Consider the following 55674-nt stretch of genomic DNA (forward strand, 5'->3'; position numbering starts at 1 on the left):
GTGACCGCCCCGCGACCCACGCTGACTCGACGGCACGCCCTAGGCGAGACGAGCGCCCGTTCTCTGTTGCTGACCCTACTGGGTGAGTTCGTCCTCCGGAATCAAGAGCCGGTATGGACCGCGACTCTCGTAGAGGTGCTCGACGAACTCGGCGTCGAGGAGAAGTCCGCGCGGCAGGCCTTGGCCCGTACGGCGGCCGACGGATGGCTCACCTCCGAGCGGGTCGGCCGGACCGTCCGATGGTCGCTCACCCCACCCGGGCGGCAGCTCCTGACCGAGGGCGCGGAGCGGATCTACACATTCGGCACCACGACCGCGCCCTGGGACGGGGTGTGGCTCATCGTCTACGTCTCCGTTCCCGAGTCCAAGCGCCGGCTCCGGCACAAGCTCCGCACGAAGCTGAGCTGGGCCGGCTTCGGCTCGCCCGGCCCAGGGATGTGGATCGCGCCGTCGTCGGCGCGCGAGGCGGAGGCGCGCTCGGTCATCGAGGGACTGGGCCTGGAGTCCGGCGCCCTGTCGTTCACCGCGCGGTTCGCCGGGGTCGGCAGCGAGCGGGCGATGGTCGAGCGGGCGTGGGACCTGGAGGGCGTGGCCGCCCAGTACGAGGCGTTCATCGAGGCGTTCAGCGCCCCGCGCCCCGCCTCCCCGGAGTCGATCATGCTGGCGCAGACGCGGCTCGTCCACGAGTGGCGGCGGTTCCCGTTCCTGGACCCCCGCCTGCCGTCGGCGCTGCTTCCCTCGGGCTGGATCGGCGACCGGGCCCGCGATCTGTTCGACGCCCGGCACGGCGAATGGGACGCGATCGCCCAGCAGCGCTGGCGCGCACTCGCCGCGGGCTGAACCAGCCTAGGAGGCCAACTGGTCCAGAAATGCCCGGACGGCGGGGGAGCAGTCGGCGGCGGAGGGGACGGCCAGGGCCAGGGACCGGGTGGTCGGCGGTTCCAGCGGCCGGGTGATGACCGCGCCGAGGTCGGCGGGCAGGCCCAGCGCCGGGATGATGCTGACCCCCAGCCCGGCCGCCACCATTTCCAGGATCGCGGCGGGTCCGCTCGCCTCGAAGGCGATGTCGAGCTGCGTCTTCGACTTCCGTGCCGCCGCCATGATCAGCGGCCGGCAGCCGGCCGTGGTCAGGATGAACGGCCGCCCGGCCAGGTCGGCGACGTGGACGGTCTCCCGCTCTGTCAGGGGGTCGTCGGCGGGTAGCGCGGCCACCATGTCGTGGGTGCTGAGCGGCACGGTGTCGAAGCCGGGGGCGGGCAGGGTGACGACGCCGACCTCGGCGGCCCCGCGGCGCAGCCATTCGCGGATGTCGTCGTCGACGCCCTCGAACAGGCGCACGTGGACCTGCGGGTAGCGGTCGGTGAACGCGCGCAGTAGCCGCGCGATGAGCGTTCCGGTGGCACTGGGCAGGCTGGCCAGGCGCAGCTCGCCGGAGATCTCGCCGGTGGCGGCCGCCACGTCGGCGCGGATGAGGTCGAAGTGGCGCAGCGCCTCGCGTGCCCGGTCGACCGCGCGGCGCCCGGCCTCGGTGAGGGCGATGCCGTCGCGGTGACGTACGAACAGGTCCGCGCCGAGCTCGCGTTCCAACGCGGCGATCGCGCGGCTGACGGCGGGTTGCGACATGCCGGTGTGGTCGGCGGCGGTGGTGAAGCCGCCGTGCTCGGCGACCGCGATCAAGGCTCTCAGCTGCGCCAACGTCATGGCGGCATACCCTAATTGATATTTGACCGGGGGTACGTCAGAACCCGATGGTTATGGCATGTCCGAGCGAATGATGATCGAGATCGACGGGCTGCGAGCCAGTTGTCTGACGGCGGGCGAGCGCGGTCCGGTGGTGTTGCTGCTGCACGGTACGTACTGGAGCCGGGTCTGGCAGCCGGTGCTGGACGAGCTGGGGGCCGCGGGCCTGCGTCCCGTCGCGGTGGACCTGCCGGGGCTGGGGCGGTCCGAAGGGGAGTTGACGCCCGCGACGGCGGCGGTTCCCGCGCTGGCGGCGTGGGTGGCGCGGTTCGCCACGGCGGTGGGCGCGGACGAGCCGCTCAACGTGGTCGGGCACGACATCGGCGGCGCGGTGGCCCAGCACCTCCTGGCGGGCGGCGAGGCCAAGGTGCGGCGGCTGGCGCTGGTCAACTCGGTCACCTACGACTCGTGGCCGGTACCGGGCGTGGCCCGCTTCCGCGACCCCGCCGTCGTGGCCGCGGTGACGGCCGAGGAACTGCTGGCCGCCCGCCGCACGGCCATCACCACGGCGCTGGCGCGGCCCGCGTCGGAGGCCGAGCTGGCCGACTACCTGGATCCCTGGAACGACGCACGCGTGCGGCGGTCCTGGATGGCCCTGGCGGGCGCGGCCGACAGCCGCTACACGCTCGACCTGGTACCCGCGCTCAGAGCCGACCGGACGCCGAAGCTGCTGGTGTGGGGCGAGGACGACACGTTCCAGGAGGTCCGCTACGCCGAGCGCTTCGCCGCCGAGATCCCCAACACCGCCCTGGTCCGCGTCCCGGGGGCGGGGCACATCCCGATGGAGAACGACCCGGCCGCGGTCGTCCACGCCCTGGTCCGGTTCTTCCAGGCCTGATCAGCGGCGACGTCTCAAGAACGGGTCTCGTCGAGGAGGTCGCGTCCGGCGTCGGCCGGTGGGGGAGCCGGGGGCGTGCGGCCGTCGAGCCGCTCACGGACGAGGTAGCGCTGGATCTTGCCGGTCGCCGTCGTCGGCAGCGACTCGACGAAGTGCACCGCGCGCGGCCGTTTGAACGACGCGAGCCCGTCGCGGCAGAACGCGACGACCTCCTCGGCGGTGACGGCGGAGCCGGGCGCGCGGACGACGGCGGCGACGGGCTTGTCCAGTCCGTCGCCGTCCGGCAGCGCGACCACCGCCGCCTGGGCGACGCCGGGATGCTCCAGCAGCCGCGCCTCGACCTCGCTCGGGGACACCCAGATCCCCCCGGCCTTGATCATGTCGTTGGACCGGCCGAGGAACCGGTACGACCCGTCCTCTTCGCGGACGTAGGTGTCGCCGGTGCGCAGCCACTCGCCCTGGAACACCTGCCGGGTCACCGCCGTACGGCACCAGTAGCCGGTGGCGATCGAGTCGCCGCGTACGAGCAGGTGGCCGGGCGTTCCGGGCGGGACGTCGGCGCCCGCGTCGTCGACGACGCGCACGTCGTACCCGGGCACCGGCACGCCGCTGCTGCCCGGCCGCACCTGGCCCGCGCGGTTGGAGATGAAGATGTGCAGCGCCTCGGTCGCGCCGATGCCGTCCAGGATCTCCACGCCGAACCGCTCGGCGAACCTCCGCAGGATCGGCGCCGGCAGCGGCTCGCCCGCCGACACCGCCGCGCGGACCGGCGCGAACGTCTCGGCGGGCAGCCCGGCGGCCAGCAGCGCGGCGTAGAAGGTCGGCACGCCGAAGAACAGCGTCGGACGCTCCCGCTCGACCAGCTCGGCGATCAGCGCCGGGGTCGGGCGGCCCGGCTCCAGCACGGCGGACGCGCCGACGGCGAGGGGGAAGAAGCAGGCGTTGCCGATGCCGTACGCGAAGAAGAGCTTCGGCACCGACAGGCACCGGTCCTCCGGCCGGATCCCGAGGACCTGCGCGCCGTACGTCTCAACGACCGACCGGATCGAGGCGTGCCGGTGCACGGCGGCCTTCGGCAGGCCGGTCGTCCCGGAGGTGTAGAGCCACAGCGCGCTGGAGTCGGGGTGGGTGTCGTACGGGTCGCCGCCTCCCTCGTCACCGGCGATCTCGTCGAGCCGGTGGCCCGCCGCCCAGGCGGGCGGGCGCGGCGCGTCGGGGCCGCTGAGGAGGAACGCGGCGAGCTCCGGCGCGGACTGCGCGGCCTCCTCGGCGGGCGCGGCGAACTCCGGGCTCGCGGCGAGGACCCGCGCCCGCGCGTCGCGCAGCAGCTCGGCCAGGTCCTTGGCGGTCAGCATCGTGGAGACCGGAACGGGGACCGCGCCGACGCGCATCGTCGCGAGGATCAGCGTGAGCAGGTCCGGGCCGTCGGCCATCGACAGCATGACCCGCTCTTCGGGCCGTACGCCGAGTTCGCGCAGGCCGGAGGCCGTACGGCGGATCCGGCCGAGCAACTGCGCGTAGGTCAGCGTGCCGCCCGTCCCGGTGATCGCGATCCGGTCGCCGTTCCCGGCCTCGACGTGCCGGTCGACGAGATACGTGCTGGCGTTGAACACCGGACTCACGCCCTCGGTCAGAGGTGGACGTACTCGTAATCGAACGGCTTGCCGTTGATGCCGTTTCGCGGCGGCTCGAGCCAGCTGGCGATCTTACCGGGCTCGTACACGGGCCGCATGAGAGAAGCGACGAACGCCTTGTCCGTCTCGGTCGGGAGCCAGGCGCCCTTGCGCGCCTCCCACTCCGCGTCCGGCAGCGGCTCGCCGTCGGGTGAGACGTTGACCTTCGCGAACGCGCCGACATACCGGTTGAACCCGCGGTGCGGCAGGCGCAGCCGGTGGGGGAGGCCGGAATCGGCCAGGATGCGGTTCCAGCGCTTCACGCCGCTCTCGCAGTCGGCGATGTACTCGTCGCGCAGGTCGGTGTTGAGCGCGGTCAGCGCCTCCACCTCCACCGTGGACAGCTCGCCGTCCACGACGGCGTCGACGTGCGCGCCCCGGTCGGTGAGCCGATGGTCGTCCTTGCGCCGCTCCTCCTGCCAGCGGCCCTTGATCCCGGCGGAGAAGTAGTTGGCGACGTTCGTCGACGTCTCCCCGCCGAACAGGTCCAGCGACACCGAGTAGTGGAAGTTCAGGTACTTCTGGATGACGTTGAAGGGGATCGCGCCGTGCGGCCCGGCGTCGTCGGTGTCGTGCTCGACCATGAGCCGCGCGGTGCGGCCCACGACGCGGTCGATGCCGGTGGTGCCCACGAACATGTGGTGGGCCTCTTCCTTCAGCATGAACTCGCAGGTGCGCGACAGCGGGTCGAAGCCGCTCTCCTTCAGCGTGCCGAGCTGGTACTTGCCGTCCCGGTCCGTGAAGTAGGTGAACATGAAGAACGACAGCCAGTCCGGGGTCTCCTCGTTGAACGCGCCGAGGATGCGCGGGGAGTCCTCGCTGCCGGAGTTGCGGCGCAGCAGCTCCTCGGCCTCCGCCCGGCCCTCCCGGCCGAAGTGGGCGTGCAGGAGGTACACCATCGCCCACAGGTGGCGGCCCTCCTCCACGTTCACCTGGAATAGGTTGCGCAGGTCGTACAGGCTGGGCGCGGTGTAGCCGAGCCGCCGCTGCTGTTCGACGCTGGCCGGTTCGGTGTCGCCCTGGATGACGATGAGCCGCTGCAGCTCGGCGCGGTACTCCCCGGGGACCTTCTGCCAGGCCGGCTCGCCCTGGTGCTCGCCGAACGCGATGCGCCGGTCGGGGCGCGGCTCGGCGAGGAAGATGCCCCACCGGTAGTCGGCCACGGGCACGTGCCCGAAGTGCGCCCACCCCTCGCGGCCGACGTTCACGGCGGTGCGCAGGTAGACGTCCTCGGTGGGCAGCTCCGGGCCCATCTCGGCCCACCACTGCCGGAACCCCGGCTGCCACGACTCCAGCGCCCGCTGCAGCCGCCGGTCGTCGGCCAGCCCGACGTTGTTCGGGATCTTCTCCTGGTAGTCGGGATGCACGTTCAGACTCGCTTCCGGTCGAAGCTCGCTCGTTTACCGGTGCCGTATTTGCTGAGGGCACCGTCGGGCCCGGAGGCGCCCGGCCGATTGAAGATCCAATTCTGCCAGGCGGAGAGCCGTCCGAAGATCTTGGTCTCGAGGGTCTCCGGCCCGCCGAACCGGAGGTTGGCCTCCAGGCCGGTGAGCGCGTCGGGGCTGAGCGACGCCCGTTCCTCGACGGCGATGCGGACCTCGTCCTCCCAGTCGATGTCGTCCAGCGCGAGGGTGACCAGGCCGAGCTCCTCCGCCTCACCGGCCTCGACGGGCCGCCCGCGCGCGTCGCGGATCCGCTCCAGCGCGGCCTCGTCGCCGTGGAACCGTGCGGCGAGACGGCTCAGGCCGTTCGCCATGGGGTAGGCGCCGAGGTTCGCGTCGGTCACCACGATCTCCGCCGGTTCGAGGAGGTACTGCCGGTCGCAGGCGAGGGCCAGTTCGAGCAGGGGACCGGCGAAGCAGCTGCCCGGCTCGATGAGCGCGACGAGGCTCCGGCTGGTGACGTCGAGCCGTTTCAGCGTCCGTTTGTAGTAGTGCCGGATCTCGTTGACCAGCCAGTCCTTGTCGCCGGTCATCGACTCCTCATACGCGAGGACCGCGTCGGCGTCGCCGACGGTCCGGATCGCCCAGGTGCCGCGCTCGGGCTCGTTGACGCGCAGCCACAGGATGAGGTCGTCGAGCTCGCGGGTCATGGCGAGGGGCCAGAAGTCCGCGTCGACGACCGGCGGGACGTCGCCCTCCGGGCCGCGCACCGTGATGGTGACCAGGTCGTCCGCGAACTCGGCCGTGACGTGCCGGTACGCCACGCGGTCGGCGGTGATCTCCGGTTCGAGCATGGGCAGGGAGACGCCGCGCTCGCCGGTGCGCGAGGACAGCGCCGCCGCCTCCCGCGCGCGCTCGCGGACGGTCTCCTCGAACCTGCTGCGCGGGATCGCCTCGTCGACCAGGTTCCACTCGACGGCGGTCCGGCCCTTGAGCCCCTCCGCCTTCGTGGCGAACACGTCGGCCCGGTCGCGGCGCACCTTCCGCTTGTCCGTGACCCGGGTCAGCCCGCCCGTGCCCGGCAGCACCCCGAGCAGCGGCACCTCGGGCAGGGACACGGCGGCGGACCGGTCGTCGACCAGGAGGATGCGGTCGCACGCGAGCGCGATCTCGTACCCTCCGCCGGACGCGGTGCCGTTCACGGCCGCGAGGTAGGTCTGCCCGGAGTTCTCGGTGGCGTCCTCGATCCCGCAGCGCGTCTCGTTGGTGAACTTGCAGAAGTTCACCTTCCACGAGTGGTCGGACGCGGCCAGCATGCGGATGTTGGCGCCGGCGCAGAAGACCCGGTCGTCGGCGCTGGTGATCACCACCGCGCGCACCTCGGGGTGCTCGAACCGCAGCCGCTGGACGGCGTCGTACAGTTCGATGTCGACCCCGAGGTCGTACGAGTTCAGCTTGAGGTCGTAGCCGGGGCGCAGCCCGCCACGCTCGTCGACCCGCATGACCAGCCGGGCGACCTCGCCGTCGAACTCGACGCGCCAGTGCCGGTACAGGTCGGGCCGGGTCTGGAACGAGACCCGCGGCTCGGAGTCGGACATCTTCGGCCTCCCTCCCGAGGCCATCATTCTAAGTTTTTCTGACGCCGCGTCTAGGTTTTGTAGAAAAACAGGCCGCCGTGGGCCCCGGGTTGGGCCTCCAAAATGTCAGTGTTCGAACGTATGATCGAACCATGGCCGAGAACGCGACGCTCGCAAGCCGTACCCGTCCCCACCTTCCCGCCCCCGAGGTGGCGGCCCTCGCCCTCTCGCTCGCTCACCTGGGCGCCGGTCCGCAGTCCGCCACGGCACGCCGGGCCCTGCGCCGTCTCTTCGACGACCTCGACCCGGCCGAGGTCGTCGGCACCACCCTCGAAACCCTGGCCCGCCCGCTCGACCCCGCGACGGCGCACCGCGCCCGGACCGCGGCGAGCGCGATCACCGCGCGGCTCGTCGTCCGCCTGCACTACGTCGACGCCAAGGGCAACGTCACGGTCCGCGAGGTCGAGCCGGTCACCTGCCTCGTGCACCGTGACCACTGGTACCTCGTCGGCTGGTGCCGGTTGCGCCGCCACATCCGCGCGTTCCGCTTCGACCGGATGCTGGCGGTCGAGAGCACCGACATCCCGGCGCGCCCGCACCGCGCGGACCGCTTCCTGCCCTTCCAGCCGCGCTCGTCCCGGACCCGGCCGGGCGCAGGGCCGGAGGGCACCGGCCCGGCCCGGAGCCGGGTCGTCCCGCTCCGGGCGCGCTGACAGCGCTCCGCCGCGGCGCTATTCCTGCGCCGCGGCGGCGTGGCCATCGTGCGTCGGACGCCGTACGGCCGCGCGGCAGGCGCAGGGCCTGCACGACGCGGTCGGTGATGGTGCGTCCCGCCGGGCGTCAGGCGTGGAGGCGGCGGGTGAGCTTCTTGCCGTCCGTGGCGGCGACGCCGACGCAGGTGACCGAGTGATCGCCCGCTCTCCACGACTCCGGCGAGGGGTAGTAGTACGACATCGCGAGCTTGTCGGCCGCCGGATCCCGCTCGAGCCGGGGGCGGGCGAACTTCCGGCAGCCGAGCTTCGCCTGGTTCTGCAGCTCGGAGTCACCCGGCAGGATCAGCCCCTTCAACCTGAAGACGGCCAGCACCTCGCCGTCGTGAGGCTTGTTGCACGGCACGACCTGAACGCTCTCCACGCTGTCCGCGGAGGAGTTGTCGTTGATGCACTCGCCGACGCGCATCTTCTTGACCTTCACGTCGTGCGTCTTGGTCACGGTCGGTGTGGGCTTCGCGCCCAGACCCGTGTTCGTGTTCGCCTTGCCGGAGCCCTTGCTGAGCGCGAGGCCGATCACCGAGAGCACTACCCAGAAGCAGAACAGCGCGATGCCGGCGATCGCCAGACCGCGACCGCGCTCGCCGCGCTCCTTGATCTGGCGAAGCGCGATCACGCCGAGGATCGCCCCTACGAGGGAGATGCACCCGATGAGGCCGGTGATGAGGCTGGCGATGGCCAGACCGTTGGTCTTGTTGCTCGCCGGCGGCTCGTAGGGCGACTGGTAGGCCGGCGGGCCGGGCGCGGGTCCGGGACCCTGCGCACCGTACGGGGGATACTGCGGTCCTCCAAACGCGGAATCAGGCGCGGAACCGGAGTTGGGTGGATAGGACATGGGGCGAGAGCTTTCCAGATCTTTACTCTCTTGGTGATTCTTTTTCCATACGGAACCGTATATTTTTTCAACTTCACTCGAGAACACCGGCGGCGCGCAGCGTGGCCTGCGCGGTCTCGTCCAGGCCGAGCAGGCCGGCGTACCGGGTGGTCACGCGGGAGCCGGGGCGAAGGCCTTCAGGAAGGTGTCGACGGCGGCGCGTGCCACCTCGCGCAACTCGGTGTCGGGGACCGGCCGGGTCCCGAGGCGGGAGCGCTTGTCCGCCGGGCCGCCGAGCAGGGCGGAGAACTGCTCCGCGGCCACGAGGGGATCCGTGAGGCTCAGCCGGCCGGCCAGCGCGAGACGCGCCAGCCGGTCGGCCAGGGACTCGGTGACCCGGTCCGACACCCCCTGGACGGTGTCGAGCAGGTCCGGGAACCGGGTCATCTCCGCGGACAAGAGCCGCCGTAGCGCCCGGGAGCGGTCGTCGCAGTGGCACTGAAGCAGGCGAAAGGCGACATCCTCCAGCAACGTCCGCAGGTCTCCGCCCTGGTCGGCGAGCCGCTCGACCACCGCGAGGTTCTGCTCCAGGGCGCTGTCGGCGAGGGCGGCGAACGTCTCGCGGAGCAGCGTCTCCTTGTCGCCGAAGTGGTTGTACACGGTGGCCTTGGCGACGCCCGCCTCGGCGGCGATCGCATCCACGCCGGCCTGGGCGTAACCCTCACGGGAGAAGACGCCGAACGCCGCGTCCAGGATCGCTCGCCGCTTGTCGATGCGCCCTCGCCCACGCGAGAGGCCCTTCCCTGCCAAGGTCACCGCTTCCGCCATGCGGACCATCCTACCGATCCGTCGGCTGAACCAGACTCGCGAGTCTGGTTTTTGATACTGTCCGGGGCGAGACGAATGAGTCCTTTAAGCTGGACTCATCGGTCTAGTTAGGGGCGACTTATGACGGAAATGCCAGGTCATCGCCTGGATTCAGGGCTGCGACGGCTGATCGTGGTGATCCTTCTAGGCGGGATGATGGGCATCCTGGACGGCACGATGGTCGCCGTCGGCATCGACACCCTCACCGTGGCGTTCGACGCCTCGCTGAGCGCGATCGGGTGGGTCTCCACCGGATATCTGCTCGCCCTGACCCTCACCATTCCCGTCACCACCTGGGCCGTCGATCGGTTCGGCGGACGGCGGCTGTGGCTGGCCGGCCTCTTGGTCTTCCTGGGCGGATCGCTGGCATCCGGGCTGGCCTGGAACATCGGCAGCCTGATCGTCTTCCGCGTCGTCCAGGGCGTCGGGGCGGGCGTCGTCGATCCGCTCGTCCTGACGCTGCTCGCCCGCGCGGCCGGGCCGCGCAGGGCGGCACGGGTGATGGCGCTGATGGCCGGAGTCCTGTCACTCGGCCCTGTACTCGGCCCGGTCGTGGGCGGGATCGTGCTGGAGGGACTGGGCTGGCGGTGGATGTTCCTCATCAACCTGCCGATCGGACTCGTCGCGTTCCTCGGCGCCCTCCGCCTGGCACCCCGTGACCCGGCGCCGGAGCCGACGGCATCCCGGCTCGACGTCATCGGGGTGGCACTGATCGCTCCCGGGTTCACGAGCCTGATGCTCGCCCTGTCACAGGCGGGCGAGCGGGCGGCGTTCACGGTCTGGCAGGTGCTCGCGCCGCTGACGGTCGGCGCCGTCCTCCTGATCGGCTACGCGGTGCACGCGCTGCCCACCCGGCGCACACCTCTCCTGATCGACCTGAGGCTGTTCACCCGCGGTGGCTTCGCGGCGAGCGTGACCGTCATGGGGCTCACCGGCCTCACGATGTTCTCCGCCCTGTTCGCGCTGCCGTTGTACTACCAGCAGGCGCACGGCCACGGCACGCTGACGGCCGGACTGCTGGTCGCGCCACTCGGGGTGAGCGCCGCGGTCGCCGCGCCACTGGCGGGCCGGCTCGCCGACCGGTTCGGCGCGCGCGAGATCGTACGGGCGGGCGCGGTCGTGGCCGTGATCGGCGCGCTCGCCTTCGCCGGGATCGGGGCACGCACGCAGGAGCTGTGGCCGACGCTCGCAGCCCTCGCGGTCGGCGCCGGACTCGGTCTGGTCGGGGCCGCCACGATGGGCTCGCTGTACCGCACCCTGCCCCCGCCGCTGATCCCCCAGGGCAGCTCCGTGCTCTACATGCTGAACCAGTTCGGCGCCTCGGTCGGTGTCGCGGTCGTCGCGCTCATCGTCCAGACGGCAGGGAAGGCCGACGTGATCCGCGGTCTCCACGGCGTGTACTGGTTCATGACCGCCGCGATCCTGATCATCCTCGCGGGCACCGTCCTGCTTCCCGGACGACCCGGAGCACGGCCCACCGCCCCCGCGTCCGGCCACGAGACGCAGACGGCCGACCTCACGCTCCCGGGCGCCTGATTCCCGACCATCCCCGGGATCGCGACGACGTCGAACCCGGACCCACTCCCAAGGAGACTCATCGTGCGGACCATCGTCATCTCGGGCGGCACGGACGGCATGGGCAATGCGCTCGCCCGCACGTACCTGAGCCGCGGAGACACCGTCGTCGTCCTCGGACGTGACGCGGGGAAGGGAAAGGACTTCCGGGCGGCCGCGGCGGAGGGCGGCGCCGGAGAACGGGCCGTCTTCCTCCAGGCCGATCTGAGCCTGGTCGCGGAGAACAGGAGGGTCATCGAGACGCTCACCGCCAGGTTTCCCGTCGTCGACGTGCTCGTACTCTGCGCCCGGCACTTCCGTTCCACACGGCGGATGACGGCGGAGGGCTTCGAGGGGACGTTCGCGCTGGAGTACCTGAGCCGGTACCTGCTCAGCCACGGTCTGGTCGCGTCGCTCGAGCGCGCCGACCGCCCCGTCATCGTCAACGTGTCCGGCCCCGCCGACGTCCCGGTCGGCGAGATCCGCTGGGACGACCTCGGGCTCGACCGGCGATACGCGGGGGTCGCCGCGCAACTGCAGGCCGGGCGTGCGAACGACCTGCTCGGCATCGCCTTCGCCGCCGCCCACACCGCCGGGCGGACCAGGTATGTGCTGGTCAACCCGGGCATGGTGGCGACGAGCTTCTCCGGCGAGTACGACCCGGCGACGGCGGCTCACGTCGCCATGATGAAGAGAATGGGAAAGCCGGTGGAACGGGGCATCGCCCCCATCGTCCTGGCCATCGACGATCCCCCCGCCGAACCGCTGAGCGCATTCGCCGAGGACCGGCGGATCCGTCTTCGGCCCCCGTTCTTCGACGAAGGCGCGGCGAGGCGGCTCCACGACCTCACACGCGGACTGCTGCCCGGCGGACCCGACACATCCGCGCGTCGCGCCGGGGCCGCCGGCGGAGAGGATCGATGACGGCGACGTCACCCCGGGACGCCGCCGTGCGGCGAGGATCGGCCGCTCCAGGACGCCGCTGTGCGGGGACGATCGATGACGGCGACGGTCACTCCAGGACGCCGGCCGCGCGGAGCGCCTCCTGCTCGGTCTCGTCCAGGCCGAGCAGGTCGGTGAGCAGGTCGGCGGTGTGCTCGCCGAGGCGCGGTGCCGGCGTGTGCACGCTGCCCGGTGTGCGGGTGAGCCGCGCGGGCAGTCCCTCGTGCAGGAAGGTGCCGGCCGCCGGGTGGGTGAGCGGTACGTAGAAGTCCCACGCGCGCAACGCCGCGTCGTGCTCGACGAGCGTACGGCCGTCGCGCACCGGGTAGGCGGGGACGCCGTTGCCCTGCAGGATCTCCGCGACGGCCTCGGCGGGCCGGGACCGCGTCCAGGCGGCGACGTGCTCCTCCAGCGCGGACTCGTCCGCCTTGCGCCCGGCCACGGTCGCCCAAGCCGGGTCGTCGGGCAGGCCGGCGACGGCCGCCAGGCGGGCGAACTCCTCGTCGGTCCGGACGGTGACGGCCACCCAGGTGCCGTCGCCGAGGCAGGGGAACACCCCGTGCGGGGCCATCCGCGGATGCCGGTTACCGAGCGGCTCCACGGTCTCGCCGTGGTCCGCGCGCAGGATCGCGTCGCCCAGGTGCGCGGCGGCGGTCTCCAGCTGGGCCATGTCGACGTGCTGCCCGGTGCCGGTGCGGTCGCGTACGGCCAGGGCTGCCAGCGCGGCCAGCGCGGCGTGGTGCCCGGCGATGATGTCGGCCAGGCCGTACACGACGCCGACCGGCCTCTCGCCCGGCTCTCCGGTGAGCGCCGTCCAGCCCGACAGCGCCGAGACCGCGTCGGCGTAGGACACGTAGTCGCGCCACGGGCCGGTGTGCCCCATGCCCGACATGCTCACGACGATGATGTCCTCGCGGACCTGGCGCAGCCGGTCGTAGCCGAGCCCGAGCCGGTCGAGCACGCCCGCCGCGAAGTTCTCCACCACGATGTCGCAGTGCGCGGCGAGCCGGAGCGCGAGGTCGCGGCCCTCCTGCGTGCGCAGGTTGACGGTGACGCTCTTCTTGTTCCGGTTGACGTTGTTGAAGTAGCCGCTCGTGTCGGGGTCGGTCTCGTCGGACCGGGACAGGTGGAACCCGGGGGAGAAGCGGGTCGGGTCCGGGCGGTGCCGGGATTCGATCTTGATGACCTCCGCGCCGTGGTCGGCGAGGGTCTTGGTGGCGTACGGCCCGGCGAGCACCCAGGTGAGGTCGAGGACCCGGATCCCCTCCAGGGCTCCCCGCCGCGGTTCGACCGGCGCGGCGTCCCGTGCCCGCCGTTCGGCTGCCGCGGTGACGGTGCCCGCCCGCCGTTCGGCGGCCACCGAGGCGGCGGGTCGGGTCGGCACGGCGGTCCGCTCGGCGGTCGCCGAGGTGCCGGGTTGGGCCGACAAGGCGGTCCGCGCCCGGGGTTCGGCGGTCGCCGGGGCGGCGGGTTCGGACGGCGCGATGTCCCCCACCCGTTCCGCGGCCACCGAGGCGGTGGGTTCGGTCGGCAAGGCGGTCCGCGTCCGCGGATCGGCGGTCGCCGGGGCGGCGGCTTCGAGCGGCGCGATGTCCCGCGCCCGGTCGGTGTCCGCGGAGGCGGCGTGCTCGCCGGGTTCGGGGACGCGCAGCCGGGCCGGCGGGGCCGCTCCGCGGACGCGGGCCGCGAAGCCCGCGTCGCGCGCCGGGCCCCAGGGGGTCGTGACGTCGACGAAGAAGCCGCGCTCGACCAGCTGGGCGTTGGCCGTCAGCTCCTCCGGGCGCAGCACCGCCGCCCAGGGGAGCCGCCGAGCCTGACCCTCGTGGAAGAGCTGGTCGCGCTTCATCTCGCCGACGATGGCCGCGAGCCGGTCGAAGATCTCCTCGCGGTGCCGGACCCGGTACACCGGGTCCTGCCACCGCTCGTCGGCCAGGTCGCCCGCCGTGCCGTTCTCGGTGAGCCAGGCGAGCGTGGCGTCCCACATTCGCGGGCTGCCGCCCAGGCCGCCGGCGATGAGGCCGTCCGCCGTGGCGAACAGCGTGTGCGGGGCCATCGGGTGCGTGCTGCCCGTCCGCTCCGGAACCCGGCCGGTGTGGATGTAGGTGATCGCGCCGAACTCCAGGCTCGCGGCGACCGAGGCCTGACCGGAGACGATCACGCGCTGCCCGCCGCCGGTGCGCGTGGCGATCAGGGTCGCGATCGCGGCGTTCAGCCCCGCGAGCTGGTTCGCCTGATCGCCGTACGGGCGCAGCGGCGGGCGGTCCGGCCGGCCGATCAGTGCGAGCATGCCGCCCGCGGCGGCGACGGTGAGGTCGGTCGCCGCCCATTCGGCGGCCGGGCCGTCGTCCCCGTACGGCGTCAGCACGACGTGGACGACTCCGCGTCCGGCGGCCGCCACCAGGTCGGCCGCGACCTGCGTGAGAGGACCGCCCCACGTGCCGTCCAGGATCACGTCGCACTGCGGCGCGAGCGCGAGGGCGTCCTCCGGCCGTACGGAGGACTTCCCGGCCGCCCGGTGCGCGAAGCCGACGGGGTCCGTACGGCGGGCCGCGACGCCATCGGACGGCTCGACGATCGTGACGTCCGCGCCGAGGCCGACGAGCATGCGCCCGGCGTCCGGCGCGGCGTAGTCGCCAATCTCCAGGACACGGATCACGCGAGCACCTTTCCGAGCGATTCCATCAGCTCATGGGGGAGGGTGTAGGAGCCGACGTGCTGGAGCAGGACGCCGGTGACCCCGAGCCGTTCCAGGCCGGCCATCCGGTCGGCGATCTGTTCCACCGTGCCGTACAGGCAGAACTCGTCCGCGAACCGTACGGCGTCGGCGTCGCTCACCCACGCGGAGCACACCTCGACGGCGTGCTCCCAGTCTTCCGCGTGCAGCAGGTCGGGACGGACACCGGGTACCTGGCTCGGGACCCGCACCTCGATGCCGGCCGCGGCGAGGGCGGGGCCGCCGCCCTTCTGCGCCATCGCGGCGCACACCGGCTTCAGCGCGGGCGCGTCCCGTTCGAGGTCGTCGGTGACCTGGCAGAAGGCGGAGACCGTCACCTCCGGCGGCGCGCCGTGCCCGCCGACGATGTCCAGGGCGTCCTGGACGCGCGCCGTCGAGGCCCCGGCGAGCAGGATCACGCCGTCGCCCAGCTCACCGCCGAGCGCGAGGTTACGCGGACCGCTGGCCGCGACGTGGATGGGGATCCCCGGCATCGTGTCGCGGAGCCCGGTCACGCCCGCGCGCAGCTCAGCGGTGGTGGACGACCGGAGGCCGACGGGCCCGACGGAGCTGTTGCCGACGCCGATCCCCAGCACGAAGCGGCCCGGCGCGAGTTCGGCGACGGTCCGCGCGGCGGCGGCGACGACGCTCGGATGGCGGGTCACCAGGTTGGTGACCGCGGTCCCGAGGCGGACCCGCTCGGTGCGCAGCGCCGCGCAGGCGAGCGCGGTGAAGGCGTCGCGCCACAGCGTCTGGGAGTCGGGCATCCAGACGTCGTCGAAGCCGAGCTCCTCGGCCCGCCGTGCGGCCTCGGCCACTTCGTCCACGGGGCGGCAGGGAGGCAGGCGGATTCCGACGCGCATGTCAGCCCGCCTCGACCATCGCGGTGTCCAGCCCGACCGGGCCGATCTTCGCCGAGCCGCCCGGCGAGCCGACGGGCTCCTCCCGCCCCGGCAGCGGCTCCTCGAAGAACCGCCGGTTGTCCAGCCGGTGGTCCGGGTCGGCGGCCCGGTCGGCGGAGATCGCCTCTTCCGGGCAGACCTCCGCGCAGGCGCCGCAGTCGATGCACTCGACGGGGTGGATGTAGAGCTTGCGCGCTCCCTCGTAGATGCAGTCGACCGGGCATTCCTCCATGCACGACCGGTCCATGACGTCGACGCATGCCGCGCCGATGACGTAGGCCATCTCACTTCCTCTCTGCGGGGCCGTCCGTGGAGTGCCCGGGGAACAGCTCGGCCTCCGGGTCGATGACGGTGGCGGCGTTGTTGACCGCCGTGGCGACCTCGCCGAAGCCCACCGCGATCAGCCGGACCTTGCCGGGGTAGTCGGTGATGTCGCCCGCGGCGTACACGCGGGGCAGGTTCGTGGCCATGTCGGTGCCGACCGCGATCCGCCGCGACCGGAGTTCGAGGCCCCAGTCGAGCAGCGGCCCGAGATCGGCGGTGAAGCCCAGCGCGGCGATGAGGGTCTGCGCCTTCAGCTCCCGCGTCGTCCCGTCGGGCAGGTGGGTGACCTGCACGGTCTCCAGGCCGTCCGGGCCCGCAGCGGCCGTCACCGCGCTGTTGACGAGGATCTCGACGCCCGCCTCACGGACGCGTCCGACGGTCGCGGCGTGCGCCCGGAACCGGTCGCGGCGGTGGACCAGCGTGACCGAGCGGGCCAGAGGCGCCAGGCTGTCGGCCCAGTCGAAGGCGCTGTCCCCGCCGCCGACGATCACGACGTCCTGGTCGGTGTGCTCGGCGAGCCGCCGCACGAAGTAGACGAGCCCCCGCCCGTCGAACGCGCTCGCGGCGGGCAGCGGCCGCGGGGTGAACGTCCCGATCCCGCCGGTGACGACGACCGCCCCGGCCCGTACGGTCGCGCCCTGGGCGCTGCGGACGACGGGCAGTCCGTCCTCGTAGGACAGGTCCACGGCCTGGTGACCGAGCAGGTACTCCGGCCCGTACGGCGCCGCCTGGGCCAGCAGGTTGTCGACCAGGTCCCGGCCGCGCACCGAGGGCAGGCCGGCGATGTCGAAGATGGGCTTCTCCGGGTACATGGCGGTGATCTGGCCGCCCGGCTGGGGAAGCACGTCCATGACCGCCACCCGCAGGCCGCGGAAACCCGCGTAGTACGCGCCGTACAGTCCGGCCGGGCCGGCGCCGACGATCAAGATGTCGACCTCGGTCGGCGGGCTCTCGTCCGTTGGCACCGAGATCTCGGCAAGCGTGCTCATGACAGGTGACGGTAAGCACGGCGGCGCGCCCCACCAACGGATCCGGTCCGGTGAGCAGGACGGCCCGCAGACCGGCGGCCCGGCGCGGCGAGGAACCGGCGGACCCGGTCCGGTGAGCGGAACGCCCGGTTCACCGGCGACGCCGCGCCGACGCCGCGCGACCCCAGGCGCGACCGTCGGCGGCCGTGGATCGGCCCAGTGGCCAGGGCCCAGTGGTCGGGGCGCGGTGGTCAAGGCGCGTTGGTCAGGGCGGCTCGCGCACACGGCGTCGACTCGGCAGAGACAGGGCGCGGTGGTCAACGCGACTCGGTCACGGCTGCTGCTCGGCCGGCCACAGGTCGATCGGCACCGTACGGACGCATCGGCCGTCGCGGCCCAGCAGCCGTCCCATGTGCTTGGACGTGCGCAGGACGACGCACCGGTCGTGGACGTCCAGCCGGGCGATCTTCCCGGACAGATGGGCCTCGAACGCGTACACGTCGGCGAGCCCGCGCAGCCACGCGTCGATGATCAGGTTGTGCGGCCCGGCGTAGATGCCGCAGGAGCGGACCTCCGGTATCCGGGCCAGCGCCTCGGTGGCCTCGCCGGCGCGCTCGGCCGGCACCGAGCCGAAGTAGACCGCCGAGACCGGCCATCCCGAGACCGGCCGCGACAGGTCGCAGCGCAGGTTGACGCGTGAGCCGATGAGGGCGTCCAGGCGCCGCCGTACGGTCGTCATGCTCGTGCCCGTGCGAGCCGCCAGGTCGCCGATCGGCATGCGGCCGTCGGTGCCGAGCAGGGACAGCAGCCGCGCGTCCACCTCCTGCCAGGGGCCGGCCGGCCGCCGCCGGGGGTCGGGCGCGGCCTGTTCCATCCGCGCGCGCTGGTCGCGGTCCAGGCTCCGGAGCCGCCAGCGGCTGCCCTCGGCGGGGACCAGCGTCGCCAGGTGCGTGCGGGTCGCCCGTACGCCGGGGACCGCCGAGACGTCGCGGGTGAGGTGACTCGCCAGTGAGTCGAGGTCCGTCGCCTGCACCGTCACGACGAGGTCGCGGGCGCCCGTGGTGTGCTTGATCGTGACCACCCGCGCGCCGGCCGCCAGTTCGGCCGCCACCCGGTCGGCCGCTCCCGCCTCGGTCTCGATCTCGACGACGGCGGTGACCGCGTGCTGGGCGTCCGTCAGCCGTGGGTAGGCGGTCACCCAGGCGAGCCCGCGCGACTCCAGCCGCCGCCACCGCCGGGAGACCGTCACCGGATCGACGCCGAGCACCTCGCCGACCAGCCGCCAGGGAGCACGCGGGTGAATTTGCAGTGCGTGCACCAGCTGACGATCGAGTTCGTCCAGCTCAGCGGCGGAATCCTGCGTCCTCATGGGTTGGCATGATGCTGCGTTTCCCACTCCGAAATCAACACAATCCTGCGTTGTCACCTCTCCGTCACCTGACGCGCCGGACAGTCGTGCGATCGGGACGGTCCCGGACGAACGATGCGGAAGGCGGCAACCCTGCACATGTTCCATTCCAGTACCAGTGGACTGCGCGTCGAGCGTGCCCGCCTCATCGACGGCACCGGCGCGGCGCCGGTCGACGACGCCGTCCTGTGCGTCGACGAGACCGGCGTCATCGCCTACGCGGGTCCCGCCGCCGGTGCTCCCGCCGCCGTACCCGGCGAGCGGGTGATCGACGCCGGCGGCCGTACGGTCCTCCCCGGATTCATCGACTGCCACGTGCACCTCGGCTTCGCGGCCGGGCGGCCGCCGGGAAAGCGGGGCGAGGAAGACCCGGTGCACCTGGTGTTCGACACGGCGGCGCGGCTGCGGATGACGCTGGACGCCGGCGTCACCACCGCCCGAGACCTCGCGGGCCTGCCCGCCGGGTACCGCACCGCGGTCGAGACCGGCCGCGTCGACGGGCCCCGGATCCACACCGCCGTCCGCGTCATCAGCCACACCGGCGGGCACGGCGACGTACGGCTGCCCGACGGCACCGACCTGAGCAGGGGCATGGCCGAGTTCGCCGACTCGGTGGACGAGGTACGGCTCGGCGTCCGCAGGGTGCTCCGGGAGGGCGCCGACCTGATCAAGGTCTGTGCGACCGGCGGCATGGGCAGCCCGTACGACCAGCCCGACGACGAGGAACTGCTGGAGGAGGAGATCCGCGCCGCCGTCGACGAGGCGCGCCGGCACGGCGGCAAGGCCGTCGCCGCGCACGCGCAGGGCACCGGGGGCATCCTCACCGCGCTGCGCGCGGGCGTCACCAGCATCGAGCACGGCTACGGCCTGGACGACCAGGCCTGCGACCTCGCGGGGGAGCAGGGCGTCTTCGTGGTCCCGACCCTGTCGACGGTGTACGCCGGCATCGACAAGGACGCGATGCCGGCCTACCACTACCAGAAGAAGGTCCGCTGGTCGGGCATCACCAAGACCAACATCGCCCGCGCCATCGAACGCGGCCTCCGGTTCGCGATGGGCACCGACGCCGCGGTCGGCCCGCATGGCCGTAACCTCATGGAGCTGAGCTACCTCGTCGACCTCGGCATGACGCCGATGGACGCGATCGTCGCCGGGACCCGCACCGCCGCGGAACTCCTCGGCGTCGGCGAGCGGCTGGGGACGCTCGCGCCGGGCAAGGTCGCCGACGTCGTGGTGTGCGCGGGGGATCCGCTCACCGACATCGGCGTGCTGGGGGAGCCCGCCAACATCCACTACGTGATCCAGCAGGGCGTCATCCGCAAGGCCCCGCCCGCCACCTCTTGACTACCCCTGGGGCGGCCGGGAGTCCGCCTGCCCACCGCACCACGCGAGGGAACCCATGACCCAGAACGTCGCCGCCGTCCCGAAGCGATCGGCCCTGCTCGACCGTGTGCTCGGCCGCATCGAGTGGGCCGGCAACAAGCTCCCCCACCCCGTCCTGCTGTTCGCCTTCCTCTTCGTGCTGGTCGCCGTTCTGTCCAGCGTTCTAGGCGGCCTGGGCACGACCGTCACGATCCCCGGTACCCACCAGACCAAGACCGTCCAAGGGCTGCTGACCGCCGACGGCGTCGTGTGGCTCCTGCAGAACCTGGTCCAGAACTTCGCCGGCTTCCCGCCGTTCGCGACCGTCATCATGCTGATCATGGCCGTGGGGCTGGCCGAGCGGAGCGGCCTCCTGGAGGTCGCGGTACGGGCCACGCTCGCGCGCGTCCCCCGGGCGGTCCTGCCGTACGCGCTGGCCATCGTGGCCTGCCAGGCGCACATGATGAGCGACGTCGCGAACATCGTCATCCCGCCGCTGGCCGCGATGGCGTTCAAGGCCGCGGGCCGGCACCCCGTCGCCGGGCTGCTCGGCGGCGTGGCCTGCGTCGGCGCCGGCTACTCGGCGGGCTTCACCGTCGGCTCCCTCGACGCCCTCCTCATCGGCATCACGCAGAAGTCGGTCGCGGTCCTGCCCGGCGCGTCCGGCGTCGAGGTGAACCTCCTCGTCAACTACTTCTTCACGGCCGTCAGCAGCATCATCCTCGGCCTGCTCGGCGGATTCCTGATCTCCCGGGTGCTCGAACCGCGCCTCGGCGCCTACGAGGAGCGGGACGAGCAGCCCGAGCAGGCCGACATCTCCTCCGAGCAGTGGCGGGGGCTGCGGGTCACCGGCGTCGTGCTGGCCGCCTACGTCGCGACCGTCCTGACCGCCTGGCTGTGGCCGGGCAGCCCGCTGCGCGGGCCGGGCGGCGCGCTGGTGCCGTCCCCGGTGCTGTCCGGGATCGTCACTCTGATCTTCCTCGCCTTCCTCATCGCGGGCCTGACCTACGGCATCGCGTCCGGGACCGTGCGCTCCGCCCAGGACGCCGTCACGATGTCCACCGAGGCCGTCAAGAGCATGGCGGGCTACGTCGTCCTCATCTTCGTCGCGGCCCAGGTCATCGCGCTGTTCAACTGGTCGAATCTCGGCCTCGTGCTGGCGGTGAAGGGCGCGGCGCTGCTGAAGTCGATCGGCCTCACCGGCCTCGGCGTCATCGTCCTGTTCGTCGCGCTGACCGCGCTGCTGAGCCTGTTCATCGTCTCCGGATCGGCGCTGTGGTCGCTGCTCGCCCCGGTGTTCGTCCCCGCGTTCATGCTGCTGGGGATGAGCCCCGCGCTCAGCCAGGCGGCCTTCCGTGTCGGCGACTCCGCCATGCACATCGTCACGCCCATGAATCCGTACCTGCTGCTGGCCCTGGCGATGCTGCGCGAGTACGAGCCCGAGGCGCGGTTCGGCACGATGATCTCCCGGCTGGCGATCTTCGCCCTGCCGTTCCTGGTGGTGTGGACCCTGCTGCTCGCCGTCTTCTATACGCTGGGCCTGCCTCTCGGTCCGGGCAGCGGCATCCACCTGCATTGACAGCAGCGGTCCGCTGAGCAGGACGATCGGCTGTCCAGGCCGAATGCCGGCTGGAATCGTCGCCGCGTGACAGGAGGGAAACGAACATGACCGTACCCGGTGAGGCGCTCGCCGAGGCGGCGCGGGCACTGGCCGCCGCCGAGCGCGACCGCGCGGCGATCCCGCCGCCGACCGAGACCTGGCCCGGCCTCGACACGGCCGACGCGTACGAGATCCAGCTGATCAACACGCGGCGGCGGATCGCCGCGGGGGAGACGGTGCGCGGCCACAAGGTCGGGCTGACCTCCGCCGCCATGCAGCGGATGCTCGGCGTCGACCAGCCGGACTACGGCGTGCTGTTCGCGTCGATGTTCACCGAGGACGGCGGCAAGGTGGCGGCGGCGGACCTCCTCGCCCCGAAGGCCGAGATCGAGATCGCGTTCGTCCTCCGGGACGAACTGCGCGGACCGGGCGTCACGGTCGACGACGTCCTCGCCGCCACCGACCACCTGCGCGCCGCGATCGAGATCGTCGACAGCCGGGTCGCCGACTGGCGGATCACGCTCGCCGACACCGTCGCCGACAACGCCAGCAGCGCCGGCGTCGTGATCTCCGAGCGCCGGGTGCCGGTCGGCGACGTGGACCTGGAGCGCGTCGAGGGGCGGCTGCTCAAGGGCGGCGAACTCGTCGAGCGCGGCCCGGGGTCGGCGGTGCTCGGCAACCCGGCCGCCGCGGTCGCCTGGCTCGCCAACACCCTCGGCGAGCGAGGCGTGTCCCTGGAGCCCGGCCACGTGGTACTCCCCGGTGCCTGCACGCGCGCGGTGGACGTGGTGGCGGGCGACGTCGTGACGGGCGACTTCGACGTGCTCGGCCCGGTCTCGGTGACGTTCGGCTGACCGTCCCGGGTCAGAGCTCGCCGGTGCATTTCTCGGTGTATCTCGGGTAGTCGGCCCACAGGCATATCCGCATGACGAGGTCGACACCGCCGACCACCTTCTTCACGGCCGGTGTCCGCACGTAGTCGCGGGTCGGGCTGTGGCCGGTGATGATCGCAGGGCACGAGTGCCACGGCCCGGTCCCGACCCGCCAGTCGAGCCGTACGCCACCGGTGCCGGCGTCCGAGCGGCCGCGTCCCCAGTAGTAGGTCGCGCCGTTGTGGTACGCGTACCAGGCCGAGCCGTGCAGGTAGGCGAAGTCGAGGGTCGGGTTCTCGCGCTTCGCGTCCCTTCCGCGCAGCTCGGACGCGTCGATCGTCGCGTCGGCGGCGGCATCCGCCGCACAGGTCGACCCGGCCGGCGCCGACGAAGGCGGTGGCCGCCGCTGCGACCGGCCCAGCGCGAACCAGACGACCCCCGCCGACACCGCACACGCGACCACGGCCCCGATGATCGGCAACAGGGGCCGGACCGCGGCCCCGGCACGCTCGACGTCGGTCGAGGTGTCGGCGCCCTTGTCGTCGGTCGAGGTGGCGACCGGCGACGTGGTCTCGTCGCTCCCGCCCGGTGCGTGCTTCTCCAGGACCAGGCGGTCGAGGGCGGCCAGCCAGGGGCCAGCCTCGGTGACGTCGCAGCAGCGCAGGATCGACGCGACGAACTCCCTCCGGTCGGTCATGGCGACGAGCCGGCCCGGGTTGCGGAAGACGTCGCTCACCGTGGAACTGGGCAGCCACCGGGGCAGTGCGAGGGCGCGTGCGCGGCGCTCCAGGCGCCGCAGGCTGAGCCCCGAATGACGGCAGAGGTCGCCCAGCAGACCGACGTATTGCTCGATCGTCTCGGCGGCGCCCGGATCGTCCGGCGTGAGCTCGGCCATCGTTGATCCCCCGTCGGATCGGTCCCCGAACCAGTCTTCACCAAGGCCCTGACCTGCGTCCGGGACATTCTCGGCCCGCTCCGGCCGACTCCGGACAGTGAATATCTTGTGACCCATCGGAGTCGTGCCCTCCAATCGGAACCGTGTTCAACCACCACCGGATCCGAAAGGAACACCCACGATGGGACGAGCTCACTCGCTCACGCTGAGCGCCGCGGCGGCCGTACCCGCCCTCGCCACGGCGTCGCTCGCCGCGATGCCGGGCCACACTGCGGTCCAGGCCCGCAACGTCGCGGCCGTGTCGTACGACACGGCCGTGCACACCGACGCCGCGACGACCATCACCCGCTCCCAGGTGCTCGGCCGGGCTGGCTGGTGGCTCAACAAGACGAACATCCCCTACTCCCAGAGCACGTGCTACACGCCCGCCGGGCAGCGGGCGTCCTGCCGGCCCGGCACGTTCCGGGCGGACTGCTCCGGGTACGTGTCCATGGCCTGGAATGTCGGCAACCTCACGGTCGGCAGCTCGAATCCGGCACTGACCCCCCTCGGCGGGCACGCCTCGAAGTCGCGCGAGATCTCCAAGTCCGCCCTGGCACCCGGCGACGCGTTCGCTTACTACAAGGGCCCGGGCGACGACGCGCACATCGCGCTGTTCGTCCGCTGGCAGGGCGGCGTCGGGGGCCCGGCCGTGGTCTACGAGCAGGCCGGCGGCCAGTCCGGCGCCCGCCAGCACGTCTGGTCGACGAACTACCAGCGCGGCTACCGCGCCTTCCGCTTCCTCGACATCCGTTAGGGGGTGTCCGGTGACCGGCGGGTCGATCCGCCGGTCACCGGCCGCCGGCGTACACCCACACGCCGAGGCGTTCGATCCCAGGTGACGCCGTCGTTCCGCTCAGCAGGACGATCGGCTTACTCCTGCGCGGACGCGGCTGGAATTCTCGCCCGATGACAGGAAGGAAGAAACCATGACCGTTCCTGGTGAGGTGCCGGCCGAGGCGGCGAGGACACCGGCCGCAGCTGGTCACGGTGACCTTCGGCTGACGGGGAGAGGCAGATGACGAAGATCTCGGCCGCGATCGTCGGGTCCGGCAACATCGGCACCGACCTGCTCTACAAGCTGCTCCGCTCGGACCTGGTCGAGCCGCGCTGGATGATCGGCGTGGACCCCGCCAGCGCGGGACTGGCGAGAGCCGCCAAGGAGGGCCTCACCACCTCCGCCGAAGGCGTCGACTGGCTGCTCGCACAGCCGGAGCTGCCCGGCCTCGTGTTCGAGGCGACCTCCGCGTACGTCCACGTCCGGAACGCGCCGAGGTACGCCGCCGCCGGCATCCGCGCGATCGACCTGACTCCGGCGGCGCGCGGCCCGTACGTCGTGCCGCCCGCCAACCTGCGCGAGCACCTGGACGCGCCCAACGTCAACATGGTCACCTGTGGCGGACAGGCCACGATCCCGATGGTGCACGCGGTGTCCCGGGTCACCGAGGTCGCGTACGCCGAGATCGTCGCGTCGATCGCCTCCCTGTCGGCCGGCCCGGGCACCCGGCAGAACATCGACGAGTTCACCCGCACCACGTCGCGGGCGATCGAGGTGCTCGGCGGCGCGAAGCGCGGCAAGGCGATCATCATCCTGAACCCGGCGGACCCGCCGGTGCTGATGCGCGACACGGTCTACTGCTCCATCCCCGACGACGCCGACGAGGCGGCGATCACGGCGTCGGTGAAGGAGGTCGCCGCCGAGGTGGCGGGCTACGTGCCCGGCTACCGGCTGCTGTCGGACCCGCAGTTCGACGCCGATGGCAACGGACGGCGTGTGGCGATCTTCCTGGAGGTGGAGGGCGCCGGCGACTTCCTGCCGCCGTACGCCGGAAACCTCGACATCATGACGGCCGCCGCCGCGCGCGTCGGCGACGTCCTCGCGGAGCAGCTGCTGACGAAAGGACGTGCCTGATGGCGTACGGCGACGGCCTCGACATCCGGGTCACCGACTCGACCCTGCGGGACGGCAGCCACGCCGTCCGGCACCAGTTCACCGAGGAACAGGTCCGCGGCGTCGTGCGCGAACTCGATGCGGCCGGCGTGCCGGTCATCGAGGTGACCCACGGCGACGGGCTCGGCGGCTCGTCGTACGTGTACGGCATGTCCGGCACCGACGAGCGGGTCCTCATCAAGGCGGCGGTCGCCGAGGCGCGGCAGGCGAAGATCGCCGCGCTGATGCTGCCCGGCGTCGGCACCAAGGACGACATCCGGGCCGCGCACGACCTGGGCGTCTCGGTGATCCGCGTCGCCACCCACTGCAGCGAGGCGGACATCTCCGAGCAGCACTTCGGGCTCGCCCGCGAGATGGGCCTGGAGACGGTCGGCTTCCTCATGCTCGCGCACCGCCTCAGCCCCGAGGACCTGGCCAAGCAGGCGCGCACCATGGTCGACGCCGGCTGCCAGTGCGTGTACGTCACCGACTCGGCGGGCGCGCTCGTCCTCGACGAGGTGACCGACCGGGTCGAGGCGATGCTCGCCGAGATCGGCGGCGAGGCGCAGATCGGCTTCCACGGCCACCAGAACCTCTCCCTGGCCGTCGCGAACACGATGTTCGCCTTCCGCGCCGGTGCCGTGCAGGTCGACGGCTGCACGCGCGGCCTCGGCGCCGGCGCCGGGAACACCCCCACCGAGGCGCTCGTCGCGGTCTGCGACCGGCTCGGCCTGCGCACCGGCATCGACACGTTCGGCATGATGCGGGTCGCGGAGGAGGTCGTCCGGCCCATCATGGAACGCGAGTGCGTGGTCGACCGCCTCTCCCTGGCGATGGGGTACGGCGGCGTCTACTCCTCCTTCATGGGCCACGCGGCCCGCGCCGCCGAACGGTACGGCGTGGACCCGGCCCAGATCCTGCTGCGCTGCGGCGAGCGCCGGCTGGTCGGCGGCCAGGAGGACCAGATCACCCAGATCGCCCTCGAACTCGCCGAGGAGAAGGCATGAAGCCCATGTTGCGGCGCGCCCGCACCGCCGTCATCGCCGGTGCGGCCCTGGCCCTGGCCACGTCGTGTACGTCCGGGTCGACGGACGCCGGAGCGGCGAACGCACAGGCCAAGGGCCCGGTCATCCGCGTCGCCGTCGGCGTCGACCCGTCGTACGCGCCGCTCTACCTGGCCGTGGAACGCGGCATGTTCGCCAAGGCCGGGGTGAACGTCCAGCTGATGCAGGTCGAGGGCGGACCGGCCGCCGCCGAGGCCGTGGTCGCCGGGACCGCGCAGATCTCCGCGAACGCCGACTCCACCGCGCTGTCGCTCGTGGCGAACAACGCGAACCTGCGCTCGATGGGCGTCTTCCAGTCCTCCGACCGCTACCTCAAGGTCGTGCTGCGCAAGGGAATCGACTCGCCGAAGCAGATCAAGACCATGGGCTCCATCCAAGGCCTCGGCCTGTACGCCACCCACGCGTACCTGAAGCACAATGGCATCGACCCCAACAGCATCAAGATCGTCAAGGGGTCTCCGCCGGACATGCCGGGCCTGCTCGGCCGCGGATCGATCGACGGCTACGTCCTGTTCGAGCCGTGGGCGGCCAACGGCGTCAAGGAGGGCGGCCACATCACCGCCCGGATCGGCGACTTCGGCGTCGGGTACGTACAGTGGCTCCTGGCCGACCAGAAGTGGCTGAGCGGCCATGGGGACACGGCAGGAAAGATCTTCAAGGTCGTAGCGGAGGCCGACCAGATCGTGACGAAGGACCCGAAGGCCGCGGCGGAGGCGACGCAGAAGCAGGTGAAGCTGCCCGCCGACACGACCGCCAAGGTCCTCCCCGAGATCAACTTCACGGCGCGCGGCTTCACGGACGCCGACTACACCTCCGCCGGCAAGGAGCTGGACTTCCTCCTCGGACAGAAGCTGATCAAGGCGCGGCCCGACCTCAAGACCGTGATGCTCCAGGGCTGGTACGAGAGGTACGCGAAGTGACCAGCGACCCCCTGGAGGAGGTCTGCGCCCGCGCGGCCCGGCTGCGCGGGCGGACCGAACGCGTCCGACTCGGCGAGATCACCGTCCGGGACCTGTGCCGGTACGCCATCGCGGTCGGCGACGACGATTACGCCGTCGCCGCCCGCGCGGCGGAGGCGGCGGGCCGTACGGTGGTCGCACCGCCCATGTTCCTGACCGGCATCCTGAGCTGGGAGGACGGCCCGCCCGAACACGAGCTGCGCCCGGACGGACTGGGTGCGCACGAGTCACCGTGCACCGAAGGCCTGCCGGTCCGGCAGGTCCACGGAGGCCAGGCCGTACGGCTGCTCGCCCCGGTGGAGGCCGGCATGACGATCCACGCCGAGCGCTCCCTGACCGGCGCGGACCGCAAACACGGCAAGGCCGGAGACTTCGTGGTCCTCGGGCTGCGCACCGAGTACTTCGATTCCTCCGGCACGCCGCTCGTGGTGTCGGAGGAATCGGTCATCGTGCTGGGAGACGCCGATGGAGCTTGAACCGGGCGCGGTGTGCCCGCCGCTGGAGTTCACGCCGACGCGCGTGGGACTGTTCCGCTTCAGCGCGGTGAGCTGGAACTCCCACCGGATCCACTACGACCAGGAACACGCCCGCGCCGAGGGCTTCCCCGACGTCGTGGTGCAGTCGACGCTGCACGGCGAGATGTTCGCCCGCACGGTGCTGCGCTGGGCCGGCCCCGGCGCGACGCTGCGCCGCGTCGAGTGGCGCAACCGCGCGACCGCGTACGCCGACGTGCCCCTGACCTGCTCGGCGACGGTGACCACGGTCCGGGAGACCGACGACGGCCGGCTCGTCGAACTGTCACTCACCGAGACCGCCGCGGACGGCACCGTCTGCGCCACCGGCACCGTCGAGGTGCACATCCCCTGATCGAGGACGGACCGCCGAATGCCAGACGTGTTCTCACTCGCCGGCCGGACCGCGCTGATCACCGGCGGCACCTCCGGCATCGGCCTCGCGGCCGCGCGCGCCATGGCGGCGGCCGGGGCACGTGTCGCGATCACCTCCCGTGATCCCCACCGGGCCGAGAAGACCGCCGAGCGGATCGGCCCGGAGGCCATCGGGCTGGGCTGTGACGTCTCCGACGAGGACCAGGTGCGCGCCACGGTGGCGCAGGTGGCCGAGCGTATCGGCGGCCCTGACATCGTGGTCACCAGCGCCGGAACCCTCGCCCGGGGCAGCGTCGCCGAGCTGGACACGGACACGCTGCACGCGTGCATGGCCACCAACTTCTACGGCACCTGGTACACCGTGCGGGAGGCGAGCCGGCGGATGACCGCCGCCGGTTACGGGCGGATCGTGACGATCGGCTCGGTCCTCGGTGTCGTCGGCGCCCCCGAACGCGCCGGGTACGCCGCGTCGAAGGGCGCGGTGGTCCAGCTGACCAAGTCCCTCGCGTTGGAGCTGGCCGGTACGGGCGTGACCGCCAACTGCCTGCTCCCCGGGCCGGTGCTGACGGAGATGAACGAGGCGTCTCGCGACGACCCGGTGGCGCTCGCCATGGTGCGCAAGGAGGTGCCGGTGGGCCGCTGGGGCGAGACCCACGAGCTCACCGCCGCGCTGCTGTTGCTCGCCGGCGAGCACGCCGGCTACCTGACGGGCGCCACGCTGCCGGTGGACGGCGGCTACCTCGCGCACTGACCGCGAAGCCACGCCTGTCACAGACTCGGAGGATGAAATGACCGAAGACAGAGCACCTCTGTCGCCGACCGTGTTCACCGGTGCCCGCCTGATCGACGGCACTGGCGCGGCACCGGTCGAATCGGTGGCGGTGGTGGTGGACGACGGCCGATTCACCTACGTCGGCCCGGAGGACTCGAGGCCGCAGATCGACGGCGCGACAGTCGTTGACCTCGGTGGACGCACGCTGCTGCCGGGATTCTTCGACTGCCACGTGCACTTCCTCATGAACAGCAACACCGACTTCACGGGCAGACTGCTGACCAACCGCCCGACCGTCACCGTCTTCGAGCGCGCAGAGCAGATGCGAACGACGTTGCATGGCGGCGTCACGACGGCGCGCGACCTCGGCGGCATCGACGCCGGCTACCGGGACGCCGTGGCCCTCGGCCTGATCGATGGACCCCGGCTCCACGTCGCCCTCCGGCTGATGAGCCACACCGGCGGGCACGCGGACTTCAGTCTGCCCACCGGCTTCGACCCGGGGCCACTCGTCGGCCCGGTCAGCGAGCTGGTCGACGATCCCGCGGAGGCCCGCCTGGCGACGCGGCGGCTGCTCCGCGACGGCGCCGACGTCATCAAGGTCTGCGCGACCGGCGGCGTGAACAGCCCGAGCGACCAGCCAGAGGACGAGGGCCTGAGCGTGGAGGAGATCAAGGCGGTCGTTGACGAGGTCCGCCGCCACCGCGGCCGGCCGGTCGCCGCACACGCGCAGGGTTCCCAGGGCATCAAGAACGCCTTGCGGGGCGGCGTGTCCAGCATCGAACACGGCTATCTCATCGACGACGAGGGCATCGACCTCATGCTGGAGAAGGGCGCGTTCCTGGTCCCGACCCTGTCGACGTTCCACGTCGCGCGTGAACACTTCACGCCCGCGGCGTACGAGAAGAAGATGCGCATGGCCGAGGCCGCGACGGAACGACTGAGCGAGGCGGTCCGGCGCGGCGTGCAGGTCGCACTGGGTACGGACTCGGGCGTTCTCGCGCACGGCCAGAACCTCAAAGAACTCGGCTACATGACGAAGCTGGGCCTGTCACCGCTGGAGGCCATCCGCGCCGGCACGCTGAACGCCGCCCGGCTGCTGAGCCTGGACGAGACACTCGGCACCATCGAACCGGGCAAGACCGCCGACCTCGTGGTGTGCGACGGTGATCCGACCGCCGACATCGACATACTCGGCGACCCGGCGAACATTGTCCTGGTGATGCAGGAAGGCCGCCTGGTCAAACGAACGCAGGCCGAGGCCGTCCGGTAGCAAATGCCATGCCGCACCCGGCCGCTGTCGGCCGGGTGCGGAGGACGGCCTGTTCAGGCGGCAGGGGTTGGCTTGAGGTAGGTGACCTCGACGTTCAGGTAGGTCGCCAGGCCGTAGTCGTGGCCGCGGATGGCGAGCAGGTTGCAGCATTCCAGATAGTTCGCCGGGACGACGACGTTGATCGCGCCTCCGATGCAGTTGCCGCTCTTGGCGGTCTGCAGGAGGTGGCCGTTGAAGTAGACCTGCGCGTCGTTGTCTATCGTTCCTTGGATGCGGACCTGTTGTGCGTCACGCGGGATGTGGACCCAGTGGCGTACCAGGATGTCGGTGTTCACGGCCCAGGGGGTTTTGACGTGGGCGGGGTTGTTCCAGGAGCAGCCGGCGCCGACAGTGCCGAAGCCCTCCTGCCCGGTCCGCCAGCCGCTGTCGTCGAAGCTCCGTTCGTAGAACAGCGGCTCGTCGGCCGCGGGTGGTACCTGGATGTATCTCCAGTCGGTGCTGTTGTAGCCGAGTGCGGTGAGGGCGGTCTGACGCATTCTGGCCGATGATGTGGACGCGAGTGCCGGGACGGACAGGGCCATGGCGGCCAGCAGCGAGCCCGCCGCCAGGCCGGTGGGCAGGAAACGCAGGGGTCTTTTGAACATGGCGATCTTCCTTGTCGATTGTTCGAGATGTCGTGACCCTGTGGGCATTCAGAGCGGGTCATGGCCCTGCATATCGTGACGCTTTCGCTGCGCGCCCGCCGGAATGCAAGGAGAGCAAAGCATGTTCACGTCGTCGGTGAACAGATTTCCATGGCAAAGCTTAATGGATGCTTGCAGAGAGGCGGCCGCATGAGGCGGCATTGAATTATGTGCTTGATCTCCGGTTTCTGGGAAAGTGTCCATGAGACCTACTGTGGGACAAACTGTTAGATGCCTGGAATCTTTTATGATGGACTGGGCAGGCGGGGATGGTCGTCGGTAGGGTGTCCGCGTGCGCGTTTCCCAGTACGCCTACTTCGCCTTGTCTTCAACGCGGATGTCCGCAACCGAGATCACCGCTCGGCTGCGTGTCGAGCCCGACGAGGTGACGACGCGCGGTAGTCGTATTGTCGATCCGCCGCGGCCGGTTGCACACGCGTGGAGGGTGGTCTGCCGTACGGCCCACCTCACCGTGGACGAGCAGATAGCGCGGATCGTGGACAGGTTGTTCGAACATGCCGAACGCATCGGCGCCCTGGCCGCGGAGCTTGACCGGGTAGAAGGAGAATCAGGCGCCAGCAGGCTGCAAATTGTTCGGGTATATGAGCGTCCGGATGGCGAGGAAGAAGAGGACGTAAACCCGGTTGAGGGTCTCGAGAAGCTTGCAGGACAACATCAGCTGCTGGGCTGGCATCTTGACGCCAGGGCGCTGGAGTTCCTCCGTCTGACGCGAGCGGAACTGGATGTCGACGAGTACGCCTATGGATGACGTCGATCCCGGGGTCAACACTGGACGCATGAAGGTGACCGTGCGCCCGACGACGGCCCAGGACCCGGTGCTCGATGAGATCGGTGACCTGTTCAACGACTATCGGGCGCACTACGGTCACCCTGGTTTGAGCGAGATCACGCACCGTTGGCTGCGCGAGCAGCTCGCGGAGCGACGACTGCAGCTTGTCGTTGCCATGGTCGGCGACCGTGCAGGCGGGTTCATCACCACGACAGTGGTGCCGGCGTCCCTGACACTGCGTACCTTCTGGCTGATCCGAGACCTCTACGTCGCCCCGGAACACCGTCGAAACGGCGTGGCTCGCGCTCTACTCCAGCACGTCATCGAGGCCGCTCGTGCCAGCGGCGCACACCGTTTGTCGCTGCAAACTGAGACTGGGAATGCTGTGGCGCTCCAGTTGTACGCATCCGCTGGATTTCAACCCGTCGCCGGACTGCAGCTACTCAACCTCAAGCTCACTTAGGGCGATCAGCTATTTTGGCGGGTTTATAGGGGTGGGATGGGTGTAGGGAGAGTGCCGGCGCGGATGGCTGCGGCTTGGTCGGGAGCGAACGGTGATTGGAACAGGCTCTGGTTTTGTTGCCAGGAGCGGAAGAGGTCCGCTATGAAGTTCATCCGGTCGCCTAGTTCGGCCCAGTCGTCGGCGGCGCTGCCCAGCACGGTGTTGGGTGTGCGGTCGATGTCGTAGAGCAACGCCTTGAGCTCGATGTTGGAAAGGTGGGTCAGGTCGGGCGGGAAAGTCGCTGCGAGGACGGCCCGGCCGATGTCGGTGCCCAGGTTCTGAATGGTAAGGCGGCGGGTCTGCTGGAAGTCGGAGGCGGGCATCCGGACGTCCATCAGGTGGGCGGTGGCCATGGTCCGCCACAGCTGTGTCAGGCGCTTACGTAGCAGGGGTGAGGCAAGCGGGGAAACCTGCACTGGAAGCAGCGCTTCGGCGATGGTCTCTTGCAAGCGGATCTGCTCGTGCAGACCGATTCGCAGATTGGCCAGCAGGATGTGCTCGGCGCGTTCGGCGGCGTCGCGGGCGCGCATGGCGGCGTGATGGCTGTGCACGGCGGCGATCAGCAGTTCCTGGCCGCCCTGTCCGGTCGCGTCGGGACGCAGCGCGGCCACGCAGCGTTCGAGCGCGTGGTCTTGGGCGGTGGGGTCGGCGGCGCCTGTGTACTCCTGGATCAGCCGGGCGTACAGCAGCCCCAAGTCCTCGAACACCATGCGGTTGCCGATGGCGATGTTGTCGCCGACCTGCCGGACGGCGCGGGCGAGCAGTTGAGGACCGACCGCCTGGATACGCTCGGGAACACGGTGGGCGAAGGCCGTCATGAGGCGGACCATCCGGGGGATACCCTCACCGCGAATGAACCGGCCGGCCGTGCGTGAAGCCCAGGTTCCAAAGCAACACCAGCTGACGTTGTCGGGACCCAGCAGTTCGGCCATCCCGATCGACAGGTCGTGGTACGCCTGGGTGATGCGCAGATTGCGCAGCACAGGGTCGGTGATGGCCGCTATCTCGGCGACCTCCTCCACGGTGACCCGGTGGGCCACATCCCGTGCGGTCGAGGTAGGAGTGGGCCGGGCGCCGGCGGCGTCGAGGGGCATGCGCGGACGATATCCAGCGCACTCCTCGCCATGATAGTCACTAAAGGTGACACTAAAACTACTCATTGAGAGTACATCACTACCGTCCGCGTCGTTCATACCGCTGTGAGTGACGTGCCTAAGCTTGTCGTCTCTCTCGGTCCAGGGACGGATGGTGCCGACGATCGCTGACGCGGGATGGGCGACACGGATCATTGGCGCGGGCCGCGTCTCTTGACTCACCACCTGCCGGTGAACACTCGCCCACTACCCCCATCGCCTACGCGGACCGGGGAAGCTCGATACGGGCTGCCAGTCCTCACGGCTTGCTGTGAGCGCTTCAAGCGCCCGCAGGGGGACGCTTCATCGCGGTGGAACGGCCCTGCGATCTCCTCCAAGAAGCTCAGGCCCGCGTGGAAGCCGATCGGCTGAACACACGATCGAAGCGCTGATACACGGCGACCGTACGGCAGGGTCGCGTTGCGCACCTTCCTCGCAAAGGTGCCGAAGCTCACGCCAGGAGGCTAACGGACCGGCGTCAAGCATGCCCGAACCGTCGTGGTCCAGCCAGTTTTTAGGCACGACCACGACGGTTCGAGTTCGGAAAGAAACGCACTTACGATACCCAGCGCCTGTATCCGTAATTCAGTCCACCGTCAGCATAACAGTATGCATAAGCCCAGCCAGAGTAGTTTGTGTCGCCCCAGACATAATTTCCGTCGTTACACACTCCCACTGCCTGGTACCAGCGCCCGCTGCCTGTGCAATTTACCCCGTAAGTGTTTTTGTCGTGCCATGGGGTACATGTAGCGGCAGATGCTGGCGAAGCGCCGATGAAGCTCACCGGCAGAATCATCGAGGCTCCCACGGCCATGCCGGCCAGAGTGGTTCGGATTCGCACGTGAATCTCCTTTGAAACGGGCGCCCCTATGCCGCTAACTGGCACGGGCGCGGCGTGGCGGTCAGTCAATGGAGATACTGGCAAGCCATCAGATCGGCAGCAACGTATTCGAACCTGTTCGAACCTGTTCGGGCAGGCCATCGGGTTGCGGACGGGGACCTGCCGGAGCACGCGTCGGTCGACCACTGGTTTTGTAGTCGATAACCGGCACCGGATGTCAATGAGGGCCGGCATCTACCGTGATTTGGGGCGTGTACGGGAGGGGTCGAGGTGGTCATGGAGCCGTCCGCGGCGGCTTCCAGTCTGTGGTGGCCGATGCTCAGTTTGTCGCGAGCCGGTCGAGGAGGAATCCGGCGGTCGCGTCGATAACGTCGTCGAAGTGTCCAGCGGGTCCGGGGTAATGGAACGCATGTTCGGCGCCTTCGTACTCAAGCAATATGCAGTCATTGCCGGCCTGCGCCATCGCGTCCCGGAACCGTCGTGCCTGGTCGATGGACGCAACCTCGTCGTGCGTCCCGTGTTGAATCAGCATCGGTGGATTCCCGGGCCGCACGAACTCAATCGGCGAGTACTCGATCGCCCTTCCCGCAGCGATTCCAGCGTCCTGTTCAATGATCTGCAGTTGCGTTGGCGAGTAGGCGAGCAAATCGACCACAGGGTTGAGAGCCACGACGGCCGCGACATCCGGCTCGGGCGCCGGAAGGGGCTCGTCGGGGGCGATCATCGCGGCAACGAGCGCGAGATGACCGCCGGCCGAACTACCACCTGACGCCAGACGTGACGAATCGAGCCCGCGCAATGCAGCCAATCCCAAGAAGTGTTCAACCGCCCGCCGAGCGTCGGCGATGCAGTCGTCGATGCTCGTAGCACCCTGATCGATCAGTCGATATCCGGCTGAAACTGCGAGGATGCCGCGCGACGCCAACTGCCGACAGTGCGGGGCCAGGCCATCGGCCGATCCTTTGCGCAGAGCGCCGCCGTGGAACATGACGATGCCCGCCACAGGTTGTGTGCCTTCGGTCGGCTCGAAGACCAACATGGGTAGCTCGCTGCCGTCAGCGGCATCATAGATTGTCGAGGACTCGCGACTGGCCGTCATGGGCACACATCCGACCATCTACTACCCATGTCAGCAACCAAATTGGCGCAGGGGGCACATGCAAGGCCGGATCGTTCGGATTCCCGAGCTGCCAAGCAGCACGAGCGGACGTCGCCGGATAATCGAGGACCGCGTGACGTGGGTGCCGGTTGATGCGGGCGCGGGGGTGGGTTCGCGCAGGTCAACAGGACCCGATCAGTCCCAGAGCGAGCGGCGGCCAGATGTGGCCTGCGTGGAAAAGGATCACGTCACCTATGAGGGCTAATGTGATGCTCACATGATCACCTACCCGCAACGGAGATAGCGTGAGAACCACGTTTGGGCTGACTCGTCGCAGAGCGGGCGCCATGGCGGCGATCGCAGTGACATTTCTGGCGTTGGCGAGTCCGGCCAAGGCGGACACGACAGGAACCATTGTCGTTTCCGTGAATAACAGTTCTGGCGCACCGGATCAAGACCCGCAGGTCGATTTGCTCTTCCCCAATGGGGTCGGTTATGCCTCGAGCTCCGCGCTGGGCGGCACTCACACCTTCACCGGGGTCACGCCCGGCAGTTACGTGCTGAGAGTCAGCGACGGCGACGGAAGGGTCACGCAGTTCTATCACCAGAAGCTCACACTGCAGCAGGCCGACCAGATCTCGGTGGCCGCCGGCCAAACCACAACGATCAACGAGACCATGCTTGCGGGCGGTGTCATCCAGGCCCACTTGACCGACTCCACGACCGGCGCCCCTGTGAACAATGTGTGCGCCACGCTGAACAACGACTCCGCGACCCAGGTCTGCGGACTGACGAATGGCCTCGTTCAGTTCACCGACCTCGGGCAGGGGACCGACTCGATCCAGATCACCCCTACCGACGGCCTTCACATGCCGTACAGCATCAACGACATCGCAGTACAGCTCGGCCAGACCACCAGCCTCAACGCCAAGATCGATCCGGCCGCGGCAGTCACAGGGACGGTCGTGGACAGGGCCACCGGCCAGCCCGTGGACCTGGCGTGCGTGTCCATCGTGAACAGGCAACTTCCGGTGTTCGGAAGTGACTGTGAGTCCGACGAGCCGACCTCCATGTACTCAGGTACGATAAACGGCACCCCGAGCGGGTCCGTGCAGCTCGGCCAGATTCCCGCGGGGACATACAGCCTTTTCGTCGATCCGCTGTTCCTCGGTTACGGAATCCAGTGGGTCGGCGCAAACGGGGGAACCGGCTCTCAGTACACGGCGCTGCAAATCCACGCCGAGCCGGGAACGGTGACCAACATCGGGAAGATCTTGTTGGATCGTCCGGGCTCACTCTCCGGCGTCGTACACGCGGGAGACGCCTCGACCCCGCCCCCCGCGAACCAGACCTCCGTGTCAACCTTTCCGCTGGACAGCGCGACCGTGAGCGCGGATGGCACTTACACCCTTTCTGGCCTTGGCCCGTACGCCTGGCCTGTAAAGATCACTGACGGCAGTGGTACATACGCCAGCGTGTGGGCGGGTGGCTCTGATCGGAAGTCGGCCGAGCTCTATCCGGTGACAGCGGGCCAGAGCGCGCCCGGTCCGAATGTCGTACTGCCGCAGGGTGGTCAGCTTCAGGGCCAGGTCCAGGACCAGAACGGCCAGCCGGTGCAGGGCGGTACCGACGTCAAACTGTTCAATGCCCAGACCGGCGACCAGATCGGCGACTCCTCCCAAACGTCCGCCAACTACAGCTTCACCGGACTCGCTACACAGGACATCAAGATCGAGTTCTGGGTCAGCGGACACGGCTGGACCTGGTACCGCCAGGCATCCAGTTGGCAGGACGCGACCGTCGTCCACGTGACCAAGGGCGATATCGCCACCCTGAACCTCAGTCTCCCACCCGCGTCCTGAGCACATCCTCCTGTCCCGGAAGCCGCTCGGCCTCTGGGACAGAAGTTCCCGCCCAGTTGCGACCGCATGCCATTCCGTGCCGCAGGCTGCAAAGTCAACCAGGGCAAGAAGTAGGCTGCCGAATCCGGATCCCGGCGGCGCCCCGAAGCCAAGGTAGTCGCCCGCCGAGGAGCAGGGCTATTCTGCGCGCGTGCGCTTGGTCGGCTGACCCCCGGCGGCTACCTCGCTCACCTCGACGGGCCGAATCGAATCGGATGGCGTCAGCCGGTTTGCCGCGCGTAGGCCTGCCGGGCGAGCGGGTGGTCTGGAGGCAGGATGACGGCTTTGTGCTCGCGCTGGGCTGTGGCGATCGCGTCGCCCTGGGATGTGCCGTGGCGGGCGTAGACGAGGCGCACTCTGCCGTCGCCGGAGCCTCGCGGTGCCAGCGGTGTGACGGCGCCGTGGGTGCCGTCGGGCAGGGTGACCCATAGCTGAAAGTCGTCGCGGCGGAAGAAGTCGGCGGATTTGACGGGCCATGGGTAGTGGTGCTCGCCGGCCGCTTTGGGCAGGATGCCCTGGTGGTCGCTCTTGGTGAGCGGGACGCAGCTGTTGAACAGCGAATCGGTGTAGCGGGCGATGCCGTCAGCGTCCTTGATCTCCTCGTTGAGGATCTGTTCCGCCTCGTCGTAACCAAGGTCGGCGAGAGCGGGCAGGGTATTAGGGAAGGCGGTGACCAGCGTCAACGCATCACGGCGCAGTCGGTCGACCTTCACCGGGTCGGCGCAGAATTGCGTGCTCCATTCGATGCCGGCCCGTGCGAGGTACATCTGCCAGCCGTTCGCCGAGCGGACCCACAGACTCCCTCCATGGTGCATCTCCCACGGCCCGGGGCCGTAGGGGAGCCTGTCCTGGCCCGAGTCGGCCAGTATCTTGTGGGCCGTGCGCTTGGCCTCCGTGAACCAGTGCGACTCCGTGCGCTGTGGATGGTCGGCTATATAGACGCTCCACGGATGGTCTTCCGATTCAACGTGCGTACCTGTAGAGCTCGATGTCATGGCACACCTCCTGAGAACAGCGATAACGCATGTACTGCAGAAATCGGAGATAAACAGGTGCTCTGCAGAGACGGTCGCGCTTCCAGCGGATCCAGTTATCTGACCCGCATCGTAGCCTCGTCACTCTTTGCCTCAGTGTCGGACAATGTCAGTGTCCGGCACTATCATTTCCTGGATACGGCAACGTTTCTCAAATAAAAGTAAGCCGACCCGTAACACACAGTGGCCTGAAGGGTGAATCCGCTACCGCGCGGCGCGGATACCGCGTTTCTCGCGCTCGGCGTCGATGAGCTGGTCGGTGAGTTCCTCTGGGTCCACCGTGTACCGGTCAGTCAACAGCGCCACTTCGTCGCGTCTCCCGGGTCTCCTCGCGGGGGCGAGGGCTTGTTGCGGAGGCGATGCCGCGGTATGGCTGGGACATGACCGTGGTGATCACCGGGGCGACCGGGCGCGTAGGCGGCAATGTGGTGGACGGACTTCTGGAGCGCGGGATACGGGTGCGGGTGACCAGCCGGAATCCGAGTGGGGCGGTCTTCCCGGCGGGTGTGGAGGTGGTGCGGGCGGATCTGAACGAGCCGGAGAGCCTTCGGGCGGCGCTCGTGGGAGCGGAGCGGGTGTTCCTATACCCGCGCGTGCAGGATCCGGACGCGCTGGTCGCGGTGTTGTCGGAGGCAGGGGTCGAGCACGTGGTGCTGCTGTCGGCGTCCTCGGCGGCGGCCGAGGGCGTGGAGGACGACTTCAACGGGGCCAGCCTCCTCAGGAGGATTGAGAGGCCCCTCGCGGCGTCGGGGTTGACGTACACGTTCCTGCGCCCGGATACGTTCGCCGCCAACGCCTCGGGTTGGCGGGACACCATCAGGGCCGGCGGCACCGTCCCGTTGCCTTATCCGGACTCGGTGCAGGTGCCGATCCACGAGAAGGACATCGCCGATGTCGCCGTGGTTGCGCTGACCACCGACCGGCTGAACAATGCCGCACCGGTACTCACCGGGCCGGAGCGGATCACCCTGCGCGAGCAGGTGGCGGCCATCGGCGTCGCGATCGAGCGCGAGCTGAGCGTCGTGGAGCAGACCGAGGCGGAAGCCCGGGAGTTCTTCGGACGGTTCATGCCACCGCGGTTCTTCGACGTGATCCTCGGTGCCTGGCGGGCATCGGTCGGCGCAACGCCCACGATTTCGCCGGAGGTGGAGAAGATCACTGGCCATCCGGGCCGCACGTTCGCCCGCTGGGCCGTCGACCACGCCGACCTGTACCGATAGACACGGCGGAGGGCCCGGGTCGTTCGGCGGCGTCAGAGGTTGCGGCCGAGGAGGTCCAGCAGGGCCGTCCAGTGGCGTTCCGTCGCCTCGGCGTCGTACATGGCGGTGTCGGCCTGGGTGAAGCCGTGGTGGGCGCCGGTGTAGACCTCGCCGCGGTGGCGGACGCCCGCGGCGGTGAGGGCCTTGTCGAGGCGGTCGATCTGCTCCGGGGGCAGGGCGGCGTCCTGGTCGGCGTGGCCGAAGTACAACTCGGCGGTGATGCGGTCGGCGATCAGATGGGGGCTGTCCGGCGCGTCCGTCGCGAGACGGGCGCCGTGGAAGCCGGCCGCCGCGGCGACCCGGTCCGGGTAGGCGCCTGCGGTGCGCAGGGCCAGGCCGGCCCCCATGCAGTAGCCGGTGATGCCCGCCGGGCCGTCGGTGGTCAGGGGGGAGCCGGCCAGCCAGTCGAGGTAGGCGCCGGCGTCACGCATGGCCGCCTCCGGAGTCAGGGACACCGCGGCCGGGCGGATGCTCTGGATGATCTCCGGGCGCTGGGCCGGGTCGATGAACTCGGGCAGTTCCACCACGGGCGCCCGCCCGTAGCGGTAGAAGACATTGGGGACCAGGACCGTGTAGCCGGCCGAGGCGAGACGGTCCGCCATCTTCTCCAGATGCGGGCGTAGCCCGAAGGCGTCCATGTAGAACAGGACGGCGGGGCGTGGGGTGTCGTCGGCGGGGTGGGTCAGGTAGGCGTCGGCGGTCCCGTCCTGGGTGGGGATGTCGACGGACGATCCGTGTACAGCGGTCATGGGTGTCCCTCTTCGTTGAATCCGGCGCGGAACCGGGGCTCAGTCCCCGGCGATGGCCGCGCGGGAGCCGCCCGCGGGGCCCCGGACGGCCGTGTCGGTCAGTTCCCCTACCCGGTCGGCGGGCACCGGAACTCCCGGAGTCTCGAAGAACCAGCGCTGTGCCTCTTCCCGGCTCATCCCCGCGGGCCGTTCCGCCATGTACGGCGTGACGTAGACCGGGGTGCCGGGCTCGCTGCGCCAGCTGTCGGCGAGCACGCCGATGTCCACCGCGTCGTAACCGAGGGCGTCCAGCAGCCGTGCCACGTGCGCCTTGGCGGCCGCGTCGTCGCCGGCGATGGGCAGGGCGCTGCGGTCGGAGGCGCCGGCGGGCCGGGCGCCGGTGAACAGGCGGCGGAAGTCGATGTTGTTGAACGCCTTGACCACGTGAGAGTCGGCCAGGTGCCGCTGCACGAGGGCGCTGGAGGTCAGCGTTCCCGCGTCCAGTTCGGCGATGCGGCCGTCGCGCTCCGGGTAGTAGTTCATCGTGTCGATCACGGTCTTGCCGGCCAGGGCGGCGGCGGGGAGCCGGTCGTAGGCGTTCAGGGGAACGGTCGCCACGACGAGGTCGCCGGCCGCTGCGGCTTCGGCGGGCGTGGCCGCGCGTGCGTGCTCGCCGAGGTCGGTGACGAGGTCGGCGAGGGTTTCGGGGCCGCGGGAGTTGCTCAGGACGACGTCGAGGCCGGCGGCGACGGCGAGGCGTGCGAGCGCGCTGCCGATCATGCCGCTGCCGATGAGTCCAAGGGTGCCGGTCACGGTGTTCGGCCTCCGTTTCAGCAGATCAGCGGGCTCCGCAGTGAACATTGATATCTCTTATGAAACTCAGTGTCACGTTAGCCACCAGGATCCATACCTGCAAGTCGGGTTCAGGAACGAGGTACCATCGCAGGGTGACGACGAACACGCGGGACATCGCACGGGCCGCCGTCCGGGCCGAGCTGGCCCACGTGGCCTTCGACCTGTTCCGCCGCGAAGGCTTCGAGAAGGTCACCCTCGACGACCTGGCCACGGCCGCCGGGGTGTCCCGCAGCACCTTCCTGCGCTACTTCGGCAGCAAGGAAGAGGCCGTCCTCAGCGCCTTCGACGCCCACGGCGACCAGGTCGCCGCCGCCCTACGCGCCCGCCCCGCCGACGAGGACGACTGGACGGCGCTGCGGCGTGCGCTGGACACCGTTCTCGACCGCTATCGCGAGGACCCGGTCAGCTCCCTGGCGATGACCCGTCTCGTCCGGGGCACATCCGCCCTGTGCGCGCGGCAGTTGGAGAAGCAGCACGGCTGGCGTCCCGCCCTGGCCCAGGCCTTGGCCGAGCGCTCCGGCTCCTCGCGGCCCGCGACGCTCGGCCAGTCGGTACGGGCCGCCGCGGCACTGGACTGTCTGAACGTCGCCCTCGACCACTGGACCGCCTCCGACGGCCGACTCGACCTCGTCGACCTCCTGGACGAAGCCTTCGCCGCACTCGCGCCGCGGTGAGGACGGATCACACGACTGTCAGGCCGAGGACTGGAGCGTGCGGGAGATGCCGAGGCCGGCGGTGCGCAGAGCGCCGGTGAAGCGGCCGAGGTTCATGCGGCACGTCGGCGCGGTGATCGACAGTGCGCCGGCGAGGGTGGTGGGGGTGCTGAAGACGGGGACGGAGACGCTCATGTAGCCGAGCCGGGTCTCCTCGACCTCCAGGGCGTAGCGGTCCGTTCGTACCTTCTCCAGTTGGGCGCGCAGCAGCCCCGGCTGGACCAGGGTCTTCCGGGTGAGCGGCCGGAGCTCGTTCCGTACGACCTCCTGGAAGAGGGACGCGGGGGAGAACGCCAGGATCACCTTGCCCGTGGCGGTGCAGTACAGGGGCAGGCGGCCGGCGACGCGCGACTGCTTGTTGAGGCCGCGATGCACGATGAGCTTCTCGACGTACAGCACCTCCAGGCCGTCCTGGATGGCGAAGTGGATGGTCTCCTGCGTGGCGATCAGCAGGTCCTCCATGTAGGGGAGGGCGGCCTCCCGGAGGGTCCGCTGCCGTGGCACGCGCTGGCCGATCTCGAACAGTCGCAGGCCGAGGCGGTAGCGGGTGCCCGAACGCTCCAGGACGCCCCAGGCGAGGAGCTCCTGCGCGAGACGGTGCACGCTGGCCTTCGCCACCCCGGACCGGCGGACGAGCTCGGCCAGCGACAGGGCGTCGTCCTCGGCGGTGAAGGCCTCGAGGATCAGGCGCGCCTTGCCGAGGACGGAGTTCATCGCGTCGGCGTCGGCGGCGTTCTGGGGGTCCATCTGGGCGGCCACGTCGGTGCGGGCGAACGGAACCACTGTCATCGCGCGAACCTCACGATCAGATCGGCCACCTCGGAGGGGTGAAGTTCCATCAAAGGAACCATGCCGCCCTCGACCACCGCAACGGTCGGGTCGGTAAAACGTGACGACAGCGACTTCAGCTCGGGGAAGCTGAACGGGTCCGCCGAGGCCCCGATGCACAGCACGGGGCAGCGGACGAGGCCGATGCGGTCCTCCATCCGGTACGTGCTGACCGCCTCGTGGCCCTTCTCCATGTCCGGGCCGACGACCAGCGCGTCCCGGACCAGCCGGGTGAACAGGTCGGGCCGGTCCGGGGGATAGAACGCCTGCCGGCGTCGCCACAGCTCGGTGAGGTGCCCGCCGTCCGGGTCGACCTCGACATGGTCGATCGGCGACCGGTGCCGCCGCATCTCGCGGGCGGCGGCGTCGACGTACGGCGTGGACGACAGCACCAGGCGCTCGACGCGCTCCGGCGCGCGCGCCGCCACCTCGATCGCGACGACGCCGCCGGTGTGGTGCCCGACCAGGGCCGTACGGTCGAGGCCGAGGGCGTCGAGGAACGCCACCACGGCGGCGGCGTAGTTCTCGATGCGGTGCTCGGCGACCGGTGCCGACGCGCCGAAGCCGATCGTGTCCATGGCGATCGCGCGGTGCGTACGGCCGAGCAGCGGCAGCACCTCGCGGTACTCGTCCCACGATCGGGGCGTCTGGTGCAGGAGCACGACGGGTGAGCCGGAGCCGCATTCGGCGTAGTGGAGCTGTCCGAACGGGGTGTCGGCGTAGCCTTTCCGGAGGCTCATGCGGCGTCGCCCTGTCGCACCTCCGCGAGGAAGGCGAGGCTCATCGGGTTGTAGCGGTCGGCCTGCTCGTGCTGGGGCCAGTGCCCGCACTCGTTGAAGATCTCCAAGCGGGCGCCCGGGATCGCGTCGGCGATCGCCTGGGCCTCGGGCACGTCGCCGAACGGGTTCTTGTTCCCCCAGACGACGAGCGTGGGGGCCTTGATCCGGGCCATCCGGTCCGGGCGCAGCAGGTTGCGTTCGCGGATCTCCACCTCCTGCAGGGCCAGCAGGTTCGGCAGGTTCTTCTGGAACTCCGGCCGGTGGTAGATGGCGTAGCGCGTCTCGGCGAGCTCGTCGCCGAACTCCTCGTCCCATTCGGCCCACAGCAGCCGCAGCCGGCTGCGGGTGAGCTCGATGTCGTTCTCGAGCGAGGCGGCGGTCGTGGACTTCTTGAGGCGCTCCATCACCTGCGGGTTGACCCTGGTCCCGCCCATGCACAGCAGCTGCAGCGACGCGACCCGCTCCGGGTGCTCGCTCGCCATCCACGACGACACCCAGCCGCCGAGCGACTCGCCGACCAGGTGCGCGCGCTCGGCGCCGACGGCGTCCAGGTAGGCGATCAGGTGGTCGACGTACGCGGGGATCTCCTGCGGGACGTCCGGCTTGCCGGTGTACCCGTGGCCGAGCATGTCGATCGCGTGGCAGCGGTAGAGGTGGGCGTGCGCGGGGATGTTGCGGACGAACGCCTCCAGATGGCCGCTGGTGCCGTGCAGGAAGACGACGTGCTCGCCGTCCTCGGGGCCGGCCTGCAGGGCGCGGGTGGTGATGCCGCCCGCGTCGACGTAGGTGTGCCGGTAGTCGAGGCCGGCCAGTGCGTTCCAGATGCTCATCGCGAGACCTTTCCGTGGGGGGCGGGGTCGATGACGGCGACTCCCATGCCGGTGAGCCATTCGGGGATGACCTCGTACGCGAGGCGGCGTCCGGGTGCGTGGCCGAGCGCGGCGGCCATGACCAGCCAGGTGCGCACCTCCTGGGCGCCGTTGCCGGCGACCTCTTCGAGGCGTTCGGTGGTGTAGGCGGTGATCCGGTGCAGTTCGCCCTTCTCGACCATGGTCAGGAGCTCGTCGTCGAACTCCGGGTTGATCGCCGCCTGGGCGGCCCTGATGATCTGGCGGCGGCGGGCGTCGTAGTCCTGCCAGTTGTGCCGTCCGTCGAGCCACGCCCGGACCATGAACTCCTCGTCCTCGCCGTCCGGGCTGCGCCAGTCGGGCCAGGGGAGCCGGTGCGACAGGCCGCCGGAGCCGATGACGGCGACGCGGCGGTCCCCGGGGAACGCCGCGATGGCGTCCCGGATCGCACCGCCGAGGGCGTCGCAGCGGGCCAGGGCGGGCAGCGGAGGCGCGAAGACGTTCACGACGATCGGGACGATCTCCACGTCCAGCCCGTCGAGCAGGTACTGGATGGCGTGCGACTGGCCGTGGTCGATCTGCAGCCGGGCCGAGAACGCGACGTCGAAGCGGCCGCCGTCGACGAGCGTGCCCGCGATGTGCCGGGCCAGGTCCTCGTCGACCGGCTGCGGGCCCTTCGGCGTGCCCGACTCGCCGCTCGCGACGCACTCGCCGACCCCGATCGTGAAGCTCGGGATCAGGTCGAGCCAGAACCCGCGGAAGTGGTTCGAGCCCACGATGACGACGGTGTCCGGCCGCGCGGCGGCGAGCTCGTCGCGCGCGGCGTACAGGGCGTCGCGGAAGCGGCCGGCCTCGTCCTTGTGGACCGTCTCCTCCCAGTGGGTGTTCATCAGCGTGCTGTGCGACGCGCCGACTCCCAGCACGATGTCGGTCATAGCCCCACCTCCGAGCGGGAACGGGTGATCGTGTCCACCGCCGTGCGGATGAGGTGCCTCGTGAGACGCTCCATCTCCCGGACGTCGACGGTGTTCATGCCCATGGCGAAGTCGATCTCGAAGGGCGCGTCGGTGACCTTCGGCATGCCGATCCGTACGGTCGGGATGCCGCGGTTCCGCAGGATGTTGGCGTCGGTCGCGCCGCTGTTGCCGCGGATCACCTCGTGCTCGCGACCCTCCAGGGCCTCCCAGGCGGCGATCGCGCTGCGGGACACCCACATCTCCGGGTCGGAGGCGGTGCCGGGGATGGCGAGCACCATCTCCGCGGTCACCTCGGTCCCGGGAAGGTCGGCGCGGATCTTCTCCAGCGCGGCGGTGAACTCCCGCTTCGCCTCCATCGGGGTCGTACGGGGGCTGAGCCGCAGGTCGACCAGCAGCCGGCAGGCGGCGGGGGTGACCGACGCCATGCGCGGCCAGCCGCCCTCGACCGCGGCCACGATGCCCTGCGGGGCGACCGTGCCGTCGGTGTGCCGCTCGCTGTACTCGGCGAACCAGCGTTCGAGCCGCGCGGCGACCTCGCCGGCGCGGGCGATCGCGTTGTCGTACGGCAGCCGGTGCCGCGACCCGACGTACGTGTGGATGCCGCGGACCGTCACCTCGAACCAGGTCAGCCCGACCTCCTCCCAGGAGACCGTCCAGCCGGGCTTGGCGATCACCGCGAAGTCGGTCCAGTGCCCCTGTTCGAGCAGGAAGGAGCAGCCGGCGCCCTGGCCGGTGTTGCGGCGGGTACCGCCCGGCAGCGCGTTCGTGGGCATGCCGCCCGCGCCGAACGCCACCAGCAGGTCCCCGGCCAGCGGGAGCCCGGCCTGGTGGATCGCCTCGGCGGCCATCAGCACGCAGGCGGCGTGCCCCTTCGGGTTCGAGGCGCCGAGCCCCGTCACGAGGTCGCCGTGGACCCGGGCGGCGGGCCGCATGTCCGGGCGCAGTTCCGGGCCGATCCACGGCACGTCCTCGCGTTCGTCGCCGGTCGTCAGCGTGTCGATCGGCGCGTACAGCATCAGGTCGGGGCCGGTGCCGTCGCCGCGCAGCCGCCCCCAGGCGTTGGCCTGCCGGTCGTCGAGCGGCTGCGCCGCCGCGGTGATCCCGACGCCGGACAGGACGCCCGCGATGTGCTCCGCGAGCGGCCCCTCGTCGCCGGTCGGGCTCGGCACGTCGACGAGGCCGACGATCAGTTCGCGCAGCCGGTCGGCGCTGACGTGCCGCCACGCCGCCTCGACCTGCGCCCGGCGCCGCTCGTCCAGGCCTTCAAGTCCGGTGCCCTGGGTCACTGGTTGATCCGGTGGACCTGGGTGTTGCTCGTACGGGCGATCCAGCGCCAGAGCGCGGGGGCGGCGGCGGCCAGGCCGGCGCCGATGATCAAGGTCAGCAGGGTACGTCGCACGAATACTCCTCGTGGGTCACTTGGCGCCGAGCTCGGCCCGCTTCTTGGCGGTTTCCTCTTCGGCGAGGGTCCGCCAGGCGGTCAGCGAGACGTCGGGGCGGTACAGCTTCTCCGGCGGCGCGTCCGTCACGTCGACCATCCAGGCGTCCTGGCCGGAGAACTGGCCGTGGAAGAGCCAGCGGATGGCGCCCAGGTACTTGGCGTAGAAGCCGAGGGTCTTCCAGCCCTCGGTGAAGTTGACCATCACGCCGACGTACTGGTGGTTGTCCGCGTCGACCGGGACGTAGAACTCGTAGTGGATGAAGTTCGGGTACGCGATGCGCAGCACGCCCGGCATGGACAGCGAGGCGAAGCCGGGGAACCCGCGCGACTCGATCACCGGGTCGACCTTCTTCGGCTTGCCGGTGTTGCCGAGGTTGAAGGTCTCCTTCGGCGGCTGGATCTTCCACCAGCGCTTGCTCGTCCACCGGCCCACGCCGGGGAAGTCGGCCTCCCAGTGCACCTCGTCCTGCACCCGGAAGATCCAGCGGCCCTCGGGCACGATCCTGGTGATGTTCCAGGTGGGCATCGCCTTGAACAGCCGCCACAGCGACGTCCGGTGCAGGTACTTCGCGTGCCCCTCGTCGAAGCCGTTCTCGCACGCGAACCGCCAGTTCCCGGCCCGCGGCTCGATCCGGCCGCCCATCATGAAGGCGTTCTCGACGAGCTCCTCGGGCAGCTGCGAGTCGATCGGGTGCGGTTCCTCGTCGCCGAGCGGGACGTACACCCACACCATGCCGAGGCGTTCGGCGGTCGGGTAGGTCCGCACCCCGAGCTTGCCGCGGATACGGGAATCGGGGCCGTCGGTGATGACCGCGCACAGCTGGCCGTCGCCGAGGCGGAACGTCCACCCGTGGTACGGGCAGCTGAGCGTTCCGGGGAACTGCTGGTCGCCGAGGGAGAGCGGGACGCCGCGGTGCGGGCAGCGGTCGTGCAGCGCGTACACCTGCCCGGAGTCGCGGACCAGCGCGATCTTCTCGCCGCAGAGGGTGACGGCGGTCGGCTTGCCGGTCACGTGGCTGGACCAGGTGACCGGGTACCAGTACCCGCGGAAGCCGGCGGCGGCCGCGTCGTACTCAGGCCAGGACGACCAGTCCTGCCGCCCGGGCCGGTCCGACCGTCGAGGCCGGCGTTCCGGCCGGCGGGCGCCCCCGTCCTCCCGGGCTGGCGCGTCGGGTTCGGTCATCTCGTCGTCCTCCGCATTTCCTTTGTGAGGGGATGCGGAGATGATCGGCCGCCGCCGTGGACTTGCCTACGGAAACGTCTCGCTGAGCAGACCACGCGGCTTGGGCGTCGTCGCACGTGACAGTCGTGTGACGTTCCGGTGAGTGGACCTCCGGTCATGCGACGAGGGCATCGGCGACCTTACGGTTCGACGAACTTCGGCCAACGCCGCAACCACGCCGGGGTTCCCGGCCTACTGCCATCGAGGTGCTCTTTGAAAGCACGGCACATCCCCTGGCGCGCCGCCGCCGCCGTCATCGCACTGATCACGACCATCTCCGCCTGCGGCGCCGGCACGACCGACTCCGCGGGCGCCGGTGGAAACGCCGCCGGGCCGAAGGTCCGCCTCGCGGTCGGCATCGACCCGTCGTACGCGCCCATCTTCCTCGCCCAGGAGAAAGGGCTGTTCGCCAAGCACGGGGTCAACGTCGACGTCGTGCAGTTCGGCAAGGGCGGCGACGCCGTCGACGCAATCGCCTCCGGCCAGGTGCAGCTGGCGGGCAGCTCGGACACGACGGCGATCGGCACCCTCCAGGCGAACCCCGACCTTCGGGCGCTCCTCGTCTACGAGCACTCCGGGAAGTACCTGAAGGTCGTCGAACGCAAGAACATCGGCGACCCGTCGCAGATCAAGAAGATGGCGGTCGTCCCCGGCCTGTCCGAACTCGCCGCGACGCGCTTCCTTCAGTCCAAGAAGATCGACCCCAAGAAGGTCACGTTCGTCACCGCGGACCCGCCGGAGATCCCGGCGCTGCTGCAGAAGGGCGGCATCGACGCGTACGTCCTGTGGGAGCCGTGGCCGACCAAGGGCGCGCAGCTCGGCGGGAAGATCGTCCAGACGACGGGGGACTACGGCCTGTCCTACGTGCAGTGGCTCATCAGCGGAAACAAGTGGCTGAGCGCCAACCAGAGCACGGCCGCCAAGGTCGCCGCGGCGATCGACGAGGCCGCCAAGCTGACCGAGAGCGATCCGCAGGCCGCGGCGCAGGCGACGCAGAAGGCCGCGAAGGTCCCGACCGCGCAGACCGTCGCCGCGATCAATGAGATCGACTTCGGGGTCCGGGACATCACCGCCGCCGACCTGAAGGGGTACGAGGCGACCGCCGACTTCTTCCTCCAAACCGGCAAGGTCAAGGCGAAGCCGGACGTGAACGCCGCCGTACTCCAGAACTGGTTCTCCCAGCACCAGGGGAAGTGAGGACGCGTTGACCACCGAGATCGACCAAGAGGCCGCCCGCGGCGCGGCCACGCGCATCGAGGGCGTGAGTATCAGCTTCGGCTCCTACCACGCCGTCGATGACATCTCCCTCGAGGTCGCCGCCGGCGAGTTCCTGTGCCTGCTCGGCCCGAGCGGGTGCGGCAAGTCGACGCTGCTGTCCGCGCTGGCCGGGTTCACTCCGGCCACGACCGGCACCGTCTCCGTGGACGGAGGGCCCGTCACCGGGCCGTCGCCGGAACGCGGCATGGTCTTCCAGAGCAGCGAAGCGCTCTTCGACTGGCTCACCGTGCGGCAGAACGTCGCGTTCGGCCCCCGCATGCGCGGCATGTCCCGAGCAGAGCAGGCCGCCCTGGCCGACGAGTACCTCGGGCTCGTCGGCCTCCGCAAGTTCGCCGGCAAGTTCCCGGGCCAGCTGTCGGGCGGCATGCGGCAGCGGGTGCAGATCGCCCGGGTCCTGGCGAACCGGCCGCGCATCGTGCTCATGGACGAGCCGTTCGGCGCGCTGGACGCCCAGACCCGGCAGGTCATGCAGCAGGAGATGGACCGCATCTGGAGGGAGTCCGGGTGCACCGTCGTGTTCGTCACCCACGACATCGACGAGGCGATCATCCTCGCCGACCGCATCGCGGTCATGACGGCGGGCCCGGCGGCCACGATCAAGAACATCTACGACGTGGGGCTGCCCCGGCCCCGCGACGAGACGTCACCGGAGGCGATCGCGCTGCACCAGAAGCTGCGGCAGGACATCGGCCAGGAGGTCCGCGCGGCCCTGCGCGAGCAGGGGCTCGCCACCGGAGAGGAGGACCGATGACCACCGTCGACGCCGTCAAGCGGACGGACACCGCCCCCCGGACCCGGCGCTCATCCGTGGCGTCCGGCCGGCTCCGTACCGTCGGCATGTACCTGATCTCCATCGCCATCGGCATCGGGGTCTGGCAACTCGTCGCGATGCGGTACGGCTCCGCGCTCGTCGCCTCGCCGGCGCAGACCGTCAAGGCGGCCAAGGAGCTCGCGTCCGACGGCACGCTGCTGAACTCCGTCATCGCCTCCAGTCGCCGCATCCTCATCGGCTGGGGTCTCGGACTGGTCGTCGGCGTGCCCGTGGGCCTGCTCATGGGCCGCCTCACGGTGATCCGGCAGCTGCTCGACCCGTACATCGAGTTCTTCCGGTTCATCCCGCCGGTCGCCTTCGTCACCCTGGCGGTGGTGTGGCTCGGCATCGGCGAGTCGTCGAAGGTCGTGCTGATCTTCTACACGTCCGTCTTCATCGTCACGCTGAACACCATCGCCGGCGTGCTGTCGGTCAACGAGTCCAAGCTCCGCGCGGCCACCAGCCTGGGCGCGAGCCGCTGGCAGGTCATGCGGAGCGTCGTGCTGCCCGCCACGGTGCCGCACATCGTCACCGGCGCCCGCCTGGCCATGGGCAACAGCTTCCTGACCATCGTCTCGGCCGAGATCGTGGCGGCGCAGGTCGGCCTCGGCGCGCTGATCTGGACGTCGCGGAACTACGGTCGTATCGACTGGGTGTTCGTCGGCATCATCACGCTCGGCATCCTCGGGTTCGTCTTCGACCGGGTGCTGCGTATCGTCTCCTCCCGTGTTCTCCGCCGATATGGAGTGAAACTGTGACCGAAGAGAGCTCGCGCGCGCTCATCGTCGAGCGGTTCGGGTCGCCGCCACGGATCGTGGAGCGGCCCGTGCCAGTACGGTCGCCGGGCGAGACGCTCGTCCGGGTGCACGCCGCGGCCGTCGGCCACCTCGACCTGAACATCGTCGACGGCCGGTTCGGCGTTCTTCCCGAGCCGCCGTTCGTTCCCGGCACCAACGCGTGCGGCACGGTCGTCGAATCGGACGTCCACCCGGAGGGCTCCCTGGTGCTCCTGCGGGGCTCGGGCCTGGGGCTGCGCCGGGACGGCTGCTGGGCCGAGCACGTGGTCGTGCCCGACAAGGCCGCCGCCGCCACGCTGGACGGGGCGGACCCCGCCGTCGCCTGCTCCTTCTTCTCCGCCGCGGGTGCCGCCTGGGCGGCCGTGCACGACGTCGCCGCGATCGGCGAAGGACAGCGCGTCGTGGTGACCGGCGCGGCGGGCGCCGTCGGCTCCGTGGCGGTGCAGCTGGCCGTACGGGCGGGCGCGGAAGTGATCGGCGTCGTCGGCCGCCCGGCCAAGCTGGCCCACGTCCCCGCGGGAGCCAAGGCGATCCTCGCCGCCGACCTTTCGGAAGAGGCCCTGGGCGGCGCGGTCGACGCTCTCGTCGACACCGTCGGCGGGCCGGTGCTGGCCGCCGCGCTCCCGCTCGTACGGCCGGGCGGCCGGGCCGCTCTGGTCGGCTACTCGGCGGGGCGGGAGTTCACCGTCGACCTGGCGGACTTCCTGCTCGCCGACGTCGCGGTGCTTCCGGTCAACCTGATGTCCCGCGCCGGGGGCCTCGCCGAGGTGGGGGAGCGCCTCCTGGCCGAGATCACCGCCGGGGACCTGACCCTGAACGTCGAGCGGTACGGCCTCGACCGGATCGACGAGGCCGTCGAACGGCTGCGCACCGGCGCGGCGGTCGGCAAGGTCGCCCTGACGATGGACTGACCCGGCTCGACCTTCGTGGTGACGGCGCCGCCGAGCGGGCGGCGCCGTCACCACGTTTGGACGAGTTAGTTCCGGTCCGGCGACGAGAACGTGCCGTGCATCCAGCGGGCCGAGGACTGCGCGCTCTCGTAGGGGTCGGTGATGTCGGGGCGGTCCACCTCGACGATCAGCCAGCCGTCGAAGGCGCTGGGCAGGTTGCCCAGGATGCCGGTCAGGTCGAGCTCGCCGCGGCCGGGCTCGGCCCACAGCCCGGCGAGGACGGTCTGCTGGTATCCCCAGCCCTTCTCACGGCCCTCGGCGGCGACGCTGAGCCGGCAGTCCTTCACGTGCACGAACGGGATCCGCTCGGCGTAGTCCTTGATGAGCGCTCCGACGTCGGCGCCCGCCCAGGCCAGGTGGCCCGTGTCGGGGAGGAAACCGAGCCGGGACGCCGGCAGGGCCTCGAGCACCGCCCGCGCCTCTTCATCGGTCTCGATCCACGTGCCGACGTGCGGGTGCAGCGACGGCCGTACGCCCTCGGCGAGCATGGCGTCGCAGATCCGCTCGATCAGCTTCGTCACCGCCTCGACCCGGGACTCGTCCGCGTCGTGGGCCTGCGCCGGATGCAGGACGCGCGGCGCCTCCTTGCCCATGGCGAGACCCAGGCCGATCTCGGTCATGCCCAGCTGCGCGTGCTGCCGCGCGAGCGCGGCAGCACTGGCGACGACGTCGTCCTCCTTGCCGTCCCTGCCGTCGGAGCGGCAGACGGCGTAGCCGGGCGCCAGCGTCAGGCCGGCCTCGTCCAGCAGCGCCTGGTACCGCTCCACGGTCAGGTCCGCGGGCACCTCGGCCATGACGGCGTCGAATCCGGCCTGTTTGATCAGTGACAGCCGCTCCGCCGGCGCAGGGGCGAGGGACGGGTCAAGCCATCCGTCAGCGCTGGCCATCCACTGGATCGGGTTGAGCGCGATCCGCGCGCTGGTCGAGCCGTCGGACATGTCGATTCCTTTCTCAGGGGATTTCTCTAGGGCCGGGACGCGAGCTCGCCGGCGAAGTGGCAGGCGGCACGCTGTCCGGTGGCAGTGGTGGTGAGCTGCGGTTCGACCTCGGCGCAGATCGTCCGATCGGCGTGCACCAGCGGCCCGATCGGGCATCTGGTGCGGAACCGGCAGCCGGACGGCGGGTTCGCCGGGCTCGGCAGGTCACCCGGCAGGACGATGCGCTCCCGCGACCGCGCCGAGACCGTCGGAACGGGCGACGACGACAGCAGGGCGGCGGTGTACGGGTGCTGCGGAGCGCCGTACACCGCGGCGGCGTCGCCGTACTCGACGATCCGGCCGAGGTACATGACGGCGACGGTGTCGCTGAGGTGACGCACGACCGACAGGTCGTGCGCGATGAACAGGTATCCGAGCCCCAGCTCGTCCTGCAGCCTCCCGAGCAGATTGATGATCTGCGCCTGGATCGACATGTCCAGCGCGGAGACCGGTTCGTCGAGAATGAGCGTGCGCGGCCGGCGGGCCAGAGCGCGGGCGATGCCGATCCGCTGGCGCTGGCCGCCCGAGAACGCGTGCGGGTAGCGGTCGAGGTGCTCCGCGCGCAGCCCGACCTGCGCCATCAGGTCGCGCGCCGCCGCCTCGCGGTCCCGCCCGCCCACGCCCGTGAGCGCGAGCGCCTCGGCCAGCGACTGCCGGATGGTGCGGCGCGGGTTCAGCGACGCGTACGGATCCTGGAACAGGTACTGCACCGACGTTCGGACCCGCGCCAGATTTTGCTCTCGCCTTTCACTGACGTCGGTGCCGTCGACGAGGATCGATCCGCCCGCGATCGGGGTGATTCCGACGATGCTGCGGGAGAGGGTCGACTTGCCGCAGCCGCTCTCGCCGACGAGCCCGAGCGTACGGCCCGCCTGCACGGACAGACTCACCCCGTCGACCGCGTACACGGAGGACTCGCGACGGAGCAGCCCGCGCCGCCGGCCGACGTCGACCTTCAGGTCGCGGACCTCGAGCACGACGGTATCCGCCGTCGAGGCGGCGGTCGCCGGGCCGTCCGGCACCGGCACCTGCGTGGGATCGGGAAGGTCGCGGATGGGCGTCTCGGCGTCTCGATGGGCGACGACGCAGGCGACCTCCTGCCCGGAGTCGCCGATCGGGAGCATCGCCGGCGGTTCCTGCTCGCAGGCGTCCTCGGCGAACCGGCACCGGGGCGCGAAGGGGCAGCCGGCGGGCAGTGCGGCAGGATCCGGCGGCGCGCCGGGGATCGCGGGCAGCGGCCGGCCGAGCCGGTCGTCGTCGAGACGGGGCATGGCCGCCAGCAGCGCGGCGGTGTAGGGGTGCCGTGGATGCTCGAAGACCTGCTCGACGGTGCCCTTCTCCACCGTGCGGCCGCCGTACATCACGACGACCTTCGTGCAGAGTTCGGCCACGACCCCCATGTCATGGGTGATGATCGCGATGGCGATGCCGAGTTCGCTGCTCAGCCGGGCGAGCAGGCGGAGGATCTGCGCCTGGATGGTGACGTCGAGCGCGGTGGTCGGCTCGTCCGCGATCAGCAGGGTGGGGTCGTTGGCCAGGGCGATCGCGATGACGACGCGCTGGCGCATGCCCCCGGAGAACTGGTGCGGATACTGGTCGATCTTCGCCCGGACGTCGGGGATGCCGACCTGCTCGAGGAGCCGTATCGCGCGCTCGCGCGCGGCCTTCCGGCCGACCCCGTGCACGGTCATGGCTTCGACGATCTGGTCGCCGACCGTCATGACGGGGTTGAGCGCGGCCTGCGGGTCCTGGAAGACCATCGCCACCTTGCTGCCGCGACGGCGCCTCATCTCCTTTTCGGGGAGCGTGAGCAGATCCTCCCCGTCGAGCCGCACCGAGCCCGCGACGACCTCGCCCGGCGGGCGCAGCATGCGCATGATCGAACGCACCGTCACCGACTTGCCGGATCCGGACTCGCCGACGATTCCCACGACCTCGCCCGGACGGATGTCGAAGGTGACGTCGTTGACGGCCTTGACGCCGCCGTCCTTCAACCGGAACTCGGTGCGCAGGCCCTCGACGCGGAGCAGCGGCGCGTCCTCGGCCGTCGGCGACGCAGGCCGTCCGGCCGCGGCGGGACGAGTAGGAGAGGTCACTGGGGGTTCACCACCGTGAAGTCGGCCGTCAGCGGGGGTCATCGCCGGTTCACCGCCTCGTTGAGCGCGTCCGATACCAGGCCGAAACCGACCGCGAGCAGCAGGATGAGCAGGGCCGGGCCGACGATGTACGTGGACGATTGCGTAATGAATCGCAGACCGTTGTTGAGCAGGACGCCGAGGGAGGGTGTCGGCGGCTGCACGCCGAGACCGACGATGCTCAGCCCGGCCTCGATGTAGACGCCGACGACCATCCAGACGGCGCCGTTGACGACGATCGCGTCCATCGCGTTCGGGAGGACGTGCCGCAGCAGCAACTGCCGCCGTGACACGCCCAGCACGCGAGCGGCGAGGACGTACTCCCGGTTCTGCTGGCTCAGCCACGCGCTCCTGGCGAGGCGTCCGGTGCTGGGCAGGCCGGTGATCAGGATCGTGAGGAACAGCGCCGGCCAGCCGGGCCGGAGCACGGCGACGAGGCAGATCCCCAGGATCAGGCCCGGGAAGCCGAGGATCACGTCGAGCACGCGCTGCACGGCCGCGCCCAGCCGTTCGGAGATCGCGCCGCTCAGCCCGAGCAGGGTTCCGATCACCATGCAGAGGGGCACCGCGGTGAGGATCAGGCTCAGGTCGATGCGGAGCCCGTAGATGCTGCGGACGAAGATGTCCCGCCCGTACTCGTCGACGCCGAAGATGTGGTCGGCCGACATCCCGGTCAGCGAGGCCCGTCCCTGCCGGTCGTAGCCACCGGGGAACAGCACGGGCGCGAGCAGGGCGGCGAGCCCCAGGAGCAGGAGGATCGCCAGCCCGGTCATGCCCTTCGGCGTGCGGAACGCCGACAGGTAACGGGCCAGGGTGGGGTTCAGTCGCCGGCGCGCCTCCGGTACGGCCACGGCCGCGGATGCCGGCTGAACGTCTGCCATGCCTAGTCTCCCAACTTGATCCGCGGGTCCAGCGCAGCCAGGACGATCTCGGTGAGGATCTGGCAGATCACCGCGACGAAGACGACA

General features: G+C 70.5%; 54 protein-coding genes (2 of these 54 running past the window's edge). 25 read left to right on the plus strand and 29 right to left on the minus strand.

Annotated features, from left to right (window positions below; genetic code table 11):
* Window positions 1-840 carry the 3' portion of a PaaX family transcriptional regulator gene (locus ABEA24_RS20515; RefSeq protein WP_345432778.1) on the plus strand. It extends 27 nt beyond the left edge of the window, so the window shows 840 of its 867 coding nt (coding positions 28-867); its start codon lies off the left edge, out of view; its stop codon occupies window positions 838-840.
* Between the two features lie 6 nt (window positions 841-846).
* Here ABEA24_RS20515 and ABEA24_RS20520 read toward each other — a convergent pair whose 3' ends face one another.
* Window positions 847-1701 carry a LysR family transcriptional regulator gene (locus tag ABEA24_RS20520; RefSeq protein WP_345432554.1) on the minus strand — a complete coding sequence of 285 codons (855 nt, stop codon included), beginning with the start codon at window positions 1699-1701 and terminating at the stop codon, window positions 847-849.
* A gap of 58 nt (window positions 1702-1759) precedes the next feature.
* Here ABEA24_RS20520 and ABEA24_RS20525 point away from each other — a divergent pair, with 58 nt between their 5' ends.
* Window positions 1760-2578: an alpha/beta fold hydrolase gene (locus tag ABEA24_RS20525; RefSeq protein ID WP_345432555.1), complete on the plus strand. Its 819-nt coding sequence runs from the start codon at window positions 1760-1762 to the stop codon at window positions 2576-2578.
* Between the two features lie 14 nt (window positions 2579-2592).
* Here ABEA24_RS20525 and ABEA24_RS20530 read toward each other — a convergent pair whose 3' ends face one another.
* From ABEA24_RS20530 to boxC, 3 genes are read right to left on the minus strand one after another with little or no spacing between them, the layout of a single operon-like run.
* On the minus strand, window positions 2593-4200 hold the full coding sequence (locus ABEA24_RS20530; protein WP_345432556.1) for a benzoate-CoA ligase family protein: 1608 nt from the start codon (window positions 4198-4200) through the stop codon (window positions 2593-2595).
* 8 nt (window positions 4201-4208) lie between these two features.
* A complete protein-coding gene (gene boxB, locus ABEA24_RS20535; RefSeq protein ID WP_345432557.1) occupies window positions 4209-5618 on the minus strand; it encodes a benzoyl-CoA 2,3-epoxidase subunit BoxB in 1410 nt (469 codons plus the stop codon).
* A gap of 2 nt (window positions 5619-5620) precedes the next feature.
* Entirely contained in the window at window positions 5621-7231 is a 1611-nt protein-coding gene (gene boxC / locus ABEA24_RS20540) for a 2,3-epoxybenzoyl-CoA dihydrolase (RefSeq protein ID WP_345432558.1), read from the minus strand.
* 131 nt (window positions 7232-7362) lie between these two features.
* Here boxC and ABEA24_RS20545 point away from each other — a divergent pair, with 131 nt between their 5' ends.
* Window positions 7363-7923 (plus strand): helix-turn-helix transcriptional regulator, encoded by a 561-nt coding sequence (locus ABEA24_RS20545; protein ID WP_345432559.1) that lies wholly within the window; start codon window positions 7363-7365, stop codon window positions 7921-7923.
* Between the two features lie 127 nt (window positions 7924-8050).
* Here ABEA24_RS20545 and ABEA24_RS20550 read toward each other — a convergent pair whose 3' ends face one another.
* Together ABEA24_RS20550 and ABEA24_RS20555 are read right to left on the minus strand one after the other, a co-directional pair.
* A complete protein-coding gene (locus ABEA24_RS20550) occupies window positions 8051-8815 on the minus strand; it encodes a DUF4190 domain-containing protein (protein ID WP_345432560.1) in 765 nt (254 codons plus the stop codon).
* Window positions 8816-8965: 150 nt separating this feature from the next.
* Window positions 8966-9622: a TetR/AcrR family transcriptional regulator gene (locus ABEA24_RS20555; RefSeq protein ID WP_345432561.1), complete on the minus strand. Its 657-nt coding sequence runs from the start codon at window positions 9620-9622 to the stop codon at window positions 8966-8968.
* Between the two features lie 120 nt (window positions 9623-9742).
* On the opposite strand from ABEA24_RS20555, the gene ABEA24_RS20560 reads away from it, so the two are divergent.
* Both ABEA24_RS20560 and ABEA24_RS20565 read left to right on the plus strand, forming a co-directional pair.
* On the plus strand, window positions 9743-11197 hold the full coding sequence (locus ABEA24_RS20560; RefSeq protein WP_345432562.1) for a DHA2 family efflux MFS transporter permease subunit: 1455 nt from the start codon (window positions 9743-9745) through the stop codon (window positions 11195-11197).
* Window positions 11198-11260: 63 nt separating this feature from the next.
* On the plus strand, window positions 11261-12139 hold the full coding sequence (locus ABEA24_RS20565; protein WP_345432563.1) for an SDR family NAD(P)-dependent oxidoreductase: 879 nt from the start codon (window positions 11261-11263) through the stop codon (window positions 12137-12139).
* An 88-nt stretch (window positions 12140-12227) separates the two neighbouring features.
* Here the strand turns inward: ABEA24_RS20565 and ABEA24_RS20570 are convergent, their stop codons facing one another.
* From ABEA24_RS20570 to ABEA24_RS20590, 5 genes are all read right to left on the minus strand, one after another.
* On the minus strand, window positions 12228-14813 hold the full coding sequence (locus ABEA24_RS20570; RefSeq protein WP_345432564.1) for a CaiB/BaiF CoA-transferase family protein: 2586 nt from the start codon (window positions 14811-14813) through the stop codon (window positions 12228-12230).
* Window positions 14810-15733, minus strand: a complete 924-nt coding sequence (locus tag ABEA24_RS20575) for an LLM class flavin-dependent oxidoreductase (protein ID WP_345432565.1) — start codon at window positions 15731-15733, stop codon at window positions 14810-14812. The genes ABEA24_RS20570 and ABEA24_RS20575 overlap by 4 nt, the downstream gene beginning before the upstream one ends.
* A 1-nt stretch (window position 15734) precedes the next feature.
* Window positions 15735-16055, minus strand: a complete 321-nt coding sequence (locus tag ABEA24_RS20580; protein WP_345432566.1) for a ferredoxin family protein — start codon at window positions 16053-16055, stop codon at window positions 15735-15737.
* 1 nt (window position 16056) lies between these two features.
* Window positions 16057-17085, minus strand: coding sequence for an NAD(P)/FAD-dependent oxidoreductase (locus tag ABEA24_RS20585; protein WP_345432567.1), 1029 nt, complete (start codon window positions 17083-17085; stop codon window positions 16057-16059).
* A 310-nt stretch (window positions 17086-17395) separates the two neighbouring features.
* Window positions 17396-18433, minus strand: coding sequence for an Lrp/AsnC family transcriptional regulator (locus tag ABEA24_RS20590; RefSeq protein WP_345432568.1), 1038 nt, complete (start codon window positions 18431-18433; stop codon window positions 17396-17398).
* 114 nt (window positions 18434-18547) lie between these two features.
* Here ABEA24_RS20590 and ABEA24_RS20595 point away from each other — a divergent pair, with 114 nt between their 5' ends.
* From ABEA24_RS20595 to ABEA24_RS20605, 3 genes are all read left to right on the plus strand, one after another.
* Complete coding sequence (locus tag ABEA24_RS20595) at window positions 18548-19816, plus strand: metal-dependent hydrolase family protein (RefSeq protein WP_345432569.1); 1269 nt, start codon at window positions 18548-18550, stop codon at window positions 19814-19816.
* Between the two features lie 55 nt (window positions 19817-19871).
* The gene (locus ABEA24_RS20600) at window positions 19872-21413 is read left to right on the plus strand and encodes an AbgT family transporter (protein WP_345432570.1); all 1542 of its coding nucleotides are present in this window, start codon (window positions 19872-19874) and stop codon (window positions 21411-21413) included.
* Between the two features lie 86 nt (window positions 21414-21499).
* Complete coding sequence (locus ABEA24_RS20605; protein ID WP_345432571.1) at window positions 21500-22288, plus strand: 2-keto-4-pentenoate hydratase; 789 nt, start codon at window positions 21500-21502, stop codon at window positions 22286-22288.
* Window positions 22289-22298: 10 nt separating this feature from the next.
* Here the strand turns inward: ABEA24_RS20605 and ABEA24_RS20610 are convergent, their stop codons facing one another.
* Window positions 22299-23201, minus strand: a complete 903-nt coding sequence (locus ABEA24_RS20610) for a hypothetical protein (protein WP_345432572.1) — start codon at window positions 23199-23201, stop codon at window positions 22299-22301.
* A gap of 181 nt (window positions 23202-23382) precedes the next feature.
* Between ABEA24_RS20610 and ABEA24_RS20615 the strand changes: the two genes are divergently transcribed.
* From ABEA24_RS20615 to ABEA24_RS20650, 8 genes are all read left to right on the plus strand, one after another.
* Window positions 23383-23997: a hypothetical protein gene (locus tag ABEA24_RS20615; RefSeq protein WP_345432573.1), complete on the plus strand. Its 615-nt coding sequence runs from the start codon at window positions 23383-23385 to the stop codon at window positions 23995-23997.
* 261 nt (window positions 23998-24258) lie between these two features.
* Window positions 24259-25152 carry an acetaldehyde dehydrogenase (acetylating) gene (locus ABEA24_RS20620; protein WP_345432574.1) on the plus strand — a complete coding sequence of 298 codons (894 nt, stop codon included), beginning with the start codon at window positions 24259-24261 and terminating at the stop codon, window positions 25150-25152.
* On the plus strand, window positions 25152-26177 hold the full coding sequence (gene dmpG, locus ABEA24_RS20625; RefSeq protein ID WP_345432575.1) for a 4-hydroxy-2-oxovalerate aldolase: 1026 nt from the start codon (window positions 25152-25154) through the stop codon (window positions 26175-26177). The genes ABEA24_RS20620 and dmpG overlap by 1 nt, the downstream gene beginning before the upstream one ends.
* The gene (locus ABEA24_RS20630; protein ID WP_345432576.1) at window positions 26174-27154 is read left to right on the plus strand and encodes an ABC transporter substrate-binding protein; all 981 of its coding nucleotides are present in this window, start codon (window positions 26174-26176) and stop codon (window positions 27152-27154) included. Before dmpG ends, ABEA24_RS20630 begins: the two co-directional genes overlap by 4 nt.
* The gene (locus tag ABEA24_RS20635) at window positions 27151-27669 is read left to right on the plus strand and encodes an FAS1-like dehydratase domain-containing protein (protein WP_345432577.1); all 519 of its coding nucleotides are present in this window, start codon (window positions 27151-27153) and stop codon (window positions 27667-27669) included. Before ABEA24_RS20630 ends, ABEA24_RS20635 begins: the two co-directional genes overlap by 4 nt.
* Window positions 27659-28060 carry a hotdog family protein gene (locus ABEA24_RS20640; protein WP_345432578.1) on the plus strand — a complete coding sequence of 134 codons (402 nt, stop codon included), beginning with the start codon at window positions 27659-27661 and terminating at the stop codon, window positions 28058-28060. The genes ABEA24_RS20635 and ABEA24_RS20640 overlap by 11 nt, the downstream gene beginning before the upstream one ends.
* 18 nt (window positions 28061-28078) lie before the next feature.
* Window positions 28079-28831, plus strand: a complete 753-nt coding sequence (locus ABEA24_RS20645) for an SDR family NAD(P)-dependent oxidoreductase (RefSeq protein ID WP_345432579.1) — start codon at window positions 28079-28081, stop codon at window positions 28829-28831.
* A gap of 37 nt (window positions 28832-28868) precedes the next feature.
* The gene (locus ABEA24_RS20650) at window positions 28869-30125 is read left to right on the plus strand and encodes a metal-dependent hydrolase family protein (protein ID WP_345432580.1); all 1257 of its coding nucleotides are present in this window, start codon (window positions 28869-28871) and stop codon (window positions 30123-30125) included.
* A 53-nt stretch (window positions 30126-30178) separates the two neighbouring features.
* Here ABEA24_RS20650 and ABEA24_RS20655 read toward each other — a convergent pair whose 3' ends face one another.
* Together ABEA24_RS20655 and ABEA24_RS20660 are read right to left on the minus strand one after the other, a co-directional pair.
* The gene (locus ABEA24_RS20655) at window positions 30179-30769 is read right to left on the minus strand and encodes a hypothetical protein (RefSeq protein WP_345432581.1); all 591 of its coding nucleotides are present in this window, start codon (window positions 30767-30769) and stop codon (window positions 30179-30181) included.
* A gap of 48 nt (window positions 30770-30817) precedes the next feature.
* Window positions 30818-31012, minus strand: coding sequence for a hypothetical protein (locus ABEA24_RS20660; RefSeq protein ID WP_345432582.1), 195 nt, complete (start codon window positions 31010-31012; stop codon window positions 30818-30820).
* 88 nt (window positions 31013-31100) lie between these two features.
* Between ABEA24_RS20660 and ABEA24_RS20665 the strand changes: the two genes are divergently transcribed.
* Together ABEA24_RS20665 and ABEA24_RS20670 are read left to right on the plus strand one after the other, a co-directional pair.
* Window positions 31101-31577, plus strand: a complete 477-nt coding sequence (locus ABEA24_RS20665; RefSeq protein ID WP_345432583.1) for a DUF4279 domain-containing protein — start codon at window positions 31101-31103, stop codon at window positions 31575-31577.
* On the plus strand, window positions 31570-32061 hold the full coding sequence (locus tag ABEA24_RS20670) for a GNAT family N-acetyltransferase (protein ID WP_345432584.1): 492 nt from the start codon (window positions 31570-31572) through the stop codon (window positions 32059-32061). Before ABEA24_RS20665 ends, ABEA24_RS20670 begins: the two co-directional genes overlap by 8 nt.
* 23 nt (window positions 32062-32084) lie before the next feature.
* Here the strand turns inward: ABEA24_RS20670 and ABEA24_RS20675 are convergent, their stop codons facing one another.
* On the minus strand, window positions 32085-33194 hold the full coding sequence (locus ABEA24_RS20675; protein WP_345432585.1) for a hypothetical protein: 1110 nt from the start codon (window positions 33192-33194) through the stop codon (window positions 32085-32087).
* Window positions 33195-34393: 1199 nt separating this feature from the next.
* The gene (locus ABEA24_RS20680; RefSeq protein ID WP_345432586.1) at window positions 34394-35113 is read right to left on the minus strand and encodes an alpha/beta hydrolase; all 720 of its coding nucleotides are present in this window, start codon (window positions 35111-35113) and stop codon (window positions 34394-34396) included.
* Between the two features lie 407 nt (window positions 35114-35520).
* On the opposite strand from ABEA24_RS20680, the gene ABEA24_RS20685 reads away from it, so the two are divergent.
* Window positions 35521-37035, plus strand: coding sequence for a hypothetical protein (locus ABEA24_RS20685; protein WP_345432587.1), 1515 nt, complete (start codon window positions 35521-35523; stop codon window positions 37033-37035).
* A gap of 260 nt (window positions 37036-37295) precedes the next feature.
* Here the strand turns inward: ABEA24_RS20685 and ABEA24_RS20690 are convergent, their stop codons facing one another.
* Complete coding sequence (locus ABEA24_RS20690) at window positions 37296-38069, minus strand: DUF6424 family protein (RefSeq protein WP_345432588.1); 774 nt, start codon at window positions 38067-38069, stop codon at window positions 37296-37298.
* Window positions 38070-38488: 419 nt separating this feature from the next.
* Between ABEA24_RS20690 and ABEA24_RS20695 the strand changes: the two genes are divergently transcribed.
* Window positions 38489-39328, plus strand: a complete 840-nt coding sequence (locus ABEA24_RS20695) for an NAD(P)H-binding protein (RefSeq protein ID WP_345432589.1) — start codon at window positions 38489-38491, stop codon at window positions 39326-39328.
* 32 nt (window positions 39329-39360) lie between these two features.
* On the opposite strand, the gene ABEA24_RS20700 is transcribed toward ABEA24_RS20695, so the two are convergent.
* A complete protein-coding gene (locus ABEA24_RS20700; protein WP_345432590.1) occupies window positions 39361-40116 on the minus strand; it encodes a dienelactone hydrolase family protein in 756 nt (251 codons plus the stop codon).
* A 39-nt stretch (window positions 40117-40155) separates the two neighbouring features.
* Window positions 40156-40908 (minus strand): NADPH-dependent F420 reductase, encoded by a 753-nt coding sequence (locus tag ABEA24_RS20705; protein ID WP_345432591.1) that lies wholly within the window; start codon window positions 40906-40908, stop codon window positions 40156-40158.
* Between the two features lie 134 nt (window positions 40909-41042).
* Here ABEA24_RS20705 and ABEA24_RS20710 point away from each other — a divergent pair, with 134 nt between their 5' ends.
* Complete coding sequence (locus tag ABEA24_RS20710) at window positions 41043-41624, plus strand: TetR/AcrR family transcriptional regulator (RefSeq protein ID WP_345432592.1); 582 nt, start codon at window positions 41043-41045, stop codon at window positions 41622-41624.
* Window positions 41625-41642: 18 nt separating this feature from the next.
* Here ABEA24_RS20710 and ABEA24_RS20715 read toward each other — a convergent pair whose 3' ends face one another.
* From ABEA24_RS20715 to ABEA24_RS20740, 6 genes are all read right to left on the minus strand, one after another.
* Window positions 41643-42452: an IclR family transcriptional regulator gene (locus ABEA24_RS20715; RefSeq protein ID WP_345432593.1), complete on the minus strand. Its 810-nt coding sequence runs from the start codon at window positions 42450-42452 to the stop codon at window positions 41643-41645.
* Window positions 42449-43231 (minus strand): alpha/beta fold hydrolase, encoded by a 783-nt coding sequence (locus tag ABEA24_RS20720; protein WP_345432594.1) that lies wholly within the window; start codon window positions 43229-43231, stop codon window positions 42449-42451. The genes ABEA24_RS20715 and ABEA24_RS20720 overlap by 4 nt, the downstream gene beginning before the upstream one ends.
* Window positions 43228-44100: an alpha/beta fold hydrolase gene (locus ABEA24_RS20725; protein WP_345432595.1), complete on the minus strand. Its 873-nt coding sequence runs from the start codon at window positions 44098-44100 to the stop codon at window positions 43228-43230. The genes ABEA24_RS20720 and ABEA24_RS20725 overlap by 4 nt, the downstream gene beginning before the upstream one ends.
* On the minus strand, window positions 44097-45053 hold the full coding sequence (locus ABEA24_RS20730; RefSeq protein WP_345432596.1) for a DODA-type extradiol aromatic ring-opening family dioxygenase: 957 nt from the start codon (window positions 45051-45053) through the stop codon (window positions 44097-44099). Before ABEA24_RS20730 ends, ABEA24_RS20725 begins: the two co-directional genes overlap by 4 nt.
* Window positions 45050-46381: a M20 family metallopeptidase gene (locus ABEA24_RS20735; RefSeq protein WP_345432597.1), complete on the minus strand. Its 1332-nt coding sequence runs from the start codon at window positions 46379-46381 to the stop codon at window positions 45050-45052. Before ABEA24_RS20735 ends, ABEA24_RS20730 begins: the two co-directional genes overlap by 4 nt.
* A 129-nt stretch (window positions 46382-46510) precedes the next feature.
* On the minus strand, window positions 46511-47719 hold the full coding sequence (locus ABEA24_RS20740; RefSeq protein ID WP_345432598.1) for an aromatic ring-hydroxylating oxygenase subunit alpha: 1209 nt from the start codon (window positions 47717-47719) through the stop codon (window positions 46511-46513).
* 252 nt (window positions 47720-47971) lie between these two features.
* Between ABEA24_RS20740 and ABEA24_RS20745 the strand changes: the two genes are divergently transcribed.
* From ABEA24_RS20745 to ABEA24_RS20760, 4 genes are read left to right on the plus strand one after another with little or no spacing between them, the layout of a single operon-like run.
* A complete protein-coding gene (locus ABEA24_RS20745; protein ID WP_345432599.1) occupies window positions 47972-48955 on the plus strand; it encodes an ABC transporter substrate-binding protein in 984 nt (327 codons plus the stop codon).
* A gap of 7 nt (window positions 48956-48962) precedes the next feature.
* The gene (locus ABEA24_RS20750) at window positions 48963-49787 is read left to right on the plus strand and encodes an ABC transporter ATP-binding protein (RefSeq protein WP_345432600.1); all 825 of its coding nucleotides are present in this window, start codon (window positions 48963-48965) and stop codon (window positions 49785-49787) included.
* On the plus strand, window positions 49784-50605 hold the full coding sequence (locus tag ABEA24_RS20755; protein ID WP_345432601.1) for an ABC transporter permease: 822 nt from the start codon (window positions 49784-49786) through the stop codon (window positions 50603-50605). The genes ABEA24_RS20750 and ABEA24_RS20755 overlap by 4 nt, the downstream gene beginning before the upstream one ends.
* Window positions 50602-51555 (plus strand): quinone oxidoreductase family protein, encoded by a 954-nt coding sequence (locus tag ABEA24_RS20760; protein ID WP_345432602.1) that lies wholly within the window; start codon window positions 50602-50604, stop codon window positions 51553-51555. The genes ABEA24_RS20755 and ABEA24_RS20760 overlap by 4 nt, the downstream gene beginning before the upstream one ends.
* A gap of 65 nt (window positions 51556-51620) precedes the next feature.
* Here the strand turns inward: ABEA24_RS20760 and ABEA24_RS20765 are convergent, their stop codons facing one another.
* The 4 genes in view from ABEA24_RS20765 to ABEA24_RS20780 are tightly spaced (at most 38 nt apart) and all read right to left on the minus strand, a layout consistent with a single transcriptional unit that may run on beyond the window.
* On the minus strand, window positions 51621-52532 hold the full coding sequence (locus ABEA24_RS20765) for a sugar phosphate isomerase/epimerase family protein (RefSeq protein ID WP_345432603.1): 912 nt from the start codon (window positions 52530-52532) through the stop codon (window positions 51621-51623).
* 26 nt (window positions 52533-52558) lie between these two features.
* Window positions 52559-54667, minus strand: coding sequence for a dipeptide ABC transporter ATP-binding protein (locus ABEA24_RS20770; protein ID WP_345432604.1), 2109 nt, complete (start codon window positions 54665-54667; stop codon window positions 52559-52561).
* A 38-nt stretch (window positions 54668-54705) separates the two neighbouring features.
* Window positions 54706-55587, minus strand: a complete 882-nt coding sequence (locus ABEA24_RS20775; RefSeq protein ID WP_345432605.1) for an ABC transporter permease — start codon at window positions 55585-55587, stop codon at window positions 54706-54708.
* A 2-nt stretch (window positions 55588-55589) separates the two neighbouring features.
* Window positions 55590-55674: the 3' end of an ABC transporter permease gene (locus ABEA24_RS20780; protein WP_345432606.1), read on the minus strand. The gene runs 863 nt beyond the window's last position; the window shows 85 of its 948 coding nt (coding positions 864-948); its start codon lies off the right edge, out of view; its stop codon occupies window positions 55590-55592.

The organism is Actinoallomurus vinaceus, assembly GCF_039542055.1.
Taxonomy (GTDB): Bacteria; Actinomycetota; Actinomycetes; order Streptosporangiales; family Streptosporangiaceae; genus Actinoallomurus; species Actinoallomurus vinaceus.

What these genes read in the sequence shown, in the direction of transcription:
- ABEA24_RS20725 (WP_345432595.1), bottom strand. Translation starts at nt 44,100, where the DNA reads ATGAGCATCTGGAACGCACTGGCCGGCCTCGACTACCGGCACACCTAC.
- ABEA24_RS20620 (WP_345432574.1), top strand. Translation starts at nt 24,259, where the DNA reads ATGACGAAGATCTCGGCCGCGATCGTCGGGTCCGGCAACATCGGCACC.
- ABEA24_RS20660 (WP_345432582.1), bottom strand. Translation starts at nt 31,012, where the DNA reads ATGGACACTTTCCCAGAAACCGGAGATCAAGCACATAATTCAATGCCG.
- ABEA24_RS20670 (WP_345432584.1), top strand. Translation starts at nt 31,570, where the DNA reads ATGGATGACGTCGATCCCGGGGTCAACACTGGACGCATGAAGGTGACC.
- ABEA24_RS20615 (WP_345432573.1), top strand. Translation starts at nt 23,383, where the DNA reads ATGGGACGAGCTCACTCGCTCACGCTGAGCGCCGCGGCGGCCGTACCC.
- ABEA24_RS20550 (WP_345432560.1), bottom strand. Translation starts at nt 8,815, where the DNA reads ATGTCCTATCCACCCAACTCCGGTTCCGCGCCTGATTCCGCGTTTGGA.
- ABEA24_RS20755 (WP_345432601.1), top strand. Translation starts at nt 49,784, where the DNA reads ATGACCACCGTCGACGCCGTCAAGCGGACGGACACCGCCCCCCGGACC.
- ABEA24_RS20720 (WP_345432594.1), bottom strand. Translation starts at nt 43,231, where the DNA reads ATGAGCCTCCGGAAAGGCTACGCCGACACCCCGTTCGGACAGCTCCAC.
- ABEA24_RS20590 (WP_345432568.1), bottom strand. Translation starts at nt 18,433, where the DNA reads ATGAGGACGCAGGATTCCGCCGCTGAGCTGGACGAACTCGATCGTCAG.
- ABEA24_RS20605 (WP_345432571.1), top strand. Translation starts at nt 21,500, where the DNA reads ATGACCGTACCCGGTGAGGCGCTCGCCGAGGCGGCGCGGGCACTGGCC.
- ABEA24_RS20730 (WP_345432596.1), bottom strand. Translation starts at nt 45,053, where the DNA reads ATGACCGACATCGTGCTGGGAGTCGGCGCGTCGCACAGCACGCTGATG.
- ABEA24_RS20645 (WP_345432579.1), top strand. Translation starts at nt 28,079, where the DNA reads ATGCCAGACGTGTTCTCACTCGCCGGCCGGACCGCGCTGATCACCGGC.
- ABEA24_RS20715 (WP_345432593.1), bottom strand. Translation starts at nt 42,452, where the DNA reads ATGACAGTGGTTCCGTTCGCCCGCACCGACGTGGCCGCCCAGATGGAC.
- boxC (WP_345432558.1), bottom strand. Translation starts at nt 7,231, where the DNA reads ATGTCCGACTCCGAGCCGCGGGTCTCGTTCCAGACCCGGCCCGACCTG.
- ABEA24_RS20520 (WP_345432554.1), bottom strand. Translation starts at nt 1,701, where the DNA reads ATGACGTTGGCGCAGCTGAGAGCCTTGATCGCGGTCGCCGAGCACGGC.
- ABEA24_RS20675 (WP_345432585.1), bottom strand. Translation starts at nt 33,194, where the DNA reads ATGCCCCTCGACGCCGCCGGCGCCCGGCCCACTCCTACCTCGACCGCA.
- ABEA24_RS20655 (WP_345432581.1), bottom strand. Translation starts at nt 30,769, where the DNA reads ATGTTCAAAAGACCCCTGCGTTTCCTGCCCACCGGCCTGGCGGCGGGC.
- ABEA24_RS20700 (WP_345432590.1), bottom strand. Translation starts at nt 40,116, where the DNA reads ATGACCGCTGTACACGGATCGTCCGTCGACATCCCCACCCAGGACGGG.
- ABEA24_RS20595 (WP_345432569.1), top strand. Translation starts at nt 18,548, where the DNA reads ATGCGGAAGGCGGCAACCCTGCACATGTTCCATTCCAGTACCAGTGGA.
- ABEA24_RS20610 (WP_345432572.1), bottom strand. Translation starts at nt 23,201, where the DNA reads ATGGCCGAGCTCACGCCGGACGATCCGGGCGCCGCCGAGACGATCGAG.
- ABEA24_RS20600 (WP_345432570.1), top strand. Translation starts at nt 19,872, where the DNA reads ATGACCCAGAACGTCGCCGCCGTCCCGAAGCGATCGGCCCTGCTCGAC.
- ABEA24_RS20775 (WP_345432605.1), bottom strand. Translation starts at nt 55,587, where the DNA reads ATGGCAGACGTTCAGCCGGCATCCGCGGCCGTGGCCGTACCGGAGGCG.
- ABEA24_RS20555 (WP_345432561.1), bottom strand. Translation starts at nt 9,622, where the DNA reads ATGGCGGAAGCGGTGACCTTGGCAGGGAAGGGCCTCTCGCGTGGGCGA.
- ABEA24_RS20545 (WP_345432559.1), top strand. Translation starts at nt 7,363, where the DNA reads ATGGCCGAGAACGCGACGCTCGCAAGCCGTACCCGTCCCCACCTTCCC.
- ABEA24_RS20640 (WP_345432578.1), top strand. Translation starts at nt 27,659, where the DNA reads ATGGAGCTTGAACCGGGCGCGGTGTGCCCGCCGCTGGAGTTCACGCCG.
- ABEA24_RS20680 (WP_345432586.1), bottom strand. Translation starts at nt 35,113, where the DNA reads ATGTTGGTCTTCGAGCCGACCGAAGGCACACAACCTGTGGCGGGCATC.
- dmpG (WP_345432575.1), top strand. Translation starts at nt 25,152, where the DNA reads ATGGCGTACGGCGACGGCCTCGACATCCGGGTCACCGACTCGACCCTG.
- ABEA24_RS20575 (WP_345432565.1), bottom strand. Translation starts at nt 15,733, where the DNA reads ATGCGCGTCGGAATCCGCCTGCCTCCCTGCCGCCCCGTGGACGAAGTG.
- ABEA24_RS20560 (WP_345432562.1), top strand. Translation starts at nt 9,743, where the DNA reads ATGACGGAAATGCCAGGTCATCGCCTGGATTCAGGGCTGCGACGGCTG.
- ABEA24_RS20650 (WP_345432580.1), top strand. Translation starts at nt 28,869, where the DNA reads ATGACCGAAGACAGAGCACCTCTGTCGCCGACCGTGTTCACCGGTGCC.
- ABEA24_RS20685 (WP_345432587.1), top strand. Translation starts at nt 35,521, where the DNA reads ATGGCGGCGATCGCAGTGACATTTCTGGCGTTGGCGAGTCCGGCCAAG.
- ABEA24_RS20765 (WP_345432603.1), bottom strand. Translation starts at nt 52,532, where the DNA reads ATGTCCGACGGCTCGACCAGCGCGCGGATCGCGCTCAACCCGATCCAG.
- ABEA24_RS20580 (WP_345432566.1), bottom strand. Translation starts at nt 16,055, where the DNA reads ATGGCCTACGTCATCGGCGCGGCATGCGTCGACGTCATGGACCGGTCG.
- ABEA24_RS20695 (WP_345432589.1), top strand. Translation starts at nt 38,489, where the DNA reads ATGACCGTGGTGATCACCGGGGCGACCGGGCGCGTAGGCGGCAATGTG.
- ABEA24_RS20740 (WP_345432598.1), bottom strand. Translation starts at nt 47,719, where the DNA reads ATGACCGAACCCGACGCGCCAGCCCGGGAGGACGGGGGCGCCCGCCGG.
- ABEA24_RS20690 (WP_345432588.1), bottom strand. Translation starts at nt 38,069, where the DNA reads ATGACATCGAGCTCTACAGGTACGCACGTTGAATCGGAAGACCATCCG.
- ABEA24_RS20585 (WP_345432567.1), bottom strand. Translation starts at nt 17,085, where the DNA reads ATGAGCACGCTTGCCGAGATCTCGGTGCCAACGGACGAGAGCCCGCCG.
- ABEA24_RS20525 (WP_345432555.1), top strand. Translation starts at nt 1,760, where the DNA reads ATGTCCGAGCGAATGATGATCGAGATCGACGGGCTGCGAGCCAGTTGT.
- ABEA24_RS20630 (WP_345432576.1), top strand. Translation starts at nt 26,174, where the DNA reads ATGAAGCCCATGTTGCGGCGCGCCCGCACCGCCGTCATCGCCGGTGCG.